Raw genomic sequence first — 57,671 nt, 5'->3', positions numbered from 1 at the left:
CAAGCCTTGCGCCGGGTCGAGCTCCTGCCGGATCGCGAGCGCGAGCGTATGCCGGCGCGCCCGGTTCGTGATGGTGCGCACGAGATACATGACGGCGTCGGCGAGACCCCACGCGAGATTGCAGCCGAGCGCCGTGTACAGCATCTTGCGGCCGGCGTCCTCGCCGCTCGTCGCGGCGGATACGGTGCCGACGAAGGTCAGCGCCATGAACAGGCCGAAGCACAACTCGGACACGCGATCGACGGTATCGAGCACGGGCTCGCGCGCGCGATCGCCTTCATTTTGCGAGCTGGTGTCCGCATGCATGAGCTCGCCGCCTAGGCAGCCTTCACCTCGTTTTCCAGCGGCTGGTTCTTCTCGAAAGCGGTGATGCTTTCGAGCGTCGTCTCGCAGATCGTCGTCAGCGCTTCGTGCGTCAGATACGCCTGATGCCCCGTCACTATGACGTTGGGGAACGAGACGAGCCGCTGAAAGACATCGTCGGTGATGATCTCGCTCGAAAGATCGCGGAAGAACAGATCCGCTTCCTGTTCATAGACGTCGATGGCGAGTCCGCCCAGCAGGCCGCTCTTCAATGCCTCGATGACGGCTTCCGTATCGATCAGCCCGCCGCGGCTCGTGTTGATGAGCAACGCGCCCGGCTTCGCGCGCTTGAGCGTCTGTGCATTGATGATGTGATGCGTCTGCGGCGTGAGCGGACAGAACAGCGCGATGATGTCCGCTTTCTCGCCAATTTCGCCGGACTTCGCGTATTGCAGGCCCAGCGCCTCGAATTGTTTCGAAGGGTAAGGATCGAAGCCGATCACCTGACAGCCGAATCCCTGCATGATCTTCGCGAAGACGCAGCCGATCTTGCCGGTGCCGACCACCGCGACCGTCTTGCCGCACAGGTCGAAGCCGACGAGGCCATCGAGCGAGAAGTTGCCGTCGCGCGTGCGGTTGTAGGCGCGATGCACCTTGCGGTTGATCGCGAGCAGCAGCGCTACCGCATGCTCCGCCACGGAGTTCGGCGAATAGTTCACCACGCGCACGACCTTGATGCCGAGCTTCGCGGCGGCTTCGAGATCCACGTTGTTGAAGCCCGTGCAACGCAACGCGATCAGACGCGTGCCGCGCTTGTGCAGTTCCTCCAGCACCTGCGCATTGCCCTTGTCATTGACAAACACGCAGACCGCGCCGTAGCCGTGAGCGAGTTCGGCCGTGTCCATGTCGAGCGGCAGGTCGAAGTATTTGAGCTTGTGATTCGCGGCCTTGTTCGCTTCGTCGAGATACCGGCGTTCGTAAGGCGTCGAGCTGAAAATCGCCACTTCCATGATGTGCCTCTCCTCTTCAACTTGTCCGTAGGTTCGCGGCGGGCAATGCTAACCCGCCGCGATCGATATGGCGATCTGCACGAAAAGCACTTTGACGATGGTCATCGACGGGAAAATCATCGCGTACATGATGTCGGGCTGATCGGTCGGCGCGATGCGATTGGCGAACGCGAGTATCGCCGGATTGCCGGTCGCGCCGCAGATCACGCCCACCGATGTATCGAAAGGCAGCCTGAAGATCCACAGGCAGCACACGGCCGTGACGCTCACCAGAACCAGCAGCGTGACGACGCCGTAGAGCAGCAGCGCCGGCCCCGCCGAGCCGACCGTCGCGACGAACTTCGGTCCGCACGAAATGCCCACCTGCGCGAGAAAAATGGTGAGGCCGAGATTGCGCAGCACGAGATTCGCCGAGAGCGGCATGACCCACACGAATGGCCCGTTGCGCCGCGCACGGCCGAGACACAGCGCCACCAGCAGCAAGGCGGCCAGGCCCAGGCTGAACGCGCCGAGACCCGGCACCGGCAGCGGAATCGCGCCGACCAGCAGGCCCAGCGCCGCGCCTATTCCGAGGCAGATGAAGCTGAGATCCGCCGTGCCCTTGATCGAATCGCCGAAGAAGGTGCGCATGGTCGCCTGATGCGCGCGATTGACCAGGAGGCCCACGCGGTCGCCCGCTTCGAGGACCAGATCGGGCGTCGAGAGCATGTCGGCGTCGCCACGGCGCACGTGCGCGATTGCGCAGTTCACGCCATCGGGAAAACGGATATCGCCGAGCGCCATGCCGACCACCGCCGGATTCGACGCAAACACGCGCATGTAATCGAGATCCTCGCGATGGCTCGCCATGCGTCCCGGCTGCAGTTCGCCGCACAGCGCGGTGGCTTCGTCGAGGACACGGCGATCGGTGGCGGTGGCGAGCAGCACGTCGTCGGCACGGAGTTTGAAATCGGCCGTTGGAAGCTGATTGTGATGCGCGCGGCGCACCGCCGCGATTGAGACACCGGCAGGCAGACGGCTCGCGAGCTCGGCCATCGTGAGCCCGAAAAGGCTCGCGTTGCGCAGCGCGATCTCCGCCGTCTCCAGCAGCTTCGCGGGCGGCTTCTGAATCTTGACCTTCAGCAGGACGTTCAGCAGATAGATGAACAATATCGGCCCGGCCACGCCGAACGGATACGAGATGCTGTAGGCCACCGCGGCGTCGTTGCTCTTCATCGACGCGATCGCCACCTGCAGGCTCGCCGTGCTGGTGCCGCTGCCCGCGAACATGCCCAGCGAATCGGCGAGCTTGATGCCGAAAGAAATGAAGGCGCAGGAGACGAGACCGGAGACGATCACGCCGATACAGGCGGCGACATTGGCCTTGAGACCTTCGCGGCTCGTCAGCCCCTTGAAGAATTGCGCGCCGTACTGAATGCCGATGCCATACAGAAACAGCAGCAGTCCGAGCGTGCCCAGCAAGGCGGGCGGCGTGGACTTCGGCGCGAAGGCGCCGACGGCGAGACCGACGAACAGCACCGCGCCGGAGCCCAGCGCCACGCCCTTGATGTTGATTTCACCGATCAGATAACCCAGCGCGATGGTCAGAAACAGCGCGAACAGCGACTGGTTTTCGAGGAAGGTCCTGACTGCATCCATGCCGCCTCCTGGCGATGGTCGATGGTCGGAGCACCCGGCAGTACACGATCATTAATAGGCGCTTTGCGTCGCTCAGTCCAGCACCGTCGTGCGTATATTCAGCGCGATTCGAGCACGACGACGCTGCGCGCCTCGATGCGGCACGCGCCGCGTTCGGGCGGGGCTGTTTCGGTATCCGTCACAATGTCCTGCGGTGCAACGGCCGCCGTGTCGACGATACGTCGCCAGCTTGCGTTGTCGAGCACCGGAAGCGCGGCATCGCGCGCCTCGTCGTTCATATTGAAGACGATATGCAGGAGCGCCTCGTCGGGCGTCAGTCCCGCGAGCGTGAACGCGACGAAGCGCGCATGCGGGTCGTGCCAGGCGGGCTCGCCGAGACGCTCGCCGTGCCACGCCACGTCGGGGCGCGTCTGGCCCTCGGCGGGGCGCCCGGTGAGAAAGCGGCGGCGGCGCAGGCTCGCGTGGCGGCGGCGCAACGCGATCAGCTCGCGCACGAAGCGCAGCATGTCCCGCGCGTCGTCGGACAATTTCCAGTCGAGCCAGGAAAGCGCGTTGTCCTGGCAAAACGCGTTGTTGTTGCCGCGCTGGGTGTGCAGTATTTCATCGCCGGCGAGCAGCATCGGCACGCCCTGGCTCAGCAGCAGAAGCGCCATCAGATTGCGCGCCTGCCGAAGCCGCAAGCCGATGACCACGGGATCGTCGGTCTCGCCTTCCGCGCCGCAATTCCACGACAGGTTGTCGTTGCTGCCGTCGCGGTTCTCTTCGCCGTTCGCCTCGTTGTGCTTCCTGTCGTGGCTGACGAGGTCGAGCAGCGTGAAGCCGTCGTGACACGTGACGAAGTTGATGCTGTTGGCGGGCAGCCGGCCATCGTCCTGATAGAGATCGGCGCTGCCCGCGACGCACGTGCAGACCTGCCCGATCATGCCCGGATCGCCACGCACGAAGCGCCTGATCACGTCGCGATAGCGGCCGTTCCATTCGGCCCACGCCATGCCCGGAAACGCACCGACGTGATACAGCCCGCCCGCGTCCCACGCCTCCGCGATCAGCGGCACGCGCGCGAGCACCGGCGACGCCTCCATCGTCCACGGAAGCGGCGGCATGGCGAGCAGCTCGCCTTGCGCGCCCCGCGCGAAAACGCTTGCGAGGTCGAAGCGAAAGCCATCGACGCCTAGTTCCTGAACCCAGTATTCGAGCGCATGCATGATGAACGCGGATACGAGCGGATGATTGCAGTTCACCGTATTGCCGCAGCCGGTGTAGTCGCGGTAATAGCGCGCATCGTTGCGGTCGACGAGATAGAAGTCGTCGTTGGCGAGCACCTTGAAATGGATCACGGGTCCGTTCTTTCCCGCTTCCGACGTGTGATTGAACACGACATCCAGCAGCACGCGAATGCCCGCCGAGTGCAGGGCGTCGACGAATGCGCGGAACTCCTGCGGCGCGCGCGCCGGCTCGATGCAATAGCGCGGATGCGGGCTGTGAAAGCTGTGCGTGCTGTAACCCCAGTAGTTGCGGAGCCCGCGCGCGGCGGCGGTGGCCGGAATGTCCTGCTCGTCGAAGGCCATCACGGGGAGCAGCTCGACGTGCGTGACGCCGAGCGCCTTCAGATACGGAATCTTTTCGATGAGACCGGCGAACGTGCCCGGATGCCGCACCCCGCTCGACGCATGCCGCGTGAAGCCGCCGACATGCAGCTCGTAGATGATCGCGTCGTCGAGCGTGCGGACATCGACGTAATCCGGCGCGTCGAGCGGCGCGGCGACGATCGCCCGCAGCGACGCGCGCCCGTCTCCGCTGGCGTCCGCCGCCTGCTGGCGCCGATACAACCGGTCGCTGACCGCGCGCGCGCGCGGATCGAGCAGCTCCTTGCGGCTCGCGGCTTCGTCGTCCATTTGCGGCACGCCATGCGCGCCATAGGCGCGCCACGTGTAACGGCAGCCCGGCGGCAACGCCTCGACCAGCACGTGCCAGAAGTAGAACGTGCGATGCGCGTCGCCGTCGAGCGCGACGACCTGGAACGGCTCGGCGCTTTCATCGGATGCATAGAGCAGCAACTCGACGCGCGTCGCATGCCGGCAGAACACGCAGAAGTTCACGCCGCCCGCAACCACCGTCGCGCCGAGCGGATAGCGCGAGCCGGGCTGCGTCCGGTACGTCTCGTGCGCGACCGGTTCAGGGCTGAGCAAGGTCGATCCTCACGCGATGCGTATTCCAGATGCGCTCGCAATACTCGTGAATCGCGCGATCCGACGAGAACTTGCCCGAACGCGCCGTGTTCATGACCGACATGCGCGTCCATTGCCGCGCGTCGCGCCACGCCTCGCTTACGCGCTCCTGACACGCGACGTAATCGGCGAAATCGGCGAGCACGAGGAACGGGTCGGAATGCGTGAGATTGTCGAGCAAAGGCCTGAACATCTCGCGGTCGCCGCGCGAGAAGTGACCTTGCGAGATCAGCGACAATGCGTCGCGCAACTCGTCGTTGTCCCGTACATAGCGCGCCGGATGATAGCCCTCGCGCTTCGTCTCTTCGACCTGCTGCGCGGTGAGGCCGAACAGGAAGAAATTCTCGGCGCCCGCTTCCTCGCGAATCTCGACGTTCGCGCCGTCCAGCGTGCCGATGGTCAGCGCGCCGTTCATCATGAACTTCATGTTCCCGGTGCCGGACGCTTCCTTGCCCGCCGTCGAAATCTGCTCGGAGAGATCGGCGGCCGGATAGACCCAGTGGCCGTTCTTCACGTTGAAGTCCGGATAGAACACGACCTTCAGGCGGCCCTTGATCGTCGCGTCGTTGTTCACCACTTCCGCGATGCCCGTGATCAGGCGGATCATGAGTTTCGCCATCGCGTAGCCGGGCGCGGCCTTGCCGCCGAAGATGAAGCAGCGCGGCGCGGTGTCGAGATCGGGATTGCGGCACAGACGGCGATACAGGCTGATGATGTACAGCGCGTTCAGATGCTGGCGCTTGTACTCGTGAATGCGCTTGACCTGGATATCGAAGAGCGCGTCGGGATCGACCACGATGCCCGTCGCGTGCTCGATTCGCGCCGCGAGCGCCGTCTTGTTGTCGCGCCGGATCTTGCGCCAGGCGTCGTGGAACGCCGGGTCGTCGGCGTGGGCGGCGAGCGCGTCGAGGCGCGCGAGGTCGGTGGCCCAGCCGTCGCCGATGGTTTCATGCAGCAGGCGCGCGAGCCCCGGATTGCTCAGCATCAGAAAGCGGCGCGGCGTGACGCCGTTCGTCACGTTGAGGAAGCGTTCCGGAAACATCTCCGCGAAATCGTGCAGCACGGTCTGCTTGAGCAGTTCCGAATGCAGCGCGGCGACGCCATTCACCGCATGCGTGCCGACGGTCGCGAGATGCGCCATGCGCACCTTGCGGTCGCCGGTTTCATCGATCAGCGACATGCGCGTCACGCGCGCTTCGTCGCCCGGATAAGCGCGGCGCACGTCATCGAGAAAGCGCCGGTTGATTTCATAGATGATTTCGAGGTGGCGCGGCAGCAGGCTCTGAAACAGCGGCAAGCCCCAGGTTTCTAGCGCCTCGGGCAGCAGCGTGTGATTGGTGTAAGCCAGCGTGCGGCGCGTGAGATCCCACGCGGTGTCCCACGGCAGCAGACGTTCGTCGACGAGCAGGCGCATCAGCTCCGCCACCGCGACCGACGGATGCGTGTCGTTGAGCTGCGCGGCGAAACGCTCCGGGAGGCGCTCGATCGGCGTGGCCTTGAGGTCGAACAGGCGCAGCAGGTCCTGCAGCGAGCACGACACGAAGAAGTACTGCTGCGCGAGACGCAGCCGTTTGCCCGCCTCGGGCTCGTCGTTCGGATAGAGGACTTTCGAAAGCGTTTCGGAGATCACCTTCTCCTCGACAGCTTCGTAATACGCACCCGCGTTGAAGTCCTGAAAGTCGAACGATTCGACCGCTTCGCTCTTCCACAGGCGCAGGATGTTGCAGGTATCGACGTCGTAGCCTTGCATCGGCATGTCGCAGGCGACGCCCTTGACCTGACGTGTCGGCGTCCAGTGCACGCGCAGGCGGCCCTGCTCGTCCGTTTCGCTGCGCGTGTAGCCGCCGAAGCCGACGTAATGACTCAGCTCCGGACGCACGATCTCCCACGGATTGCCTCGTTGCAGCCACTTGTCGGTGCGTTCGATCTGCCAGCCGTCGCAGACTTCCTGATCGAAGATGCCGAACTCGTAACGGATGCCATAGCCGATGGCGGGAATCTCCAGCCGCGCGAGCGAATCCAGATAGCACGCGGCGAGCCGCCCCAGTCCGCCGTTGCCGAGCCCGGGCTCCTCCTCTATGGCGAGCAGCACGTCGAGATCCTGGCCGAGCGCGTGCATTGCTTCGCGCGCCTCGGCTTCCATGCCCAGATTGAGGAGGTTATTGCCGAGCTGCGGTCCGATCAGAAACTCGGCGGAAAGATAGCAGGCGACCTTCACGTCCTGCGCGGTATAGGTCTGCATCGATGCGACCCAGCGCGCGAGCATGCGATCGCGCACGCTGTAGGCGAGCGCCATGTACCAGTCGTGGGCATCGGCGACGTCGGGATAGCGCGCCTGCCGGCAGATCAGATTCCGCACGACGTCATGCTGGAACGCGTAGCCGTGCACGTCGGCCAATGCGGCCTTCGCGTTGGCGGCGGCTTCGGCTGCAGGGACTTCGCTCATGGTCGTGCCCTCGCGTTGTGCTTGATCACTCTGAGCAAGCATATGTTAGGCATACGGGATTACAAGCCGGCTGCAGGCGTGTTAAGCCGATGATGAAAAGCTTCATGCGCCCGGTGGCGCAGAGCGAACTTGACCGCGGCCCAATTCCATCTACAACCAAAGCAATACCATCAATTTCACCGTTCCGACATGCCATCCGATCAATCTCTGCAACCGCGCTCCCGCGCCCAGGGCATCGCGCACGGCTGGCTGCGCCGCCTGCCGGGCATCGCGATGCTGCGCGATTACCACGCCGCGTGGCTGAAGAACGACGTCATCGCCGGCCTCGTGCTGACGACGATGCTCGTGCCGGTCGGCGTCGCGTATGCGGAGGCGTCGGGCGTGCCGGGCGTGTGCGGGCTCTACGCGACCATCGTGCCGCTGCTCGCCTACGCGATCTTCGGCCCGAGCAGGATTCTCGTGCTCGGGCCGGATTCGGCGCTGGCCGCGCCCGTGCTCGCGGTCGTCGTGCTGAGCGCGTCGGGCGATCCCGCGCGCGCCATCGCCATTGCGGGCATGATGGCGATCGTCTCCGGTCTCGTATGCGTGATCTTCGGCGTGCTGAAGCTCGGCTTCGTCACCGAACTGCTGTCGAAGCCGATCCGCTACGGCTATATGAACGGCATCGCGTTCACCGTGCTCATCAGCCAGTTGCCGAAGCTGTTCGCGATTTCCATCGAGGATCACGGGCCGCTGCGCGATTTGTTCAATCTGGCGAAAGCCGTCGCGGCCGGGCAATCCAACTGGTACAGCTTCGCGGTCGGCGCAGGCAGTCTCGTCCTCATTCTTCTGCTCAAGCGCTTCGACAAGGTGCCGGGCATCCTGATCGCCGTCGTGCTCGCGACCCTGTGCGTGTACCTGTTCGATCTCGACCGGCACGGCGTCAAGGTGCTCGGCGCGATTCCGCAGGGATTGCCCGGCTTCTCGCTGCCGTGGGCGAGCGGCGCGGATATCGTGAAGATCGTGCTCGGGGGCTGCGCGGTCGCGCTGATTTCGTTTGCGGACACGAGCGTGCTGTCGCGCACCTTCGCGGCGCGCGCCAACATGCGCGTCGATCCGAATCAGGAAATGATCGGGCTGGGCGTCGCCAATCTCGCAACCGGGCTGTTCCAGGGCTTTCCGATCAGCAGCAGCTCATCGCGCACGCCGGTGGCCGAAGCGGCGGGCGCGCGCACGCAGGTGACGGGCATCGTCGGCGCGCTGGCCGTCGCGGCCGTGCTGCTCGCGGGACCGAATCTGCTGCGCCATCTGCCGAACAGCGCGCTCGCGGCCGTGGTGATCGCCGCGGCCATCGGCTTGTTCGAGTTCAGGGATCTGAAGCGCATCTATCGCATTCAGCAATGGGAGTTCTGGCTGTCGGTGTGCTGTTTCGTGGGCGTCGCGGTATTCGGCGCGATCCCGGGCATCTGCATCGCCGTGGTGATCGCGGTGATCGAATTCCTGTGGGACGGCTGGCGTCCGCATTTCGCCGTGCTCGGGCGCGTGGAAGGCCTGCGCGGCTATCACGACATGAAGCGCTATCCGCACGCGCGGCAGGTTACCGGGCTGCTGCTGTTTCGCTGGGACGCGCCGCTGTTCTTCGCCAACGCGGAGCTGTTCCAGCAGCGCGTGACCGAAGCGATCGATCAGGCGAGCGCGCCGGTGCAGCGCGTCGTCGTCACCGCCGAGCCGGTGACGAGTGTCGATGTCACTTCCGCCGACATGCTGCGCGAGCTGCATCGCGCGCTCGCCGAGCGCGGCATCGAGCTGCATTTCGCGGAGATGAAAGACCCGGTGCGCGACAAGCTAAGACGCTTCGAGCTGACCGCGGACTTTCCCGACGCAAGCTTCCATCCGACCATAGGCAGCGCGGTCGATGCCTGGCTCGCCGCGCGGCCCGGTCAGGCTCCGGCCGCCTGATTGTCCTTGAAGCGCAGCCTGAGCGTCTTCTTGTCGATCTTGCCGACGCTCGTCTTGCTGATCTCGTCGATGAAGCGCACGTCGCGCGGCACGGCGTAGCGCGAGATACGGCCTGTTTCCGCGATGCCGAGCAGATAGCGCTGGATCGATTCTTCCGTCACGGGCGTGTCGCACTCGGGCTTCTTCACGACGAGCGCGAGCGGACGTTCGCCCCACTTTTCGTCGGACACGCCGATCACCGCGACTTCGGCGACGCCGGGCAACTGCGAGATGAGGCTCTCGACTTCGAGCGACGACACCCATTCGCCGCCCGACTTGATGACGTCCTTCGCGCGGTCGGTGATCCGCAGATAGCCCGCCGCATCGACACAGCCGATATCCTGCGTGTGCAGCGCGCCGCCCTCCCACAGTTGCGCCGACGCCTCGCGGTTCAGCAGATAGCCCTGCGTGAGCCACGGCGCGCGCGCGACGATCTCGCCGCTGGTGCGGCCATCGCGCGGCGCTTCGCGCATCTCGTCATTCACGATACGCAGATCGACGAGCGGAATCGCGCGTCCGGTCGTGCAGCGCAGCCGCACTTGTTCGTCCTGATCGAGCGTGTCGGCGTCGGGCGGCAGTTGCGCGAGACTCAGCAGCGGACCGCTCTCCGACATGCCGTATCCCGAGAACACGTCGATGCCGCGTCCGAGCGCCACGCGCGCGAGCCCTTCGGTCAGCGCGCCGCCGCCGATCACCACCTTCCAGCGGCTCAGATCGACGGTTTCGGCGTCCGGGCAGGAGAGCAGCATGTGCAGGATCGTGCTGACGCAATGCGAGAACGTCACGCCTTCCTGCTCGATCAGACGCACGAGGTTGCGCGGCACGTAGCGGCCCGGATAGACCTGCTTCACGCCGAGCATCGTCGCGATGTACGGCATGCCCCAGGCGTGCACGTGGAACATCGGCGTGATCGGCATGTAGACATCGCCGCGATGAAAGCGCTGTCCGCTCGCGGGACTCGCGAGCGCGGCCATCCCGGCGATCGTGTGCAGCACGAGCTGGCGATGCGAGAAATACACGCCCTTCGGCTTGCCGGTCGTGCCGGTCGTGTAGAAGGTCGTGGCGCGCGTGTTTTCATCGAAATCGGGGAACTCGCGCGACGGTTGCGCCGCCGCGAGCATCGCTTCGTATTCTTGCGCGAAAGGAATGCCGTGCTCGGGAACGGGCGAGCCTTGCTCGTCGATCCAGATGAAGGTGCGCACGGTTTCGAGGCGCGTCCTGATCGCATCGATCACCGGAATGAAGTCCGTATGCACGATCAGGATTTGCGCGCCCGCGTGATTGAGCGTGTACAGGATCTCGTCCTGCGAGAGCCGCACGTTCACCGATTGCAGCACCGCGCCCATCATCGGCACGGCGAAGTAGCAATCGAGGTAGCGATGGCTGTCCCAATCCATCATCGCGACGGTCGCCCCGTGCTTCGCGCCGAGCGCGTCGAGCCCGTTCGCGAGCCGCGCGATCCGTTCCGCGAGCGTGCGATACGAATGACGCACTTCGCCGCGATAGACGATCTCCTGCTCCGCCGCCTGCGCGAGCGGCGTGTGCAGCAGTTGCTTGATGAGCAGCGGGTACGCGTACGCGCCGGGCGCGGCGTGCGAATCGAAATGCGGGTCTAGCATCGTCTCTCCAGATTTCAGAAGTTGTGGCGCCGGCGGGGTTGGGTCCGCGCTCGTCCATCGTCTGGAGGCAAGAATACGCATCGGCCGCGCGCCGAACCCCTCTCACGTGGAGAGGGGTAGGGATTGCGAGGGAGAATCGCGCACGAATTAAGCGCCCGGTGAGCTACTGGACGCCTTCCAGGAGGCCAAGCGCGATGGCGCGCCGCACCGCGTGCTTGCGCGAGCTCGCATCGAGCTTGCCGAAGAGATTCTTCAGATGCCACTTGACCGTGCCCTCGCCGACCGCCGCCGCGAGCGCGATTTCCTTGTTGCTCAGGTTGCGCGCGAGCAGTTCGAGAATCTCGCGTTCCTTCGGCGTGAGGATCACGCTCGGCAGCGCGCGCGGCCCGCCCTCGGCCGAACGCGGCGGCACGCGCACGACGTGCGGCGGCACGACGGGCCGCTCGCCCGGTTCCGTCGCGCCTTCCTCGCTCACGCGGCGCGCCCAGTCGGCGAGCGCGGGATGCGCGTCGATCAGTACGCGGCGCAGATGATAGGTGTGCGCGAGGTTCAGGGCTTCGAGAAACGTCGCGCGCCCTTCGCCGTTCGCGCGTTCGAGCGCGAAGGCGCGCAAGGCCATCAGCTCGATGCGCTGGCGGCCGAGCTTCAGCGTCGCCGCGATGGCTTCCGCGCGCTCGAACGGCTCGATGGCGGCGCGCCAGTCCTGCCGCGCGAGCGCTGCGCTGCCGTGCGCGACCGCCTGCAGCAGTTGCACGGAGCGGCCCCAGATCGGCCCGCGCGCGCCGATATGCTCCGCGACGATCGCATCGATCTGTCCGACGAGCGCATCGCACGTTTCCCCGCGGTACCGGCCCGCGTGCGCGCTCACCTGCTCGGCGAGGCTCGTCACGCAAAGCCGCGGCAGGCCGCGCGCGACACCCATCGCGTAAAGCATTTCGAGCAGATCGAGCGCGCGATGCTCGTCGCCGCGCAAAGCCGCGATGCGCGCCGCCGCGCGGTACGCGAGCACCACCGTTTCGGGGAGCGCCGCGCGCTCCAGCACGTCGAGCCGGTTGGCGAGCAACGCGGCGGCCTCGTCGATGCGATCGTCCTCGTAAGCGAGCGCCGCGCAGGTCGCCGCGAACATGCAGGTGAGCGGATGGCGCCGGCCGAGATCCTCCTCGGCGCCCGCCAGCGCGGGCATCAGCACGCTTTCCGCGAGCTTCGCCTGACCTTCGCGCAGCCACGTGAGGCCGACCATGTGATCGCCCCACCGCACGAGATAGCCCTGCCCCTTGCCGGTCTGCCCGCGCGTCACCGCGTGCTGCAGCCGGCGCGCCTGCGCGGGCTCGCCCAGCAGCATCGCGCGCGCGGCGAGGCGGTTCGCATGCGCCTGCGCGAGCCACGAATCGCGCGGCGGCGGCGTCTGCGCCCACGGCTCGAACAGCGCCAGGAAGCGGTCGGGATCGTCGGCGTACCAGGCGGCCGCGCTCAGGATGAGCGCGCATTCGTAGCGCAGCGCTTCGCCGGATTCGGCATCGGCAGACGCCGACGCGAGCACGCGCTCGACCTGCCGCTCCGCCTCGCGATGCCGTTCGCCCAGCGCGAGCGCCCAGGCCACCGCGAGCCGCAGGCGCGGACGCCTCTCCAGCTCCGGCTCCGGCAGCCGTTCCAGCCAGTCGAGCACGGTGCCGAGCTGGCCCTGCTTCACGGCGTCGTGCAGCGACTGCTCCGCGAGCTCGTAAGCGTGTTCGCGATCGCCCGCCGCATGTGCGTGCCGCGCCGCCTGTTCAAGCATGCCGCGCGCGGCGAGCCAGCGCGCCGCGCGCCGGTGCAGTTCCGCCTGTTCGGACGCATCGAGCGCGCCGAAGCGGGTCTGCAGCACGTCGCGCACGAGTGGATGCAGGCGGCACCAGTCGCTTTCCTCCGCCGTGACGAACACGGGCGTGTCGCGTGCGAGACGCGCGAGGCGCTGCGGCGCGTCGGCGTCGCCGGTCAGGGCCGCGCACAGGTCGGGATGCAGCACGTCCATCACGCTGATGCGCGTGAGAAAACGCTCATCGTCGGAAGAAAGCTCCTTCAGAAGCGCGGCCACCAGCGGTTCGCGCAGTCCGCGCGGGCCCGCCGCGAGATTGTCGAGGGCGGCGCGCGGGTCCTGCGCACGGGCCATCGCCGTCAGCGCCAGTTGCAGGCCGAGCGGCCAGCCGTCGGTGATTTCGAACAGACGCGCGCTGGCGTCGGCGTCCACGCGCGCGCCGAAACGCTGCGTGACGAGCGCGATGGTTTCATCGACCCGAAAGCGCAGCGCTTCCGGCCCGACCAGTTCCGCCTGCCCGTAGGCGAGCAGCTCCGCCGCCGGCCGGTCGAGGCCCTGCCGCCCCGCCGCGACGATGCGCAGGTTCTGCGGCGCGTTGTGCATCACGTAGTCGAGCAGCGCGGCGCCGGCGGCGGGCAGACGGTCCGCTTCGTCGACGATCAGCACGACGTCCATGGACAGTTGCGCGAGTTCGGCGAGCCAAGCGGTCGCGAGATCGAATGCGCCCGCGGGCGCGACCAGCGTGGCGTCGATCTGCCGGCCGAACGCGGGACGCGCGCAGCCGGTGCGCACGGCATGCACCAGCGCGCGCAGAAAGCGCTCGGCGTCGTCGCGTTCGTCGGCGAGCAGCCAGGCGACGGCCGCGCCGCGCGCCAGGAATTCGCGCCGCCATTGCGCGAGCAGCGAAGTCTTGCCGTAGCCCGCGCCGGCCTGCACGAGCACGATCTGGCGGCCCGCGCCGGGTAACGCGTCGGCGCCTTCGGCGTTCAGGCGCGCGCGCGCCAGCAGGCCGGCCGGCGCGCGCGGGGCCATCGTCTTCAGGACGAGTTCGGTGGCGGGAGCGCCGGATGGGGTGGGGTTCGTGGTCATCGAGAATTTTGTCTTATCTCCCTAGGATGGTTCCTAGTGCGCGCACGCGTCAAGCCCCTCCCACCGCGAGAGGGGCGCGCCCGCCCGCCCCGCACTACGATGGCTTCAATCCGTAACAGCAAGCCGAAGGATCACCATGTACCGAAATCTGCTCGTGCCAGTCGAGCGCAGCGACGCGTGTGTCGAAGCGATCGGCCATGCGGCCGAGCTCGCGCATTCGCTCGGCGCAAGCATCACCTTCGTGTGCCGCGAGAGCGCCACGAACGACACTGCGGCGCAGCATCGGCGGCAGGAAGCGCTGCTGGCCCGCGCGCAAGCCGCCGCGCGCGCTCAGGGCGTGCCCGCGTCGGTGCTCGCGCAGTATGGCGACATGGCGTTCGCATCGCGCGACTATGACCTCGTGTGCATCGCCCACGGCGGCGCGGTGCCGCCCTTGCCCGGCGTCGCGGTCCTCGTGTGTCCCTCGGACGCGCGGCCTGCGGTGGCGAACGTGGTCGGCGCGCTGCTCGACGTGCATCGGGCGCGCTCGGATGCGTATGACCAAGCGCTCGCCGCGGCGCGCCCGAAGCGGCTGGAGGCGCGCATGATCGACGCACTGCGCGCCGCGCATCGAGAAGAGGAAGCGCTGACGCTCGCGCTGCGCGAGCGCACCTCCTCGCTCGATGCCGAACTCGACGAACTCGCGCGTCTGGCCGAACGCGAAGCGGCGCTGCTGGATCGCGCGGCGTCGCTGCCCCCGGGCGACGCGGCCATGGAAGACACCCTGCACTCGTGCGCGCGCTTCGCGTGGGAACGCATGGGACGAATCGAAGGCGTGGTGCTGCCGGCAGCGCGCCGCTATCTGCGCGACGCCGACTGGAACGCGCTCGCCTGCAAGACGCGCTGACCGCGCGACGAACCTCATCTGGAGACGAAACAATGGCACATGCAATCCGCTTTCACGAAACCGGTGGCCCCGAAGTGTTGCGCTGGGAAGAAGTGAGCGTCGGCGAACCCGGCCCGTCCGAAGTCCGTCTGCGCCACGAGGCCGTCGGCCTCAATTTCGCCGACACGTATTTCCGCTCCGGCCTTTATCCGGTGCCGCTGCCCGCGGGCATGGGCGTCGAGGCGGCGGGCGTGGTCGAGAAAGTCGGCGCGAACGTCACGCATCTGAAGGAAGGCGATCGCGTGACCTACACTGGGTTCATCAACACGCTCGGCGCGTACAGCACGGAGCGCATCATCGCCGCCGCGCCGCTCATCAAGCTGCCGGACGCGATCGACTGCACCCGCGCCGCCGCAATGACCATGCGCGGCCTCACCGCCGCCTATCTGATGACGCGCATCCGCCAGTTTCAGCGCGGCGACACGCTGCTCCTGCACGCGGCGGCCGGCGGCGTCGGGCTGATCGTGTCGCAATGGGCGAAGCTCCTGGGCGTCACCGTGATCGGCACGGTGTCGAGCGAGCAGAAGGCGCAGGTCGCGCGCGATCATGGCGTGGCGCATGTGATCGACTACAGCCGCGAGGACGTGGCCGCGCGGGTGCGCGAACTGACCGACGGCAAAGGCGTGAACGCCGTGTTCGACAGCGTCGGCAAGAACACCTTCAACGCATCGCTCGACTCGCTCGCGCGGCGCGGTCTGATGGTATGCGTGGGCACGGCCTCGGGTCCGATTCCGCCTTTCGATCCGCAACTGCTCGCGATGAAAGGCTCGCTTTATCTGACGCGTCCGGCGCTGGCCGATTACATTGCCGATCCCGCCGAGAAGAACGCGCTCGCCGCCGACCTGTTCGATCATGTCGCGAGCGGACGCATCCGTATCGAGATCAACCAGCGCTACGCGCTCGCCGACGCGCAGGACGCGCACCGCGACCTCGAAGCGCGCAAGACCACGGGCTCGTCCGTGCTCGTCGTCTGAGGAGACAGCAATGCGTATCGAACAACTCACCTGCGCGATCGGCGCCGAACTCACCAACGTCAGCATCGCCGACGCCATTCACGACGACGCGCTCTTCGCCGAGATTCGCGCTGCGCTGCTCGCGCATCGCGTGCTGTTCCTGCGCGATCAGGAGATCACGCGGGCCGAGCATGTCGCCTTCGCGCGGCGCTTCGGCGAACTGGAGGATCATCCGGTCGCGGGCAGCGATCCCGAGTATCCCGGTCTCGTGCGCATCTACAAGACGCCCGATCAGCCGAACGACCGCTACGAAAACGCGTGGCACGCGGATGCGACCTGGCGCCAGGCGCCGCAGTTCGGCGCGGTGTTGCGCTGCGTGGAATGCCCGCCCGTGGGCGGCGACACGATGTGGGCGAACATGGTGCTCGCCTATAAGAACCTGCCCGAGCATGTGAAGGAGCAGATCGCGGATCTGCGCGCGCGTCACAGCATCGAGGCGAGCTTCGGCGCGGCCATGCCGATCGACAAGCGTCTCGCGCTCAAGGCGCAGTTCCCCGATGCCGAGCATCCGGTGGTGCGCACGCATCCCGAGACGGGCGAGCAGATCCTGTTCGTCAACGCGTTCACGACGCACTTCACCAACTATCACACGCCCGCGCGCGTGCGCTTCGGGCAGGACGCGAATCCCGGCGCGGGGCAGTTGCTCGCGTATCTCGTGAGCCAGGCTTATCTGCCGGAGTATCAGGTGCGCTGGCGCTGGTCGAAGAACAGCATCGCGATCTGGGACAACCGCAGCACGCAGCACTACGCGGTCATGGACTACGCGCCGTGTCATCGGAAGATGGAGCGCGCGGGGATCATCGGCGACGTGCCGTTCTGAGTCGGGAACGCTGATTGCGTTGAATTGCATCGGTCAAAGCGGTGTGACTTGCGAAAGCGAGTCACGCCGTTTTTACTTGCAATCCTAACTATTCGTTTGATCGGGAGGTACACAAGCCTCGGAAGGCCGCACGAGCATCGGGAGCCTAGGCAAGCAGACGCCGATGAAACGCCCCGGACAGCCCGCGGAACTCGCCGCCGCCTACGTGATGCTGGCATCGGACGAGGCGAGTTATATCTCGGGCGCGACCGTCGCGGTGACCGGCGGCAAACCGATCATCTGAAACGCCAATGGCATAGCGAATGCTGTGACAAAGGCAGGAAGGCGTCGCGCGATGGCGCGCCGCCGGCGACTCGAGGGGGCGACAACGCCCACGAAATCATGCAAACCGACGTGCTCAGAATGGCCCGAAAATCGGGGATGACGGTTTTGCTCGACGGCAGAATCGGACAGCAGGCGTACACGAGCGTCAGCGGCTCGGCCGACGCGCTGCAGAAATTCGCTCATGACGTGGAGGCGTCGCTGCTTCGCACGCACCAGCGACGCCGCGCGCGCGCCGCGCGTTCACCCGAGGTGAATCCGCTCGTCACGGCGCGCATGCGCGAGCGCATTGCTGCGTTCGCATATCGCGGCGCGAAGGCACCACGTTGGATGCGCCCCGCGCGGCATGCGCTCAGCCGCCCTGCTTCAATATCTCGACGTGCTCGCGGATGAGCCCGCGATGCCGTTGCATCGTCGCCAGCGAATCATGCAGCGTGTTCAGCAGCATGACGGCGTCCCCGATGTCGAAACCGGATGCCTCGATCCGCCGGACCATCGCCTTCTGCCGTTCGACCCGGGCCTTCGCCTGCTCGATGTCCTGATCGGCTTTGTCGAGCAGCGCAACCTCGCCTGCGAGATCCATCAGTTCCCCCTCTGCCTCCTCATCATTCCGACGTGATCGCGGTGCGCTGCATGGCGTCGCGCAGCACTTCCGCGAGCCGCTCCGCTTCCTCGATGCGCGCCTGCTCGATCTCGATCTGCGCGCGATTGCCCGCGCGTTCGGCCCAGCGCTGACGTTCGCGCGCGAAGATCACGCGTTCGTGCACCGCGCGCACGGCGCTCCACAGCGCGGCTTCCGAGCGCGTCTCGATGCCTTCCTCCAGCGACAAACCGGTGAACGCATGCCCGGTGTGGCAGCGATAGCGCAGCGGGCGGTCGTCCTTGATGCGCCATAGTGAACCGCCGCAATCGGGACAGGTCAGCCCCGAGCGCTCGCCAACTTCGTCGAGCGCTTCCGGACTGGAGATGCCGCTCGCGGCGATGCGGGCTTCCTGTTCGAACATCTGCTTGTTCATGTGCCCCCCCTTGACGAGTCGGGCGGCCGGATCGCGCTTCAACGCAGCCTGGATGCACTGCGGAAGTTCGCTCTCGGTGCAAAGCAGGTCCGCGCCGCTTGAGTCGAGCGCGGCGCGCGGCATGCTGGGGGCTTCGCAATCGTCCGGGTCCTGGACAATCGCGAAGCCCCGCTGGGCCCGGATATTGGCGAGCCCCGCCGCGCCGTCGTCGAGATCGCCGCTCAGCACCACGCCGACCACCCGCGAGCCGTATTCCAGCGCGGCGCTGCGAAATAGCGGATCGGCGGCGGGACGTGCAAAATTTTCCTTGGCGCCGTCGTTGAGCCACGCGCGCCCGCGCGCCAGCACGAGATGGCGGTCGGGCGGCGCGACGCGGATCGTGCCGCGCTCGACCATCTCGCCATCCGTGGCATAGCGCGCGGAGAGCGGTCCCCAGCTGGTCAGCAGATCGGGCAGCACGCTGGTGTGGCGCCCGATATGCAAAACGATGAAAACCGCCGCAGGCAGGTCTCCCGGCAACTGGCTGACGAGCATTTTCAGCACGTGAAAGCCGCCTCTGGAGGCTCCTATCACCACGATATCCCGGTCGTCCATATGCCCTCCTGGTTGAATAAGGGAAGCAATCGACGGGCCGGGTCGGCCGGATTTACGACGCGCCCCCCTTCAGCGCGCCCTGCTCGCGCGCGTCGGCGGCGAGCAGCGTGTCCACTGTATGGAGCAGTTCGGGGAAATCAACCGGCTTGTTCAGGTGTGCGTCGAAACCAGCCTCGCGCGCCGTGCGTTTGTCCTCGTCACGGCCGAAGGCGGTCACTGCGATCGCCTTCATGTTCGCCAGCGCAGGCTTCGCGCGCACGCGCCTGATGAGTTCGTAGCCGTCGATGCCCGGCAACTGGATATCGGCGATGAGCGCGTCCACGGCGGTGTCGTCGAGCAGATCGAGCGCCTGCTCCGCGCTCGATGCGACCTGCACCGACGCCTGTTCCAGCTCCAGCAGCGCGGCGAAGGACGCCGTGGCTTCGACGTCGTTGTCCACCAGCAGGATGCGCGCGCCCGCGACCGGCCGCGCGCCCGCCGTGCGTTCCGCCGGCGCGCGCGGCTGCGTGGCCGCGGCCGGCAGCCACACCGAGAGTGTCGCGCCCCGCCCGAGGCCGTCGGAGCGCGCCTCGATGCGCCCGCCATGCATTTCGACGAGCTGCTTCGCGAGCGCGAGCCCGATGCCGAGTCCGCCCGAGGCCGGATTGCGATGGCCCTGTCGATACAGTCGAAGATATGAGGCAGCGCGGACGCCTCGATGCCCTGGCCCGTGTCCACGACATCGATTCGCACCATGCCGCCGCCGTGCGACAGCCGCAGTTCCACGGAGCCGCCGCGATCCGTGAACTTGAGCGCGTTGGAAACCAGATTCCAGAAGATCTGCTCGCAGCGCACGAGATCGGCGAGCGCGAAGCTCGGCGCATCGAGACCGCTCGTGCGCATCTCGATTCCGCGCTGCACGGCGTCGCCTTCGCTCACTTCGGCCAGGCGCGCGAGCACGCCCGTGATGTCCACCGGCGCGATGGACAAGGCGAGCTTGCCCGTACGCACGCGCGAGAGGTCCAGCAGATCGTCGATGATCTGCGCCTGGCCACGCACCGCGCGACGGATCGTGTCGGCGGTCTGGCGCACGACCTCGATGCCGCGCGTTTCGGGCAGGCGCGGCAGGATTTCCGCCTTCATGCCGATGAGATTCAGCGGATGCTTGAGCTCATGCGACAGCATCGCGATGAAGTCGTCCTTCAACTGGTTCGACAGCGACGCCTTTTCGCGTTCGGCGTGCTCATGGGCGAGCGCGTCGCGGTTGGCGTCCTCGCGCAGCTTGCGCTCGGTCAGATCGCGCGCGATCTTCGCGAAACCGGTGAACGACGGGTCCGAGATCGGCGTCACGACGCCGCTGCAATAGACGCGCCGGTCGTCGCGCGTGATGTGCCAGCGATCATCGTCGGCGCGGCCCTCGCGCAGCGCGGTTTCGCGCTCCAGAGCGGGCACGCGCGCATCGCGGTCGGCCGGGTCGTAGATCAGCGAAATGTTCTTGCCGAGCATGTCCTTTTCGGTATGCCCGAAGATTCGCTCCGCGCCAGCGTTCCACGACACGATCACGCCGTTCGGGTCCTGCACGATGATCGCGTAGTCGTTGGTGGACTGGGCGACCAGCCGCAGGCGCTGCTCGCCGATGCGCGCCAGTTCCTCGGCCTGATGCCGCGCCGTGATGTCGATCAGCGTGAGCACCGCGCCGTCGATGCGGTCGTCCGCCGTGCGATAGGGCAGCAGGCGCATCAGGTACCACTTGCCGTCCGCGCTTTCCACCTCGCGCTCGATCAGCTTCAGCGTGTCGAAGGCCTGTTTCACATCGTCGGCGAGGCTCGAATAGCGCAGCGAATGCGTGATGTCGAACAGCGAGCGGCCGATATCGACGTCGATCAGCTTGAATACGCGCGTGGCGCTCGTGGTGAAGCGCTTCACGCGAATCTGCTTGTCGACGAACACGGTCGCGATTTCCGTCGACGCGATGATGTTCTGCAGGTCGTCGTTCGCCTTGGCCGTGTCCTCTACGCGCGCCTGCAACTCGGTGTTGACCGTGGTCAGTTCCTCGTTGACCGACTGAAGTTCTTCCTTGCTGCTTTCGAGTTCCTCGGTGGCAGAGCGCAGTTCTTCGTTGATCGCCTGCAATTCCTCGTTCGACGCCTTCAGCTCCTCGACCGTCGTCTCGTGCTGTTCGATGGTCGTCGCGAGTTGTTCCCGCGTGTGGTGCAATTCCCGTTCGAGTTGCATGAGCAGCGGATCCTGACCGCGATCCTCGGGCAATCCTTCATCCGCCATGTGTTCCTGCACCTCGTCGAACAGCACCAGGAAGAAATCGGCATTCACACCGGAATCGTGGAACGGGCGCACCGTCATGTTGACCCACGTGGTGTGGCCCTCCTGATTCAGCTTGACGCGCCGGGCCTCGACGCTGCCGCCGGTCTGATGCGCGCGGAACAGCGTCGTGCGCAGGTCGAGCCGCAGTTCCGGCAGCACGAGCGCCATGATGTTCGAGGACAGTTCGCCGCCGCCGTGACGCAGGAAGCGTCCGGCTGTCGAGGACAGATGCACGATGTTCGACTCGCGATCCACGACCACGCTCGGCGGCGCGTATTCCTCCAGCACGCGCTGGTGGAGCGCCGCGAATGAAAAACTGCGGCGCTCCGGCGTTTCGGGGCCGGTGGTCATGGCGGCCGGCGCAGCGACGGCTGTCAGATCCTCGCGCGCGCCGAAGTTCGCCGCCCCGAGCGAGGGGAACGCGACTGGCGGCTTGATGCGATTGACGATCGTGCGCGCGCGATAAATACGGCTCTTCTTGTCGACGATGGTGAACAGGTCGTCCGCCGTATCCGCGGATTCGGCCGTGCCGAGGAACAGATAGCCGCCCGTGCGCAACGCGAAGTGGAACAGTTCGAGCACCTGCCGCTGCACCGCGCGATCCAGATAGATCAGCACGTTGCGGCAGGAAATCAGGTCGAGATGCGAGAACGGCGGATCGCGCAACAGGCTGTGCGCGGCGAACAGAATGCGCTCGCGCACCGACTTCACGATCTGGTAGCGCCCGCCGTCCTGCTTGAAGTAGCGCCGCAGCACGTCCGCGGGCACGTCGCTCGCGATCGAGCTGAGATAAGAGCCGGCGCGCGCCTGTGAGATGGCGGGCTCATCGATATCGGTCGCGAAAATCTGATAGGAAGTCTCGTAGCCGTACACCTCGCGCGCCTGCGCGAGCATGATGGCGAGCGAGTAGGCCTCCTCGCCGGTCGAGCAGCCGGGCACCCACACGCGCATTTGCGAATCGCCCTTCGACGGTTCGAGCATGGCGGGCACGACGTCGCGGCGCAGCGCTTCGAAGGCGTCGCGGTCGCGGAAGAACTGGGTCACGCCGATCAGCATGTCGGCGAGCAGCGCCGTGGTTTCCTCCGGATTCGCGCGCAGGTAGTCCCGGTACGAGCCGATGTCGCGCACGCTGTTCACCTGCATGCGGCGCTCGATGCGCCTCAGGATGGTCGCGCGCTTGTAATGACGGAAATCGTGGCCCGTCCGTACGCGCAACTGCATGAGCACGTCGGACAGCGCGCGCTCCGCGCCGCCCGGCGTGGGCAGGACTTCCTTTTCCGCCGCTTCGCCGCCGTCCGCGATCGGCAGTTGAATGCGCTTCGCGTTATTCCACAGATCAAGCAGCTTCTCCGGCATTTCCGACGCCGGGAGGACGAAATCGACCTGGCGCGTGGAAATGGCGTGCTGCGGCATCTGGCCGAAGTCCGCGTCTTCCGGCTTCTGCGCCACGGTGATGCCGCCCATCTCCTTGATGCGGGAGAGCCCGGCGGCGCCGTCGGAGCCGGAGCCCGACAGCACGATGCCGACGGCGTGCGTGCCGTGCGCGGTCGAGAGTGCGGCGAAGAAGTGGTCGATGGGCGCCGGCGAGCCGATCGAGTCGATCCGGTCGGCCACTTCCAGACTGCCTTTCGAGATCGTCAGGTACTTGCCCGGGGCGTTGATGTAGACGTGGTTCTTCTCGATCACCGTGGTTTCGGAAACCTGCCTCACCGGCATCTCGGTCACGCGCTGCACGACTTCGTCGGCGTGGCTGATCTGGTCGGGCGGCATGTGCAGGATCACGACGAACGCCATGTCCATGTCGAGCGGCGCATTTTCGAAGAAATTGAGCAGCGCCGGAATGCCCCCGGCGGATGCGCCCATTCCCACCACTGCGAAGGGCAGCGGAGCGGTTTCCTCGGACGCCGCTGGCGAACGGCTGCTGGTCATTTTCCCGAGCCCTCACTGTACTTATCGTCGACTTGATCGATCTGCATGATTCTCGTATTCATACGCGCGTTGTCGGGCCAGTAAGCCGGAGCCTCTGGCAAGAAAAATTCTTCTCGTGCGGAAGGTCTTCAGATGAGCCGGCCGGTGGAGCGCGCTCTCGCGCCGCACGGCCTCGGTGTTGCAAGCGAAGGAAGCCTTTCGATCGAAACGTGATTTTAGTTTATGCAACGCGGGCAACGGCGGCGCAGAGCGATTGACGCAAAACTTTTCCAGAGCGGCGCGGCTCGGGAAAAACTGCTGAAGACGCCGATTCACGCGCAATGGCGGAACGAACCGGCGGCACGCCGGCCCGCAGGGGGGGGGAAGACGGCCGGGTGTCAAGGCGAATCGTTGGCGGCAAGCGGCTCGGGGCGCTCCGGAGTATGCGGTGTGTGAGCGTTGCGCAGGCGCATGATCGTCTGGCGCGAAGTATTGAGCGAGCGAGCGATTTCGGTGATGGTCATTCCGGCGTTCAACGCGGCCATCGCCTGCCGCTGTTGTGCGCTCGTGAGCGAACTCGGCCGGCCCTGCACGATGCCGCGCTCCTTCGCGGCGCTCGCCGCTTCGCGGGCGCGGCTGCGGCGTGTGACTCGCTCCAGGTCTGCCGCGAGCCGCAGCGCCTGCATGAACGGCTCGCCCTCGCCGTCGCAGAGGTTTGTTTTGCCGACCGCAAGACAGACGGTGGAAATGCCGCGACGCTTGAGCTGGTCGATCGTCGCGACGACGTCGGCGACGCTGTTGCCGAGAGACCAGAGCTTGGTCGTGACCAGGGTGTCGCCTGCCTGCAGCCGGCGCAGCGCGCGCTGGAACGCGGGGCGCGAAGTCATGGTCGTCGTGCAGCTGCAACGCTCGACGAAGACCCCGCTCATATCCACGAAGTAGCCGGCTGCATCGATGTCGAACAGTTCGCTCTCGTGCGTCGGCACGCCCCGGCTTTCCTCGAATACATAAACGACGAGTGACATTGGTCCGCACCTTTCTCCGTTTCAGGACGCTCGCATGTTCGAGTATGACAGCGACCGGAACCCATGCAAGGTACGTAATCCACGCCATTCGGCCAGACATTCATGAACATCGGGAGACGAGCAGACTCGCCCACGACGCAGCCGGAAAGCAAGGGGAGGTTCTTTGTTTAGGCGGCCGCGGTGGCGTGCCAAAGGCGCCGGTCTACGTCGTTTTTTCCGGCCATCAGGGCGAACGCGCGAGCTTCGTCTGCGCCGGTGAAATGTCCGAGGACACCGCTTGCGCGCTGGAGTCCGTCGCCATCGCAGATGATGGTCATGGCCGCATAGAGGCCGCCGTCGAACGCGGCCAGGGGCGTGATGACAAAGCCGCGATAACTCACCTGGAACTGATTCATGGCGCCTCTCTCTCTTCGATCTAATGACTCTCGTCGCTCTTTTTATGGCGGTCGTTCAGCCGCCGATGAGCTGTGCGGTGATTTTCCATTAGATGAATAAAGCGGCGATTAGGGAAAACCAGCAATATTTGCTGTCCGAAAGCGTCGCTTTTTCTCCCCGGTCTTTAGAGTTCCGGACGCGTCAGATCCGCCTGCACCACTTCATCGCCGTGCTTGAGCGCGGCGGCCACGGCGTCCGCCTTGGTCGCGAAGGGTCCGATGCTGCCCGCGCCATCGAACGGAAACAGCAATTTGCCGTCGGTCTTGCGCACCACTTTCAGAGTGCCGAAGAAACCGCTTGCGCTGCTGCCCCGGTACGACGCATAGATCTGGAAATCATCAGCCGTCGCGCCGGGCGTCGGTTTGACCAGCCGTGTCGAAAACAGGACCAGCTTGGGGCGTTTGCCATTCGATTGACTCACGAAGATCACCGCGTCTTAAGTCCCGATGGATTCATTGTGGAACGGCCGGGCCCGGATCGCGCTGTACGTAAGCCACGGGTTCCAGAGTTTTTCATCGCGCGACGCATTTGCGCGGCATGGCCATTGCTCAAATCACTCTCAAGCTCAGTCCGGAGAAGTCATGTCGCTGCAACCTGCCCGTCAGCTTCGTTTCTACCCGGCGTTTGAAGCAGCATCCGAAGATGCGCGGGGAGGCGCAATCGACCTTGGAGAATGAACGCAACGCCCGGACGTCCAACCGCTTCACCGGCAATGAACAACAAAAAAGATGAGAGAACCGTCGATGCAGGCAACGATCATTTCACACGAAAAACCCGCCGACCCTTCTTCCGTGGAGGTGCATCGGTTCAAGTTCAGAATCGACGACGAGCAATCGGGGACCATGACCGAATCCATTTCGCTGCGCACGGCGCGCGTGCTGGTCGATCATTTCCAGGACGGCAACGCGTTCATCCGCATGCTGAAGGCGATCGTCGCCGCGCATTTCGACGAGTACGACGATCTGCTCGGACGCGTGTACATCGATCATCGCGGCAAGCCTGCGTAGCGCAAGAGAACGTTACGCGCGCAGGCTGCGCAGAATCTCCGCCGCCGCCCGCGCCGCGACCTGACAGCCCAGCACGATATGCGCGTCCGCCGTGTCTTCGATGAAGTCATGGCTCACGCCGCCAATGCTCGGCACGAACAGCATGCACGCCGGCACATGATGCGCCAGCACCTGCGCATCGTGCGACGCGCCGCTCGGCATGGGCTCCCATGCTCCCGGCGCAAGCGCTTGCGCGGCGTGCGCGAGATGCGTCTGCAACGCGGCGTCCATCGTGACGGGTTCCTCGGGCGGCTCGCTGCCGGCAATGGCGACGCTCACCTTTTCGCGCGCATTGAAGTCGCGGACCAGCCCGGCCAGCGCGCTTTCCATCGCGCGCAGGCGTTCCGCGCTGGCGTCGCGGAATTGCAGATGCAGTTCGGCCGCGCCCGGCACCACGCTGAACGAGCCGGGGTCGAGCTCGATACGCCCGACGGTCCAGACCGTGTCGGCATCGGCTAGTTGGCGGAATGCTTCGTCCATGCGCGCAATGAAAGCAACCAGCGCCGCGCCCGCGTCACGGCGAATCGACATGGGCGTCGTGCCCGCGTGATTGCGCTGGCCGGTGAAGCGCAGCCTGAGTTCGCGAATGCCGACGATGGTCGTCACCACGCCGATGGACTTGCCGTGCGCCTCCAGCCGCCCGCCCTGCTCGATGTGCGGCTCCAGATACGCCTTGTGTCTCGCCCGGTCGATAAGCACGCGCGGCGTCGCGGCGAGACCGGCATGTCCGAGCGCATCGGCGAGCAGGAGGCCGTCGCGATTGCGGGCGTTGCGGATCGCTTCATCGACCGGTTCGCCGGTGAAACTGCGGCTGCCGAGAAAGCCCGAGAAGGTGCCCTCTTCGTCGATCCACGACGCGACGTCCACCGCGAACTCGCGCGTTTCCTCGCATTCGCCGAGCGCGCGGGCGATTTCCAGCCCGTAGATGACGCCCAGCGCGCCGTCGAGCCAGCCGCCGGTGGGCTGCGTGTCGGTGTGCGAGCCGATCAGCAACGCGGGACCGGCATTGCGCGAGCGGCCGAACACCGTGCCGACGCCGTCGATGCTCGCGTCGAGCCCCGCTTCGGTCATGCGTCCGGCGAGCCAGCGGCGCGCGTCCATATCGACGGCAGACAGCGACAGACGCACGACGCCGGGCCCGGTCGCACCGAAGCTGCGCAGGTGGCGAAGGTCGTTCAGAAGGCGCTCGGGGTCGATCTTCGGCACGGCGTGTCCTTTATATGCGAATGAGAGTGTGAAAAAGCCGATTATCGCGCGCGCTCTCAGCCCTGCGGCGTCGCGCGCGCCTCGCGCCGCACTTCCTGCGGCGGCAGGCCGAAGCCGCGCATGAAGGCCTCGCGCATGTGGCGCCGGTCGCGAAAGCCGGTTTCCTGCGCGATGGTTTCCAGCGAATGACGGCTCTGCTCGATCATCAGCCGCGCCGCTTCGAGCCGCAATCCTTCGATGGCCTTCGCCGGCGATTGACCGGTTTCCTGCGCGAACACGCGGCTGAACTGGCGCGGACTCAGATGCGCCTCGCCCGCCAGTTCCTCGACCGTGAGCGGCCGGTTCAGGTGCTGGCGCGCGTAGTTCAGCGCGTTCTGGATGCGGTCGGACTTCGGCGCGAGATCGAGCATTTCCGAATGCTGCGACTGCCCGCCCGCGCGCCGCTGATGCATGACGAGCTTGTGCGCGACCGAGCGCGCGATGTCCGCGCCGAGGTCCTTCTCGACCATCGCGAGCGCGAGATCGAAGCCCGCCGTCATGCCCGCCGAGGTCCAGATCGGACCATCGACGATGAAGATGCGGTCTTCCTCCACGCGCACGTCGGGGAACAGGCGCTGCATGTCGCGCGCATAGAACCAGTGCGTGGTCGCGCGCCGGTTGGCGAGCAGGCCCGCTTGCGCCAGCACGAAGCCGCCGGTGCAGATGCCCGCGATGCGCCGCGAACGCGTGCTCGCGCGCCGCAGGAACGCGAGCAGCGCGGCGGACGGCGGATCGGTGAGCGGCGTGTTGACGCCCGTGGCGATCCACGTGTCCATCGCGGTGCGCGCGGTGAGCGCGCGCGTGTCGACCTTCATGCCGAGCGACGAGCGCACCTCGCCGCCCTCGACCGAATAGCTTTCGATGCTGTAGAACGCCTCGCCCGCCGTCTCGTTCGCGTACTCGAACACCGACTGCGACGCGAGCGTCATGACCTGAAAGCCGTCGCTCAGCAAGTATCCGATCCGATGCATGTCCGAAATCCCGCCATGTCCTGAAAAAGCACCATATACGTCATTTGCGCCACGGTCAAACCGGACCAGAATTCACTCACGCAAACCTACCTGTTTCCGAACGGAGTGAAATCATGACGCAGGAAAACCTTGGCACCGCGCTCGTCACGGGCGCATCTTCGGGCATCGGCGCGGTCTATGCGGAGCGCCTCGCGCGGCGCGGCTACGACCTCGTTCTCGTCGCGCGCAATCGCGACCGGCTCGCGGCGCTCGCGCAGCGCATCACCGACGAGACGCGCCGCAGCGTCGAAATCATCGACGCCGATCTGAGCGAGAGCCGCGCCCTTGCCGCTGTCGAAGCAAAGCTGAAGGAAGACGCGAGCATCACGCTCGTCGTGAACAATGCGGGCGTCGGCACGCATACGCCCCTGCTCGACAGCGACGTCGATTCGATGACCCGCATGATCGCGCTCAACGTGACGGCGCTCACGCGCCTGACCTACGCGGCCGTGCCCGGCTTCGTCGCGCGCGGCCGGGGCGCGGTCATCAATATCGCGTCGATCGTGAGCATCGCGCCGGAGATCCTCAACGGCGTGTACGGCGGCACCAAGGCGTTCGTGCTCGCGTTCAGCCAGTCGCTGCATCGCGAGCTGGCGGACAAGGGCGTGCGCATTCAGGCCGTGCTGCCGGGCGCCACCGCCACCGATTTCTGGGAAACGGGCGGCCTGCCGATCGAGAACCTCGACCGCGAAATCGTCATGTCGGCGAGCGATCTGGTCGATGCCGCGCTCGTCGGTTTCGACCGGGGCGAGCTCGTGACGATTCCGCCGCTGCACGACGGCGCGAAATGGGACGCCTACGAAGCACTGCGTCAGGCGATGGCGCCCGAGCTTTCCACCAGTACGCCGGCCGCGCGTTACGCCGCTGTCTGATCCGCCCACGCACGAATCGAGGAAAACACATCATGAAGCGGCTGGGTCAATGCGGCGAGGCCGTCTCCGAAGAGCAGCAGGCCCTTGCGGCGGCCGATCCAGTCGCTCAGCGATCCCGAAAAAGACCTTTACGATCATCGCGGTCGCCTCGGCGGCGCTTTCGAGCGCGCCGAGCGCGGTGACGGTCATTCCCATTGCCGTCACGAGATAGATCGGCAGCAGCGCGCACCAGCTCGGATGACAGGTTCATGAAGAGGCTGACGAGGTCCAGCGCCCAGACGGTGCGGGAGATGGGCGGGCGCGGTGTCATCGACTCGGGCGCGGGCGGCGAGTGGAGTCGGGTTCATCGTGCCAAAAAAATTGCCCCGCTTGGAGCGGGGCAATTTCACTTTCTGCAACCTCGAGTCGAATCAGGTCACCGGCGCCGGATTGAACAGCACAAGCGCGTTATGCAGCTTCAACGCTTCCGCCTTCGTCTGCTTCCTGCCGCTCGCGACATCCAGCATCAGCCGGAACAGCTCCCAGCCCACATCCGCGATAGTCGCCTCGCCCGTCGCGATGGTGCCCGCGTTCACGTCCATCAGATCGTGCCAGCGGCGCGCGAGATCCGAGCGCGTCGCGACCTTCAGCACCGGCACTTCGGCCAGGCTGTACGGCGTGCCGCGCCCGGTCGTGAACACGTGCAGGTTGATGCCCGCCGCGAGCTGCAGCGTGCCGCAGATGAAATCGCTCGCGGGCGTCGACGCGTAGATCAGACCCTTCTGCTTCACCTTCTCACCCGGCGACAACACGCCCGAGATCGCGGAGCTGCCCGACTTGACGATCGAACCCATCGCCTTCTCGACGATGTTCGACAAGCCGCCCTTCTTGTTGCCCGGCGTCGTATTCGCGCTGCGGTCCGCGCCGCCGCGCTTCAGATAATCGTCGTACCACTGCATCTCGCGGATGATCGCCTGCGCCACTTCGCCGTTCGCCGCGCGCGCCGTCAGTTGCGCCACGCCGTCGCGCACTTCGGTGACTTCCGAGAACATGACGGTCGCGCCCGCGCGCACCAGCAAGTCGGTCGCGAAACCAACCGCCGGATTCGCCGTGAGACCGGAGAACGCATCGCTGCCGCCGCACTGCACGCCAACAACGAGATCCGCAGCGGAACACGTCTCGCGCCGGCGATTGTTCAGGCGCTTCAGATGCGTGTCGGCCATACGCATGATCGACTCGATCATCGAGCCGAAGCCGACATGTGCCTCGTCCTGCAATACGACCGTGCCACCGTTGTCGTCGTGCGTGTTGTCGCCGATATCGGCCACGTCTTCCGTTTCCGCCGATGCCGCCGCAATGGGAATCGTGCCCGGCGGCATCAGACGTTCGGGCTGGAGCTTCTCGCAGCCCAGCGAAACCATCATCACTTCGCCGCCGAAGTTCGGATTCAGCGCGATATTGCGCACCGTGCGAATCGGCACCATCGCGTCGGGTGCGTCGATGGCCACGCCGCAGCCGTACGTGTGACCGAGGCTCACGACGTCATCGACATTCGGGTATTGCGGCAGCAGTTCGGTCTTGATGCGCGTGACCGCGTGCTGCACCACGTCCGCCACGCATTGCACGGTCGTCGTGATCGCGAGAATGTTGCGCGTGCCCACCGAGCCGTCGGCGTTGCGATAACCCTCGAACGTAAAGCCTTCCAGCGGCGATTCGTCCGGCGCCTTGATCGTGGCGATGGGCAGGTCGTGCAGTTCGGGCGAAGCCGGCATGCGCGTGACGTGCTCATTGATCCAGCTTCCCTTCGGCAGCGCCTTGGTCGCATAGCCGATCACGACGTTATAGCGGATCACCGCGTCGCCTTCCGCGAGATCCTTCAGAGCGACCTTGTGACCTTGCGGCACGCGCTCGCGCAGCACGAGGCCATCGGCGAACGTCGCGCCTTCGCCGAGACCGCCGTCATTCACGACGATCGCGACGTTGTCGTCCGGGTGCACACGTATATAGAGAGGGGATTGATTCATTCTGACGAATCCTTGAACAGACACACCGCGCGGACCGCGGCTGGAGTTATGTCATCCTACAACATAGAACGTCACAAAGCATAAGTATTTACCCGAATTCGTTGATTATACTGGCATAAATCGATTGTACGATGACTCTCCATGTTGTACGATGACTTATAAGCTCGGCACCCGCCGGTGGCTGATTATCGAGATAGATCACCATGACGACTCCGCAAGAACTGAAGCAAATCGTTTCCGAAGGCCTGCTCTCCTTCCCCGTGACGGACTTCGACCAGCAAGGCAACTTCCGCGCTGACACGTATGCGGAGCGCCTCGAATGGCTGGCTCCGTACGGTGCTTCGGCGCTGTTCGTCGCGGGCGGCACGGGCGAATTCTTCTCGCTGACGCAACCCGAATATTCGCAGATCGTGAAGACGGCCACCGAAGTGTGCCGTGGCAAGGTGCCCATTCTGGCGGGCGCGGGCGGCCCGACCCGCACGGCCATCGCGTTCGCGCAGGAAGCAGAGAAGCAAGGCGCGCACGGCGTCCTGCTGATGCCGCACTACCTGACCGAAGCGTCGCAGGACGGCATCCGCGTGCACGCCGAAGAGGTGTGCAAGGCCGTGCCGAACATGGGCGTGATCATCTACAACCGCGCGAATTCGAAGCTCAACGCAGACATGCTGGAGCAGCTCGCGGACTCGTGCCCTAACCTGATCGGCTTCAAGGACGGCGTGGGCGAAATCGAAAACATGGTGACGATCCGCCGTCGCCTGGGCGACCGCTTCTCGTACCTCGGCGGCCTGCCGACCGCTGAAGTCTACGCAGCGGCGTACAAGGCGCTGGGCGTGCCCGTGTACTCGTCGGCGGTGTTCAACTTCATTCCGAAGACCGCAATGGAGTTCTACCGCGCGATCGCCGCTGACGACCATGCAACGGTCGGCAAGCTGATCGACGAATTCTTCCTGCCGTACCTGAAGATCCGTAACCGCAAGGCGGGCTATGCGGTGTCGATCGTCAAGGCGGGCGCGAAGCTGGTCGGCCACGACGCGGGTCCGGTGCGCGCACCGCTGACCGATCTGACGGAAGAAGAGCTCGAACAGCTCGACGTGCTGATCAAGAAGCTCGGCGCGCAGTAAATCCGCATCAACAGGAGACAAGCGAAGCGCGGGAGCGCGCGATGCCGCGAAGGCATCGTGTGTCGCTTCGCTGACGAGGGCCGCTTAAGAACGAATTAAGCGGCCCTCCGTGCATCAGCACGTTTGAAAGGGGGAAATCCATGTCAACGACGAGTCGCGCCGCGAGTCCCGCGGATGTCATGAAGCGCACCAAGGTGCGCTATCTCATTCTGTTGCTGATCTTCGTGATCACGACGTTCAACTACGCGGATCGCGCGACGCTGTCCGTCACCGGCTCCGCGATGCGCGCCGAATTCGGCTTCGACGCGATCCGCATGGGTTACATCTTCTCGGCGTTCAGCTGGGCGTATGTCCTTTCGCAAGTGCCCGCGGGCTGGCTGCTCGATCGCTTCGGCGCGCGGCGCGTGTATGCGGCGAGCATCTTCCTGTGGTCGCTCTTCACGCTGCTGCAAAGCTCCATCGGCCTGCTCGGCAGCGCGGCGACGGCGGTCACGGCGCTGTTCGTGCTGCGCTTCGCGATGGGCGCGGCGGAAGCGCCCGCGTTCCCGGCCAACGCCAAGGTGGTCGCGAGCTGGTTCCCGACGAAGGAGCGCGGCACGGCGTCGGCCATCTTCAATTCGGCGCAGTACTTCGCGGCGGTCGTGTTCACGCCGTTGATGGCGTGGCTCACGCATGAATTCGGCTGGCATCACGTGTATATCGTGATGGGTGTCGCGGGTCTGCTGCTCGCCGTGACGTGGCTGTCCGTCATGAAGAATCCCGTCGATCATCCGCGCGTGAACAAGCAGGAACTCGAATACATAGAGGAAGGCGGCGGTCTCGTGCATGGGCATCAGCGCGCGGGCGGCGCGGCCCGCGCCTCAGGAAACCGCTCAGGCAATCGCGTGGGCTGGCCCGTGGTCAAGCAATTGATCAGCAATCGCATGCTGCTGGGCGTGTATCTCGCGCAGTACTGCATCAACGTGCTGACGTACTTCTTCCTGACGTGGTTCCCGATCTATCTCGTGCAGGCGCGTCACATGACGATCCTGAAGGCCGGCTTCGTCGCGTCCTTGCCGGCGATCTGCGGCTTCGCGGGCGGCGTGCTCGGCGGCGTGATCTCCGACGCGCTCATCCGTCGCGGCAACTCGCTGACCGTCGCGCGCAAGGTGCCGATTGTCGGCGGCATGCTGCTGTCGTCGTGCATCATCGGCTGCAATTACGTGAACACGGACTGGGTCGTGGTCGGTCTGATGTCGCTGGCGTTCTTCGGCAAGGGCATCGGCGCACTGGGCTGGGCCGTGGTCGCTGATACGTCGCCGAAGGAAGCCATCGGCCTGTCGGGCTCGATCTTCAACATGTTCGGCAACGTGGCGGGCATCGTGACGCCGATCGTGATCGGCTATCTCGTCGCCGAGTCGGGATCGTTCAACGGCGCGCTGGCGTTCGTCGGCATCAATGCGCTGATTACCGTGTTCAGCTATCTCGTGATCGTGAAGGACATCAAGCGTGTGGAATTGAAGTTCTGATTCACCACCACTTGCTGATGAAAAGCCCGTTCTGTGCAGACAGAACGGGCTTTTTCATTTCTGTTGCTTCGATCAGGCGTGAATCACGTCGATGCGCAGCGCCTCGCCGCCATCGACGATCGCGAGCAGGCGATCGACATTCGGATGCGCGCCCGGACGATTGCGCGCATCGGTGGTGTGCTCCGCGAACACGGCGAGCGCGTGTTCGGCGGCTTTCGCGTCGAGCGTGCCGAAGCTCTGCCGCAGATAGTTGTACACGGCGAGCGAGCCTTGCTTGCCCGGCTTGTTCTCGATGCTCGCGACCACGCTGCCCTGCCCGTCCACCAGACTGATGCGCTCGATGCCATCGATGGCGGGCAATTGGGCCAGGTTGTCCTTGAATACGTTGCTCGGCTGAATCACGGAAGACACTCCACGTTATGAGTTGATGATGCGAGGCGCAGTATCTTAGCGCAGCGCTTCGATCGTGCTCGCGAGTTCTATCGTCCCTTCTTCGATGACACGCGCCGTGATGCCGCCGAATCCGCGCACCGCGTTATAGCCGCCCACGCCGAACGTCTCTTCCATGCGCGAGCACGGATGACATTCACCGCTCGCCTCCAGCACCGCTTGACCGATGCGAAACCGCCGGTCCTTCAGCGCATTGAGATTGATGCCCGAGGTGACGATGTTGCGCCGCAAGTCGCCGGGCGACACACCGTGGAGACCGAGATGAGCGGCGATCGCGCACAGGCTCTCCGTCTGGATCAGCGTGACCTGGCGATTGCCGTCGCGGCGGCTGTAGTGATCACCATCGAGACCCGCGCCCGTGATCGCGCGCGCGGAATCGACCACCTGAAGCGGTTTGCGGCGCGCCACGCGCAGGCCGATCCATACGACATGACCCGGCCGTACCGGCGCATTCATGAGGCGGGCAAGCGGGGAATCGGGATTGAGCGGCATGAAAGGATGAGGTGAGAACGGTCTCGCCCGATTCTACGCGGCAAGGCATGGCCCAGTACAAAGTTCATTTCTTGGACCTTCAGGCCAGGCCATCGCGCGGATATCGTCCGTGTCATGCAACGTGGAGATTACGCATGAACACATCCATCACCTTCCGGCATCTCGATTCGCCCGACGACTGGGCGCGCGCGTTCGACGTAATGAAGGAATTGCGCCCGCACCTGACGAACGTCGACGCTTTCGGCGCGCAACTGCGCAAGCAACGCGAGGAATGTTATCGCCTGCTCGCCGCGTGCGACGAAGCCGGCACGATACTCGGCCTCGCCGGTTATCGCACGCAAACCAATCTGCTGTATGGCCGCTTCGTCTACGTCGACGATCTCGTCGTCACGGCGAAGCTGCAACGCAGCGGTATCGGCGCGAGCCTGCTCGAACGCGTTCGCGAGATCGCGCGGCATTCGCGTTGCGCGCATTTCGTGCTCGATACCGGCCTGCACATGCCGCTCGCGCAGCGCTTCTATTTTCGTAACGGTCTGCTCGCGCGCGGCATGCATTTCGTCGAACCGCTCGTGCAGCGCGACAAGGAGCGCACGCGATGAAAGTGCTCTTCATCAACGCGAGCCCGCATGGCGCGGCGAGTCACGGTTATCGGCTCGCGCTCGACATGATCGATACCTTGCGCCGAAACTCGCGCGTGGAAACGATCGAACGCGATCTCGTCGCGAAGCCGCTGCCGCCCATCACGAGCGACTATGCGCGCGCCATTACATCGCGCGCGCCGGATGCGAGCCAGTTCGACGTGTCCGAGCAACTCATCCGCGAAATCGAAACGACGGATGCGCTCGTCATCAACACGCCGATGCACAACTTCACCGTGCCCGCGACGTTGAAACTGTGGATCGATTACGTGCTGCGGATTCATCGCACGTTCGCGGCGACGCCCGAAGGCAAGATCGGGTTGATGCGCGACCGGCCGGCGTTCGTGATCGTCGGCTCGGGCGGTTTTCATAGCGGCGAGCATGCGCGTCAGTGCGACTTTCTCACGCCGTATCTGCGTTACGCGCTCGGGTCCATCGGCTTGCAGAGCCTGCATTTTCTTCTGCTGCAGGGACTCGTGCGCGGCGATGAGGCCGTGGCGGAAGCCTTGCGAAGCGCACGCGAGCACATCGCGCGTCACGCGCTGTTCGCATCCGACGACGACATCGTCACGCCTCAGGCGTCGTAAGCGTCATAAGCGTCATAAGCGCGCCGCAACATGCGCGCGAGTCGCGTGGCTTCGGCGGCATCGCCGACATTTGCGAAGCCCGCGACGATGCCACGCAACATCGGCTTCGTGCGCGCGTTCAGATACCACGCCGACAGCGCGATCACCGCGAGACCCGACTCGCGCGCGCGAGCGGCGATCGCCATGTCATCGACGGGACCGTCGGGACGCGCATTGAAGATCGCGACGAGATGCATGCCGCCGGTCGGCAAGTCGATGCTCACACGTTCGCCGAACGCCTTCACGATCGCATTCGCGAGCAACGCACGCCGCTCCGCATAGAGCGCGCGCATGCGCTTCAGATGCCGCGCGAAATGCCCTTGCGCGATGAAATCCGCCACCGCCGCCTGATAGAGATAAGGCGATCCCGCATTCATGCTCTTCGTGAGCTGCTCGAAGCGCGGCACGGCGCGCTCGGGCGCGACCACATACGAAAGCCGCAAGCCCGGAAACAGCACCTTGCTGAAGGTGCCGCAATAAATCACGCGATCGTCGCGATCGAGGCTCTTCAGCGCGGGCAACGGGCGGCCCACGTAACGAAACTCGCTGTCGTAGTCGTCCTCGACGATCCAGCTTCCCGCGCGGCTCGCCCAGTCGAGCAGCTTCATGCGCCGCGCGAGCGAAAGCGTCATGCCGAGCGGGCTCTGATGCGAAGGCGTCACGAACGCGAAGCGCGCATCGGCTTCGAGCGCGATGCCCGCATCGACATCGAGGCCTTCGTCGTCCACGGGAACGGGCACGAGCCGCAAGCCGGCTTCCATCAGAAAGTTACGCGCGAGCAGATAGCCCGGCTCCTCGAACCACGCGCGATCGCCCGGCGTGGCGAGACCGCGCAGCACGAGTTCGAGCGTCGCGCGATAGCCGTTGGTCACGAACACCTGCTCCGGCACGCATTCCACGCCGCGCGACAGGCCCACGTAGGTCGCGATGCGCTCACGCAGCGGCCCGTACCCCGACGGCTCCGGATACGTGAGCGTGGCGAGATCGCCACTGCGCGCGCGGTACGCGACGAGCCGGCTCCACAGCTTGCGCGGAAACGCATCGAGCGCGGGCAGTCCGGGGCGCAGCGGCTTTGCGTCGTTGCCGACATCCGCCGCAGCCTCTGCTCGCTTCGTGCGCGGCGGCGCTGTGCGTTCGCGAGTCTTGCGCGCGGACGCAAGCGTGGCCGACGCCGGCAGCGACGAAGAAACGAACGTGCCCGCCGCGCCGCGCATCTGCAGATAGCCTTCGTCGACGAGCATGTCATACGCCATCTCGACCGTGCCGCGCGCGGTGTTCAATTGCATGGCGAGGCCGCGCAGCGCGGGCACGCGATCGCCCGGCTTCAGATGTCCGGCCGCAATCGCCGCCTTGAAGCGCTCGCATATCTGCTGATAAATCGGCGACGACTCGCGACGGTCGATCGCGATCGTCAGCGTGTTTTCGGGCTTCGGCATCACGCGCCTCTTGGACTAGTTGATTCGACGATTCTTGTCCCTTTCTGCTGAGACATGATTGTCACACAATGACTTCACTTTCACTTTGACATGAGCGAGGACTGCACCATGAAGATCGTTGTTATCGGTGGTTCGGGTTTGATCGGCGCAAAAACGGTCGCGATTCTGCGCGCGAAGGGGCACGAAGCGGTGGCCGCGTCGCCGCGCAACGGCGTGAATGCCGTGACGGGCGAAGGACTGGAGCAGGCGCTTCACGGCGCGCAGGTCGTCATCGACGTATCGAACGCGCCTTCGTGGGCGCCCGACGACGTGCTGGCGTTCTTCCGCAACTCGACCACGAACCTCACAAAAGCCGAAACGGCGGCGGGCGTGAAACATCATGTCGCGCTGTCGGTGGTCGGCACGGACCGCATGCCCGACAACGGATACTTTCGCGCCAAGGTCGCGCAGGAGAAGCTGATCGCGGAGTCGGGCGTGCCGTACTCGATCATTCGCGCGACGCAGTTCATGGAGTTTCTCGGCGGCATTGCCGATGCCGGCGTGCAGGACGGCCGCGTGCATCTTTCGACGGGACAGTTCCAGCCGATCGCCGCCGACGATGTCGCCGCGATCGTCGCCGATGTCGCGCTCGGTGCGCCGCTGAACGGCATCGCCGATATCGCCGGGCCGGAGCGCGCGCCCTTGCATCGCATCGTCGGCGCGTTTTTGAAGGCGCAGGGCGACACGCGCGAGATCGTCGTCGATCCGGAGGCGACTTACTTCGGCGGCACCGTCAAGGAAGATTCGCTCGTGCCGACTGGCGAAGCGCGTCGCGGCGGCATCAGTCTCGAGCAATGGCTCGGACGCGCGCACGCGTGATGTGACAAGGGGCGCTCGTGCGCCCCTTTGCCTTACTGATAGAAGTTCAACGTCACCACCGCAGAGCGTCCCGGCGCCCAGGTCGCGTAGATCGGATACGCCGTCGAGTAATACTTGCGATCGAAAATATTGTTCACGTTCAGTTGCAAGTCCACCTTCTTCGCGACGCGATACGTCGCCACCGCATCGAAGCGCGCATAACCCGGCGTCCACTTGCGCACCGTCGGCGTAACGGACGCGTACGTCTTGCTCGCGATGGTCGCGCCCGCGCCCACCTTCAGCGTCGGCATCACGTCATAGAACGACCACAGCGCGACGTTGTGCTTGGGCACCATGACCATCGGCAGGCCGGACGATGCGGCATTGGCCGCGCCGGCATCGACGGTGATCGCATCGAGATACGAGTAGCCGCCGAACACGCTCCACTTGCCCGTGATGTTGCCCGCCGCGCCCACTTCGACGCCGCGCACGCGCTGATGCCCCGCGTTGATCGTGCCGCCCAGGCCGTCGGAGACGCGCGCGTTGGTCTTGTCGGTCTGGAATAGCGCGGCGTTCAGCGACAGGCGTTCCATCACGTCCCACTTCGCGCCCACTTCGATATTGCGGCTACGTTCTGGCGAAAGATCCTGATTCGTCCCGGTGATCTGATCCGTGCCGCCGCCGAGTCCCGAATTCGCGCCCGGCGGATTCGCCGACGTGCCATACGACGTGTAGAGGCTCACCGACGGCAGCGGCTTGTACACGAGCCCCAACTGATAGCTGAAGAAATTCGAGTTGTTCGTGAGGTCTTTCGCGCCCGCCTGCGTCGAGGTGACGTCGAAGCGGTCGAAGCGCGCGCCCGCGTTGAAGAGCCACTGGTCGGTGATCTTCACGCTGTCGAAGATATACGCCGATGCGACGTTGGTCTGCGTATGCGTCGCCGCGCCGGGAAAGCCCTTGTCGCCGTTCAGCACGATATTGCCGAGCCACGGATTGTCCGGATTCCACGCGTTGATCGGCGTGCAGTTGAACGGCACGTTGCACGGCGTGTTCGAGCGGATGTTGTTGCCCGCGCTGTCGGTCACGAGATAGCCTTCGTACAGGCTGTGCTCATGACTGAATTCGACGCCGCCCGTCAGCGTGTGCTGCATGCCGAACACGGTCGCCTTGCCCGTCAGTTCGGTCTGGTTCGTGATGCTGTTCGTCGCGTACTTGCCGCTCTTCGCCTGCAGGCCGAGGATGTTCGACGTCGCGTTCAGCAACTGCGGATTGGTCGCCACATAGTCGAGCGTCGCGCGGCCGAACATGGTCGTGTTCCTGAGCTTCAGGTTGTCGTTGAAGCGATGCTCCACGCGCACTTCGCCGGTATCCGTCTGGCCGTAGCGATAGTCGCGGTTATTGAAGCCGTAGAACTGGCCGCGATCGCTGCTGATCGGCGTGCCGCCCGTCGAGCGGAACGGCACGCTGAAGTCCGGCATGTCGTAGGTGTTCAGATGGTAGTAGCTGAGCGTGACCGTGGTCGGACTGTTCAGCCCGAACGCGACCGAAGGCGCCACGCCCCAGCGCTTGCTGTACACGTTGTTGCGGCCGGCCTGATTCGCGTCGAAGCCCATCGCGTTGAAGCGCCAGGCGTTGCCGTCGCCGAACTTCTGATTGGCGTCGATGGTGAGGCGCTTGTAGGCCTCGGTGCCGAGGCTCGCGCTCGCGTTGATGAAGTCATCGTACTTCGGCATCTTCGTCTGGATGTCGATGCTGCCGCCCACCGCGCCGCGCCCCGCATACACGGAGTCCGGTCCCTTGATGACCGTGATGCTCTCGATATCGAAAGTCTCGCGATTCTGCACGCCCGAGTCGCGAATGCCGTCGACGAAAATCGAATTGCGCGACTCGAAGCCGCGAATCACCGGACGATCCGCCGAAGGATTCGCCGCCGCGTCGCCGCCCAGGAAGGTGATGCCGGGCACGGTCTTGAGCGCGTCGGCGAAGGTCGTCGCGTTGGTCTCGCGGATCAGCTCCTCGGGAATCACGGTGATCGAGCGCGGCGTGTCGAGCAAGGGCGCGACGAACTTGTAGGACGGCACGGTCGTCGTCTGCAAGTCGGAACGCACCGCGTCTGCGTTGACCTTGACGGCGGGCAGCGCGGCATTGCCGCTCTCGGGTGGCGCGCTTTGCGCGAACGCCTGCGAAGGATTCAGAAAACTTGCGCAATAGAGGGCGCCGACGGACGCGAGCAAACGCGTCCGCGTCTTGAGCAGAGCGGGCATGTCAGGAGATCGAGTGGTGAACGGACCCCGATGGCTAGGGGCGTGCAGAACCGTGCCGGATCGCGGCAGGCTTGGCTAATGAGAGCAGTAAATGAGATCGCTTCTCATTAACCGACGCGAAGTGTAATAGTCTTTAATAAAGATGTAAATAGTTTCTTACACAGCCGTGGATGAAGAAACGATGACAGGCGCTCGCTAGAAGATATGCATCATGCCGATGTATGCGCCCGTCTGCGATTCGCCCGTGAGCGGACTGGTACCGGGGTCCGCATCGCGCGGGGTCGCGAAAACCGAGAATGTGCCGTTCGCGCTGTTGCGCACGTAAGCCACCGTGCCGTATAGAAAGGTTCGCTTGGTGAAGTTGTAAGTCGTTCCGAGTGCGTAGAGCATGGCGTGACTCGCCGGATCGTGCGATGCGTCACCCGTGCCCTCGCCCACGTGGATATAAAAGCCCGCGGCGGTGACGGCCCAGGCCGGCGTGGCCTGATAGGTCGCTCCGAGCCAGTAGTGATCGGCCGTGTCGGACACGCCCACGGGCGAATCCGGCGCGGCGTAATGCGTGTAGGCCGCCTGCACCTTCCACTTGTCCACCTTCAGATTCGCGCCGACGAAATACTCGCGGGACGCCTGGAAGATGTTGTCCAGCTTGCCGTTCTGGCTGCGTAATTCGTCGTAGATGCCGCGCACGTCGAACAGGGTCGAGTGATACGTCAGCATGACGCCTTCCGAGCGGCCGAACTCGCCGGGCGCGCCCGAATTGAACGCGCCCGCCTGATTGCCGAACGCGTATTGCCCCTGCACGTCGAAGCCATGAAACACCGGGCTGTGATATTCGACGTTGTTGCTCGTCTGCTGCCAGTTGCGCCCCCGCACGAGAGACGCCGACGACACCGCCTGCTGCACGAAAGGATCGAATTCCCAGACCCCGTCGCTGTCGATGAAAAGGTTGCGGCCCGCCTGCAGCTGGCCATACGTTCTGGAGTTCAAGCCTGCGTAGGCGCGACGCGACCACAGACGTCCGCCGCCGGTGGTGCCGTTCATGATCTGGATCGCGGTTTCGAGGTCGAAGACGGCCATGAGCCCGCCTCCCAGGTCTTCGTTGCCCTTGAGCCCCCACATGCTCGTGCCCCAGTCGCCGCCCTCGGCGCTCCACCGCGTAGCGCTCCCGCCAGCGCCGTTCGCGATGTGATTGAGATATTCGATGCCGCCGTCGAGTCGCCCGTACATCGTGACGCTGGTTTGTGCCGCTGCGCCCGATGTAAAGAGCACGAGAAGCATTGCCGCTTTCCGCACACTGACTTTCATGGCCGTCTTGCCTCCTGGTTGGCGCCGCCCGGCTGGAACAAAACGATTCCGGCGAACATAGCACCATCCCGATAAGTCGGCACGAATCGCGTACGTCTGGCCTAAGGGCCGACTCCAAGTATCGCCCGATTCATACGGATGACTAATATTCACGTCCGAGATCAATCACCGAGGCTAACGGTCAGACATGAGACGCATCCCATTCGGCGCGGCATGGTTCGCCGCCATTTCCCTTTCGCTGGCGCTCGCTGCCTGCGGCGGCTCCGATTCATCGTCCACGCCAGCGCAATCGTCGGCTGCGGCGAACGATAACGTCAACAACCAGGGCGATCCGCCGCGGCCCGCGAGCGAAGTCAATCCCGCAAGCGGAGTCAGCCCCGCAAGCGCAGTCACTCCTGCGAGCGAACCGGTTCCCGCCAGCGCGCCCGATGTCCCGCCTCCCGCGGGCTTCTCCGTAGGCACGACAACATTCGACCCTGACCTTCCGCCCGAACCCGCACTGCCCGCCGCCTCGCAAGTCTGCGCGACGCTGCCGGCTTCCTTCGCCGCACAAGCCAACGGCCTGCTGCCCGATAGCGCCGACGCCACCGCCACGGCTCCCGACAGCGCGCGGATTCAAGCGGCGCTCGACGCCTGCAAGAACGCTTCGAGCATCGGTCTCGCAACCAACAAGGCCGTGCGCCTCGTGCCTGGTCCGAACGGCGCGAACGCGTTCATCGCCGGCGCGCTGAATCTGTCGAGCGGCGTCACGCTCTGGATCGATCGCGGCGTCACGCTGTTCGCCTCGCGCGATCCGCGCCAGTACGACAAGGTCAAGGGCACGCCGAGCTGCGGCATCATCACCGCGAGCGACAACGGCTGTCTCGCGCTCATCAACGCGAGCAAGATCGCGAACGGCGCGGTGGTCGGCGACGGCGTCATCGACGGACGCGGCGGCAGCCCGCTCGTGAGCAGCGTGCCGAACGACCCGAAGCTGATGATGCGCCCGGACGGCAGCGGCGCGATGAGCTGGTGGGACATCGGCTGGATGGCGAACAAGGTGCTGAATCAGGCGCAAAACAACCCGCGACTCATCCAGATCAGCAACGGCCGCAATTTCACGCTGTATCGCGTGACGCTGCAGAACGCGCCGAAGTTTCACGTCGTGCCGAGCGGCATCGACGGCTTCACGGCCTGGAGCGTGAAGATCCATACGCCGACCGCAGTCTACGAGTCGATGAAGAACTATCTCGGCATGCCCTACAGCCCCGACACGGCGAAAAACACCGACGGCATCGACCCGGCGAGCTCCGGCCCGATCACGAGCAATCCGGGGAATCCGGGCAAGCTGACGGGCGACGCCAGCAACATGCTGATCGCGTACACGCATATCCGCACCGGCGACGACAACATCGCGATCAAGGGCGGCACCGGCACGGTCAACGGGCGCACTTACAACATCACGGTCGCGCATAGCCGCTTCTACTCGGGGCATGGCATGTCGATCGGCAGCGAGACGGCGGGCACTGCCAATGGCGCGGCGAATCCGGACGTCACACCGGTCGATGGCGTCCTGCCGGGCGTGAGCAACGTCTACGTCTACGATCTCGTGATCGACGGCGCCGACAACGGCCTGCGCATCAAGTCGGACTGGAGCCGCAGCGGTCTCGTCGCGAACATCCGCTATGCGAACGTCTGCATCCGCATGCCGGATTCGTCGCCGGACGGCAAGCCGCAGGCGCTGATCTTCTCGCCGTACTACAGCCCGACGAAGAACAACGGCCTCTACCCGAACTTCCGCAACATTTCGCTCGATGGCGTGCGCGTCGTCAATGCGTCGAGCTATACGTTCCAGGGCTTCAATTCCGCGAGCCCGGTTCTGCGCGGTTCGGGCTGGTCGGCGGGCGCGCCCGGCTGGCCGGACCCGGCGGTCGTCAATCCGTTGACGATCGCGCTGAACAATGTCGTCGCCGATGTCGCGCCTTCGAACTTCACGGTCGCGGATGCGCTCGTTTCCATCGGCGAGGCCGGCACGTCGCTGCCTTTCGCTAGCGCAACGGGTGTGAGCGTGACGCGCGCGGCGAACCAGGCGAACGCGGCGCCCGTCGATTGCAGCAAGGCGTTCGGACCCTTTCCGGCACGGGATTAATCTTCGGATGAATGCCGTTCTTAAGCGATCTCCGTAAAGAATCGTTTGCGCTTGCCGATAACATCAAACAAGCGCGGGACAAGCGTTCGCCCCGCGTCGAGAAACGAATCCGAATTCCGACAGAGAGAAAAATGGTCTTCAGTTACAGGGACATGATGGTCACGCCGGCGGCGGTCCGGCACGGCAATGTGTTCGCCGCGACGGCGCGCATCCAGGATCTGAACGGCATGGAGCGTTCCGTGAGGCTGCCGGGCGAATTCGCCAATGTGGAAGAGGCGATCCGCTTCGCCATCGCGGCGGGCTTCGAATATATCGACTGCGAACGGCGCTGCTGATCGTTTCGTCACTCTGCAAGGCGCGCGCCGGCGCGCTTTCAATCGGGTAAAATGCCGACGCCGCGTCACTCGTACGCGGCGTTTCCATTTCAGGCTCACGCAAAGACACCTATGTAGCGCTCCGCGAAACTCCTTCGTCACGACCATTCGACCGACAGGGGTTCGCGGACCTATGGCGCGCGTCGCCCGCATCTTCTTCACGCGATGCATCGCGACTCGCCGCTTCTCATTTCACGCACATCGTTTCGTGGCCGCCTTGCCCATGCATGGCGCGCTTGAGCGTTATCCGCGCTGCCGGTCTCTCCTGCAACCGTTTCACCAAACGACCAAACCATGAAGACACACACACTGCGCGAGGAGTGGTTCTCCAACGTGCGCGCCGATGTGCTCGGCGGCATCGTCGTCGCGCTCGCGCTCATTCCCGAGGCGCTGGCCTTCTCCATCATCGCGGGCGTCGACCCGAAAGTCGGCTTGTATGCGGCGTTCAGCATCGCCGTGGTTTCCGCGATCGCGGGCGGTCGCCCCGGCATGATCTCGGCGGCGACGGGCGCGGTCGCGCTGCTGCTGTCGTCGCTCGTGAAGGCGCACGGCGTCGAGTACGTGCTCGCGGCCGGCATTCTCGCGGGCGCTCTGCAGATTCTCATGGGCGTAGCGAGGCTCGGCGCGCTGATGCGCTTCGTGTCGCGCTCGGTCATCACGGGTTTCGTCAATGCGCTCGCCATTCTCATTTTTCTCGCGCAACTGCCGCAACTGAACGCGCAGCCCTGGTACGTGTACGCAATGGTCGCGGGCGGCCTCGCGATCATCTATCTGCTGCCGCGCGTGACCAAAGCGGTGCCCTCGCCGCTCGTCTGCATCATCGTGATGACGGCCATTGCGATGGCGCTGCATCTGGAGTTGCGCACCGTCGGCGACATGGGCGCGTTCCCGGATCGCCTGCCGGCCTTCGCGCTGCCCGCCGTGCCGTTCTCGCTCGACACGTTGCGCGTGATCTTCCCGTACTCGATTGCCATTGCGATCGTCGGCCTGCTGGAGTCGCTGATGACGGCCGCCATCGTCGATGACTTCACCGACACGCCCTCCGACAAGAATCGCGAATGCCGCGGTCAGGGCTGCGCCAATATCGTCGCGGGTTTTCTCGGCGGCATGCCGGGTTGCGCGATGATCGGCCAGACCGTCATCAACATGAAGTCGGGCGGGCGCGGGCGTCTGTCCACATTCGTCGCGGGCGCGTTCCTGCTCGTGCTCGTCGTGTTCCTCGGCCCGTGGGTCAAGCAGATTCCGATGGCCGCGCTCGTCGCCGTGATGATCTTCGTGTCGATCAGCACGTTCAGCTGGAAGTCGATCGCCAATCTGCGCACGCATCCGAAGAGCTCGTCGGCGGTGATGCTCGCCACTGTCGTCGTCGTCGTGGCGACGGGCAATCTCGCGATGGGCGTCGGCGTCGGCGTGCTGCTGTCCGCGCTGTTCTTCACCTCGAAGGTGCGCCGCGTGCTGGCGGTCGAATCCACGCTGGACGAAACCGCGAGCGAGCGCCGCTATACGGTGCGCGGACAGGTGTTCTTCGCTTCGTCGGAAGCACTCGTCGCCGAGTTCGATTTCAAGGAAAAGGTGCGCTCGGTGCGGCTCGATCTGTCGCACGCGCACTTCTGGGACATCACGGCGATCGAGGCGCTGGATCGCATCGTCCACAAGTTCCGCCGCAACGGCATCGCTGTCGATGTGAGCGGCCTGAATCGCGCCAGCGCGACGATGATCGAAAAGTACGCCACGCACGACAAGTCGTCCGCGACGCATTTCGAGCCTTCGCACTAGGCGAAAAAAAACGGCGCGAAGCACGCGGCTTCGCTCCGTTCTTCATTGCATCACGACATCAGCCGAGCTTGATCGAGGTCGGATCGGCGGTCAGATAACCCACCGCCGCGCCGAAGCGATCCTTGTAGTTCGCGCGGATCAGCGGATCGAGCGTCGGCTGCACCTTCGCATGCAGCGCGGTCTCCCAGTCACCCGCGTGCTGGAAGTTGCTCATGATGTAGGTCCAGCCGTTGATCTCGTCGACCGCGTGCAGGCCCGTCGATTCCGCGCCGGCCGGCGCCGAGAGAATGCGCGTGAGCGTCTTCGTGTCGACGTTGTAGGCCCACAGGAAGTTGTTGACGTGGCCGCCGCTGTCCTCGCCGATGAACAGCGTGCGCAGCTTCTCCGAGAACTTCAGGTTGTCCGGATTCGCGATGCGTTCCGGGTTCGACAGATTGCCGAGCGAGTCGGACGCGATGTCTTCGCCGACCAGCGCATCCGGCGCGGCCATGTCGACCGGCACCCATTCGCTGTTGATCGCGGCGCCCGTGACATCGCGCTGGCCACCCTTCAGGTTGAACGCATAGACCGCGCCCGAGGTAATGGCTTTATCGACCGCGATGTCGGTCGAATGCTCGTTGCCCTTCACCATCGACTTGACGATCTGCGACATCGCCGAATAGACGATCTTGTCCTTCGCGTTGACCGTCGTGCCTTCGAGCTTCGTGAACGACATGCTCGCGCCGCGCAATGCGGCGTAGCGGTGCGTCTCCAGGAACGCGGCTGCCTTCTCCATGCCCGGCTTGATGCGAATCCAGTTGAACTTGCCGTTGAAATGGATGCGCGTGTAGCTGGCGTCGAGCGTCGGGCCGACCTTCTCGTCGACGACGACATCCATGATGTCGGTGATCGTCAGCGTGTTCGCGAGATTCTCGATTTCATCGCTGGTCGCGTGGCCGAGATTGAGCCACGTGAGCGTGCTCGCGCCCGCGCCCGCCGACGAGGTCTGCTTGCACTTCGCCACATACAGCGTGCCCGCCGAAAGATCCGCTTCCTTGTCGGCGACGAACATGAATACGCCGCCGTTGGTCGCATCGTCGCCCATCATCACGGTGCGCTTGTCCGGCATCACCTGGATCAGCTCGTGCGAGATGCGGCCGAGGCAATAGTGCTTCTTGATCGTGCCGGTGCCGTCCGGATGCACGGTCACTTCGGGAATATGGCCGTAGTGATACGCGCGCGCCCTGGTTTCGTCGCCGTAGAGGTTCTTGCTGTAGGCCTTGAACTGCGCGTCGGTCGAAATGAGCGCCGCGTCCGGCTCGTACTCTTCGCTCGACAAATGCGTGTTCCACGGCGACAGGCTCGCGCCACAGGTGATCCACAGGCCGTGCGCGGCGGACGTATCGACGTTCGCGTAGCTGACGAGCGAGAGCTTGCCGGTGGCCGGGTCCTGATCGAGCGTGAGCACGGCGATCGGCGACGGCAGGCGGCCGTACATGCTCGCGGCAGCCTGGTCACGCGTGGTGTATTCGAACTGCACGACCGCGAACACGGCGTTGCCCTTCACGCCCTTGACCGTCGGATTGTCGAGCTTGAGCAGCGACGTGCCGTCCGGGCAGTCCGAGAAGAACTGACGCTCCTTGCCCGCCGTCGACCGGTCGATGATCGGCTGATTGTCGATATCGAAGTAGCCGCCCGCGACGATCGTGCCGCCCGCCGTGTTCGGCACCGTGTCGCCGGTCATGAAGAACGGCTGATAGGCGAGCTTGTAGGTGCGGCTGCTGCCGTCGGCGAACTTCGCGATCATCGTCGAGGCGACCGAGGTCTTGGCCATCGCGTTGGGATCGGCGAGCGTGGGCGCCGCCATGCCGCCGAACGCGGCCGAACTGAACGCGGCCGTGGACGCGGGAGAGGCCGCGTTGCTGTCGCTGCCGCCGCATGCGGTCAGCAGCGAAGCGGTGGCCATGCCGCCGAGCGGCAGCATCGGTGCGGCCGCAAGAATCTTGAGGGCTTTGCGGCGGGAGAGGTCGAGTGGCAGCGCCATGTGTGGTTTCGAGTCCTTGATTGTGGGTTGTGTACCGGCGAGCGAAGGCCTCGCCCCGGACCGTTGCGGTCCGGCTTGCCGGTTGACGCGCTACTTTAGGAAACGAATGTGAAATGCGTTTGACAGGCCGATGTAATTGTTTCGTTTATGACCTGAAAGCACGGATGCGGCGCTTGGCGTCCGGTTTTCGTTGTAACGAAAGGTCGCGCTTTCGTCATGTTCGGGTCATGTTTGCGCACCGTTCGATTCACATACTGAATGCACGGCCATCGACCGATGGCGGCAATCACCAAGAGGAATCACATGAAAAAGTCGACGATCGCGACCCTGCTTTTGACTACCTCCGCTTACCTCTCACTCGCGCCGGTCATCGCGGGCGCGCAAGACAAGACGCGCGAACAGGTGAAACAGGAACTGACGCAGGCCCGTCACGATGGCGTCGTCCCGTCGTCAAAGCAGCAGTATCCGAACACCGACCAGGCGACCGCGCGCAACAAGGAAATTCATAATGTCACGACGCATGGCGGCGAAGCCAGGCCGGCGGTCGACAAGCACGACAGTCGTTGATGCCGTGACCTTCGCGCACATCCCCGCTCGTCATGCGGGATGTGCGCTCCGGGATCATCGAGGCTGCCTCGCTTCCAGCACGTAGCCCATCCCGCGCGCGGTATGGATCAGCTTGGGGTCGTACGCGTCATCGATCTTCGAGCGCAGGCGACGGATCGCCGAGTCCACGACGTTCGTGTCGCTGTCGAAGTTCATGTCCCATACCTCGGAGACGATGATCGCGCGCGGCAGAATCTCGCCCGTGTGACGCATCAACAGCCACAGAAGCGCAAACTCCTTCGCGGTGAGCAGAATCGTCCTGCCGTTGCGCACGGCCTTGCGGCGAACGAGATCCAGCTCGAGATCGAGCACCCGCAACGTGTCGACCTCGCGTTCCCTGCCGCGTCGCAGAATCGATCTGATGCGCGCCGTCAATTCCACGAAATCGACCGGCTTGACGAGGTAATCGTCGGCTCCGAGCTCGAAACTCCTCACGCGACGCCGCACGTCGTCACGCGCGCTCAGAATGATGATGGGCACGGACTTGAGGCGTCGCAGATTCGTGAGCAGCGTCCATCCGTCCCGGCCCGGCAACGCCACATCGAGCAAGACCAGATCGTAATCATCGACTTCCGCCTGATGCTGACCCGCGAGCTCGTCCGCGACCCAGTCGACGACGTAGCCCGCTTCCGTCAAACCCTTGCACAAGTACGCGCCGGTCTTGCGCTCGTTTGCCACGATGAGTATGCGCATCAGCCCTTTCTCCGTTCGAGTCCGACGCGCCGCGACAGCGCGTCCGGTAGAACGCGCGCCAGCCACGCCCGTAATGAAACCCTATGGCACTGGTGATACAGCACAGGCAAGACAAGCAACGTAAGCGCCGTCGACGACAGAATGCCGCCGATCACGACCGTCGCGAGCGGACGCTGCACTTCGGCGCCGGTGCCCGTCGCGAACGCCATCGGCATGAAACCGAGTGACGCAATGAGCGCTGTCATCAGCACCGGCCGCAGACGGGTGAGCGCGCCCTCGTGTATGGCGGTTTCAAGACTCGCGCCCTCTTCGCGCAAATTGCGGATGAAGGCGATCATCACGAGACCGTTCAGGACCGCCACGCCGCACAGCGCAATGAAGCCGACCGCGGCGGTAATCGAGAGCGGCATGCCGCGTAGCGACAACGAAACGACCCCGCCGCACAACGCGAAAGGAATGCCGGTGAACACCAGCAAGCCATCCTTCACGTCGCCGAACATGACGAAGAGCAGGATGAGCACGAGAAAGAGCGCAAGGGGCACGACGAGCTTCAGACGCTCGGCCGCGCTTTGCAGTTGCTCGAACTGGCCGCCCCACGCGAGCCAGTATCCGGCCGGCATGCGCACGCCCTGTTCGATCCGCGCCTGGGCCTCCTCGACGAACGAGCCGACATCTCTGCCGCGCACGTTGGCCGTGACGACCACGCGCCGTTTGCCGTTCTCGCGGCTGATCTGGTTCGGACCCGTGCCGATTTCTACCTTCGCGAGCTCCGCGAGCGGCACATAAGGCGCGCGCGCCAGCGGACCGCTCGCGCCGGCGGGATTTCCGGCCGCGGTGCGAACCGCCGCGGCCAATGCGACCGGCAAGCGCTTGATCGCATCGATATCCGAGCGCAGTTCGTCGGGCAGGCGCACGACGATATCGAAACGCCGGTCGCCCTGAAACAGCGTTCCCGCCTTCTGGCCGCCCATCGCGGCGAGCACCGCGCTCTGCACGTCCGCGACGCTCACGCCGTAGCGCGCAAGCTGCTCGCGCTCGAGCTCGATGCCCAGCACCGGCAAGCCCGCCGTCTGCTCGATCTTCACCTCCACCGCGCCCGGCACTTTCCGCAGCGCGCTCGCGACGCTTTGCGCGGCGTCCCGGAGCACGCTCATGTCGTCGCCGAACACCTTCACGGCGACATCGCTGCGCACACCCGAGATCAACTCGTTGAAGCGCAGTTGAATGGGCTGGGAAAGCTCATAGGCGCTGCCCGGCAGGTCGGCCAGCACCTTTTCGATTTCACCGATGAGCCGTTCGCGCGACTTCCCCGGATCGGGCCACGCGGACGCCGGCTTCAGCATCACATAGCCGTCGGAGAGATTGGGCGGCATGGGGTCCGCGGCGATCTCCGCGGTGCCGGTGCGCGCGAATACGCGCTCGATCTCCGGAATGCGCGCCTTCAACGCGCGTTCGATGGTCTTCTGCATGTCGAGCGATTGCGTGAGACTCGTGCCCGGAATGCGCAGCGCCGCGACCGCCAGATCGCCTTCGTTGAGGCTCGGCACGAACTCGCTGCCGAGACGTGTCACGAGTGCGAGCGTCAGCGCGACGACCGCGACCGCGCCGGTGAGCACCCGCCAGGGCCGCGCCATGCAGCGCGTGAGCAGCGGCTCGTAGAGCGCGCGCGCGGCGCGCACGACGCGCCCATCCTTCTCTTCGACGCGCGTGTTCACGAACAGCGCGACGGCCGCGGGTATGAACGTGACGGTGAGCAGCATCGCGGCCGCGAGCGCCATGACGACCGTCATCGCCATCGGGTGGAACATTTTTCCTTCGACGCCCGTCAACGCGAAGATCGGCAGATACACCACCATGATGATGAGCTGCCCGAAGATCAGCGCCCGACGCGCCTCGCGCGAGGCGGTGAAAACCTCGTCGAGGCGCTCCTCTCGCGTGAGCGGCCGCCGCGCGGCGGACTGCGCATGCGCCAGACGGCGCACGCAGTTCTCCACGATCACCACGGCGCCATCGACGATAATGCCGAAATCGAGCGCGCCCAGGCTCATCAGGTTGGCGCTCACGCGCACGCTCACCATGCCCGCGAAGGTCATCAGCATCGACACCGGAATGACGAGCGCGACGATCAGCGCCGCACGCATGTTGCCGAGCAGGAGAAACAGCACGGCGATCACGAATACCGCGCCTTCGAGGAGGTTCTTCTTCACGGTCGCCACGGCTTTTTCGACCAGCACGGTGCGGTCGTACACGGTGACGGCGCGCACGCCGTTCGGCAGCGTGCGGCTGACTTCGGCGAGCCGCGATGCCGCTGCCTGCGCCACCGCGCGGCTGTTCTCGCCGATCAGCATGAACACGGTGCCGAGCACGGTCTCGTTGCCGTCGGACGTGGCCGCGCCCGTGCGCAATTCCCTGCCGATATCCACGCGCGCGACGTCGCGCACCCGAACCGGCACGCCGCCCGAACTGACGAGCACGATGTTCGCGAGATCATCGACCGAGCGTGCCTGACCCGGCACGCGCACGAGATATTGCTCGCCGTGGCGCTCGATATAGCCCGCGCCGACGTTCTCGTTATTGAGGCCGATCGCCCGGACGACGTCGGCAAGCGTGAGCCCGTACGACATCAACTTGCCCGGGTCCGGAGCAATCCGGAATTCCTTCACATAGCCGCCAATGGAATTCACCTCCGTCACGCCCGGCACGTTGCGCATCTGCGGGCGCACGACCCAGTCCTGCAACTCTCGCAGGTCGGCGAGCGTGTAGCGACTGCCATCGGGCTTGCGCGCGGAGGCATCCGCTTCGACCGTCCAGAGAAAGATCTCGCCGAGGCCGGTCGAGGTCGGTCCCATCGCGGGCGCGACGCCTTCCGGCAACTTGTCCTTGGCCTCCTGAATCCGCTCGTTCACAAGCTGACGCGCGAAGTAAATATCGGTGCCGTCCTTGAAGATGACCGTGACCTGCGACAGCCCGTAACGCGAGATCGAGCGCGTCTCGCCGAGATTCGGCAGCCCGGCCATCGCCGTCTCGATCGGAAAGGTGATGCGCTGCTCGGTCTCGAGCGGCGAATAGCCCGGCGCGGATGCGTTGATCTGCACCTGTACGTTCGTGATGTCGGGAACGGCGTCGATCGCCAGCTGGCGATAGCTGACGACACCCCAGACGGCCGCCGCCACCGTGGCGAGCATGACCAGCCACCGATGGCCGATCGCAAAACGGATGATTCGTTCAAACATGGCGCGTCACTCTTCCGAGGCGCTGAGCTTGCCCAGTTCGGCCTTCAGCAAGTAGCTGTTCGACGCGACGAAGCGCTGCCCTGCGGACAGGCCGCTCACGACTTCCACCGTGCGTGCGTCGCGGCGGCCGGTTGTCACGGGCTGCGCGATAAATCCCTTCTTCGACTCGACGAAAACGGAAGGCGCGCCGTCGATGTCCTGCACGGCGTCGTTCGCGACCGCGAGCGGGACGGCTATCCGGCCCGCCTCGACAGCCACGTCCACGAACATGCCTGGACGCCACACGCCGTCGGGATTGGGCACCACCACGCGCGCGGAACCCGAACGCGTCGCCTCGCCCACCAATGCCCCGACATAGGTGATGCGTCCCGTCGAACGCGAGTCGAACGCGGCGGCCTTGATCGTCGCCTGGCGGCCGACACGCACGGCGCCGAGTTGCTGGGCGCTGACGGCCATTTCGGCCCATACGGTCGACAGATCGGAGATCGTGAAGATGTTGGAGTCGGCCGCGATGGCTTCACCGGCCGTCGCATGCTTTTCCACGATGGTCCCCGCAAACGGCGCGCGCAACTCGTAGCGGTTGAGCGCATGGGCGGACGCGGACGCCCCGAGTGCCGCGAGCTTCTCGCGGGCGCTGCGCGCGGCGATGTCCGCTTCGCGCAATTGCACCTGCGCCTGGAGATAGTCCTGCTCGGCCGAGACGCGCTCCCGCCAGAGCGACTTCTCGCGCTCGTACGCGACGCGCGCCGCCGCCAGCCTGCGCTCCGCCGTCAGTAGCTCGCTGCGTCGATCCGCGAGATCGGTGCTCGCGATCACTGCGAGGACCTGGCCTTGCGCCACGTTCTCCCCGACGGTCACCGGCACCCGTTCGACCACGCCGCCCACGCGGGGCACGACATGCGCCGTGCGGTCGTCGTTGAAGCGTATCTCGCCGGGAAGTTGCAAGATGGACACGATTTCGCCAGCGCCCGCGCTCGCGAGCGCGATGTCTCCCGTTTGCATCTGTTGCGCGCTCAGCACCACGGCTCCGTCGTTGCGCGCAAAGGCGAACACGCCCGACTTGCCTTGCCATGAAACATCGAGCGCCGCGTCGAAGACATGCGGCTTCGCGATCGCCTGGTCCGAAACGAGTTCGCTTCCGGATGTGACGAAGCGCAAGGTCTGTGGGGAGCCGAGCGGGCGCGTGAGCGTCGCCCTGACATCGACGCCCTGCGTCACCGGCTTGCCGTCCACGGACGGGGCGATGATCAGCCGGGCATCGTCCGCCCGCTCGGACAGCCGGACTTTGACGATCAGGCCAGCCAGCGAGTACTGCTCGACCGCGGCGACAGCGGCGTCGGCCGCGGGCGTTGCCGCCGCATCGCCTCTGGACTGCTTCGACAGGAATGCGAATGCGGCGAGCGTAATGCCGAGGCCTGCGCCGACGGCGGCAATCACCCGAGCGGAGACGGGAATTCTGCGCGACATGTAACGTACCTCAAGGTTGAGCAATGAGCGGCGACGGACCCGCGAACGATGAAGACGGCAGCGGCGTGCCTGCGAGCCTGCCGAGCTCCGCATAAGCGAGATGCGCCTCGCTCAGCGCCTGCACATAACGCGATTGCTCCTGGTAAAGCGTGCGCTGCGCGTCGAGCACTTCGAGAAACGCGAATTTGCCGAGCTCGAAACCGCGCGACATCGCGTTGAAAGTGTTGCGCGCGGCGGGCAGTACTTCCGACTTGAGCCGTTGGGCTTCGTCCGCGGCGTTGCGATAGGTCGAATAAGCCGATGCGAGCTCCAGCCGCAGATTCGCCGTTTCGTTGTCGAATTCCGCCTCGGCCTGCTCCGCCTGATGAACGGCCTCCAGCAGTCCGCCCTTGTTGGTGTCGAAAATCGGCAGCGGAATCGATACGCCCACCACCGCCTGATTCATCGACACGCCGCCCGTGACGGAGCGTTTCATGCCCGCACTCACCGTGATGTCCGGCATGCGCTTCGAGCGCTCGACCGAGATCGCCGCGTTCGAACGCAACATCTGCGCTTTCGCGGCGCGAACGAGCGGAGCGGCGTCCGCGCGCGCGAGCAGCTCCGCGAGCGTTTCCGCGGTCGGCAGCGTTTCGATATCGCCCGCCACGCCGCGGTCGCGCACCTCCAACACGCCGGTGATGGTCGAGAGCCGTTCGGCCTGTGTGGCAGTCTGTGCACGCGCTCTCGCGAGTTCGATCTGCGCGCCGGCTTCGGCGACTCGCGCTTTGTCCGCCTCGATCGGCGAAACCTTGCCGGCGCGCACGCGCTTGTCCGCGAGCTCGACCGAGCGTTGCGCGAGGTCCGCCGACTCCGCCGCCACCTGAAGCTGACGCCGGGCCGCGAGCAGTCCGTAGAACGCGGTGATGACCTGAGCCCTGAGCGTGGCGTCGCGAACGTCGAGCGATGCGAGCGCCGCCTGCCTGCCATAGGACGCGACATCGAGACGTGCGCCACGCTTGCCGCCCAGCTCGATTCGCTGACTGAGGAGTGCCGTGCTCGTGCGCTCCGATGAGGAGAAGCCTTCCTGCAGGAGCGAAAGGTCGGGATTGGGGCTGGCGCCTGCCTGCACCAGCGTGCCCCGCGATGCATCGGCGCCGGCGCGCGCCGCACGCAGCGACGGATTCGCGGCCGCAGCGCGACTCAGAAGGTAGTCGAGCGTCAGGGCCGAGTCCTTGCGCTCGGCTTGTGCATTGACATCGGCGGGCGCGAGGACAGGCTCGGCCGCCGTCTGCGACGTGGCCACGAGAAAAAGCAGAGCTGCAAGCGTGCGTACGAGCATGAAAATGATCAGGTGCCGATGTCAGATATGCAATGCAGCGCGAAGGCGAGCGCCGGACGGAACTTCGCCATCTCGTGGCGCTGTCCTTCTGCGCTGTTATTTCCCGAATGCGGGCGACGTATCCGTCTGCGCCGAGGCATCGGCCGCATCGGTTTCCGGATGTGCTCCGGCATAGCGCTTCTTATTGCGCTCGATGCTCGCCGCGCTCGGCGGATAGTCCTTGTCGTTATGCGGCAACAGTCCGTCTTGCCAGGCTTTTTCCAGATCGGCGCGCGCCTGCGCCGTCGTCTTGCCGGAACTGGGCCCGTCTCCGTGAGCCTCGGCCCATATTGGCGACGTGCATAACGCGAGCATCAGGGCATACCTACTCGATTTCATTTCCACTACTCCCTTTCATTCACTCAACGGATTGCCGCAGCGCCCGCAGAATGCGGCGCCTGGATCGACTCGCGAGGCGCATCGCGCGCATGTCACCGTTACGAGATTGGCTTCGCATTGTCTGCATGCCCGGGTTCCGGGTGGATTCGACTTGCGGCATTGCGGGCAGACCACATCGGGCGGCAGCGGCGGAATCGAACCAGGATGCCGTCCCCACCATTCCTCGTGGGAGTCGTGATCGTCCGCCCGGTAGCGCTCGTGACGCACTTTCCCGCGACGGCCGTGATGACCGCCTCCATGTCCGCCTCCATGTCCGTCTCCGTGTCCGTTGGTGAACAGCTTGCGCAGGAATCCCATGGTTTTTCTCCTCGGTGGTGGTCGATTCAGAAGTACTGCTTACGCAACAGGCGCAGCCCGTTGCCCACGACGATCAGGCTCGCGCCCACGTCAGCGAACACGGCCATCCACATCGAGCCGAGTCCGGCCACGGTCAGCGCGAGAAACAAGCCCTTGACGACGAGCGCGAGCGTGATGTTCTGCATCAGGACCGCGTGCGTGGCCTTCGAGAGCCGGATGAACGCGGGAATCTTGCACAGGTCGTCGTCCATCAGCGCGACGTCGGCGGTTTCGATGGCGGTGTCGGTTCCCATCGCGCCCATCGCGAAGCCGATGTCCGCGCGCGCCAGGGCGGGCGCGTCGTTGATGCCGTCGCCGGCCATGCCGACCTCGCCGCCGCTCGCCGCAAGTTCCTCGACCGCGCGCAGCTTGTCCTCGGGCAACTGGCCGCCCTCGGCGCGATCGATGCCGACTTCGCGCGCGATCGCCTTCGCGGTATGTACGTTGTCGCCCGTGAGCATCGCGGTGCGTACGCCAAGCGCGTGCAGTTGCGCGATGGCGTCGCGGCTCGAATCCTTCACCGTGTCCGCCACCGCGAACAGGCCGAGCAGGCCCTTCGCGCCGGCCAGCATCACGACGGTGTTGCCCGACTGCTCGAGTGCATCGACGCGGCGCGCCATGTCGTCGGTGGCGTGGCCGAGCTCATCCATCATGCGGCGGTTGCCGAGCCAGTACGCGCGTTCATCGACGAATCCGCGCACGCCGCGCCCCGGCACCGCGTCGAACCGGTCGACGGTGAAACGCAGCACGCCGTCACGTTCAGCCTCCCGCGCGATCGCGAGCGACACGGGATGATCCGAGCGGCTCGCGAGACTCGCGGCGAGCGCGCGCACCCGGTTCGCGTCGAACGTCGCGTCGAGCAGATCGAAAGAGGTCTGCACTGGCTTGCCGTGCGTGATGGTTCCGGTCTTGTCGAGCGCGAGCCAGCGCAGCCGACGGCCGCGCTCCAGAAACGCGCCGCCCTTGACGAGAATGCCGTGCCGCGCCGCCGCCGCGAGCCCGCTGACGATGGTGACCGGCGTCGAGATCACGAGCGCGCACGGACACGCGATCACGAGCATCACCAGTGCGCGATAGATCCAGTCGAGCCACGCGCCGCCCATGGCCAGCGGCGGCACGACACCGACCGCGAGCGCCACGGCGAACACGACCGGCGTATAGATGCGCGCGAAGCGATCGACGAAGCGCTGCGTCGGCGCCTTCGCGCCCTGCGCGCCTTCGATCGCGCGGATGATGCGCGCGATCGTCGTGTCACTCGCCGCCGCCGTCACGCGGAACTCGAACGATCCGGTCGCGTTGATGGTGCCCGCGAACACGGCGTCGCCCTGCGCTTTCTCGACCGGCAGACTCTCGCCGGTGATCGGCGCCTGATCGACGGCGGAACTTCCGGACACGATCTCGCCGTCGAGCGCGATGCGCTCTCCCGGTTTCACGCGCACGATCGCGCCCGGCGCGACCTCGCGCGCATTGATCTCGATCCACGCGCCATCGGCCTGTTGCACGGTCGCCGTCTCGGGCGCGAGCTTCATGAGATCCGCAATCGCATTGCGCGCGCGTTGCAGCGACTTTGCCTCGATGAACTCCGCGATCGTGAAGAGCACCATGACCATCGCGGCTTCGGGCCATTGACCGATGACGAGCGCGCCCGTCACAGCGACGCTCATCAATGCATTGATGTTGAGGCTGCCGTTGCGGATCGCGATCAGTCCCTTGCGATACGTGGTCAGCCCCGATGTGAGCACCGCGGCGAGCGCGAGCGCGGCCACGAGCCACGACGGCTGCCCGAGCCAGCTCGCGCCTTCCGAAGCCAGCGCGGCGACGCACGCGAGCGCGAGGGGCCACGCGGACTTTTTCTTTTCGGTCACCGGTTCGCCCGCGGTAACGGGCGTGAAGCCGAGCGCGCGCACTGCATCGAGTATCGCGTCGAGCGCGGCGGCTTCGTGCTCGACGACCAGCGTGCGCT

Annotated in this window: 45 protein-coding genes and 3 pseudogenes (2 of these 48 only partly in view); 18 read left to right on the top strand and 30 right to left on the bottom strand. The window is 65.3% G+C overall.

The window, feature by feature from the left end; translation table 11 throughout:
• The 5 genes from AWB79_RS09495 to AWB79_RS09475 all read right to left on the bottom strand — a co-directional run.
• Positions 1-306, bottom strand: the 5' portion of a protein-coding gene (locus tag AWB79_RS09495) for a VIT1/CCC1 transporter family protein (protein WP_061167154.1). The gene continues 375 nt to the left of window position 1, outside the view; 306 of the gene's 681 nt are visible here — the first part of the coding sequence; its start codon is at positions 304-306; its stop codon lies beyond the left edge, outside the window.
• An 11-nt stretch (positions 307-317) separates the two neighbouring features.
• Complete coding sequence (locus AWB79_RS09490) at positions 318-1,313, bottom strand: 2-hydroxyacid dehydrogenase (protein WP_061167153.1); 996 nt, start codon at positions 1,311-1,313, stop codon at positions 318-320.
• 48 nt (positions 1,314-1,361) lie between these two features.
• Positions 1,362-2,951 carry an aspartate:alanine exchanger family transporter gene (locus tag AWB79_RS09485; RefSeq protein ID WP_061167152.1) on the bottom strand — a complete coding sequence of 530 codons (1,590 nt, stop codon included), beginning with the start codon at positions 2,949-2,951 and terminating at the stop codon, positions 1,362-1,364.
• A 98-nt stretch (positions 2,952-3,049) separates the two neighbouring features.
• A complete protein-coding gene (gene glgX, locus AWB79_RS09480) occupies positions 3,050-5,140 on the bottom strand; it encodes a glycogen debranching protein GlgX (RefSeq protein ID WP_061167151.1) in 2,091 nt (696 codons plus the stop codon).
• Positions 5,127-7,625: a glycogen/starch/alpha-glucan phosphorylase gene (locus AWB79_RS09475; protein WP_061167150.1), complete on the bottom strand. Its 2,499-nt coding sequence runs from the start codon at positions 7,623-7,625 to the stop codon at positions 5,127-5,129. Before AWB79_RS09475 ends, glgX begins: the two co-directional genes overlap by 14 nt.
• A gap of 189 nt (positions 7,626-7,814) precedes the next feature.
• Between AWB79_RS09475 and AWB79_RS09470 the strand changes: the two genes are divergently transcribed.
• Positions 7,815-9,563, top strand: coding sequence for a SulP family inorganic anion transporter (locus tag AWB79_RS09470; protein ID WP_061167149.1), 1,749 nt, complete (start codon positions 7,815-7,817; stop codon positions 9,561-9,563).
• Here AWB79_RS09470 and AWB79_RS09465 read toward each other — a convergent pair.
• Together AWB79_RS09465 and AWB79_RS09460 are read right to left on the bottom strand one after the other, a co-directional pair.
• Positions 9,545-11,221 carry a fatty acid--CoA ligase gene (locus AWB79_RS09465; RefSeq protein ID WP_061167148.1) on the bottom strand — a complete coding sequence of 559 codons (1,677 nt, stop codon included), beginning with the start codon at positions 11,219-11,221 and terminating at the stop codon, positions 9,545-9,547. The two genes, AWB79_RS09470 and AWB79_RS09465, sit on opposite strands and share 19 nt — an antisense overlap.
• A 163-nt stretch (positions 11,222-11,384) precedes the next feature.
• Entirely contained in the window at positions 11,385-14,105 is a 2,721-nt protein-coding gene (locus AWB79_RS09460; protein WP_061167147.1) for a winged helix-turn-helix domain-containing protein, read from the bottom strand.
• A gap of 136 nt (positions 14,106-14,241) precedes the next feature.
• On the opposite strand from AWB79_RS09460, the gene AWB79_RS09455 reads away from it, so the two are divergent.
• From AWB79_RS09455 to AWB79_RS38875, 5 genes and pseudogenes are all read left to right on the top strand, one after another.
• Positions 14,242-14,991 (top strand): universal stress protein, encoded by a 750-nt coding sequence (locus AWB79_RS09455; RefSeq protein WP_061167146.1) that lies wholly within the window; start codon positions 14,242-14,244, stop codon positions 14,989-14,991.
• A 32-nt stretch (positions 14,992-15,023) separates the two neighbouring features.
• The gene (locus AWB79_RS09450) at positions 15,024-16,004 is read left to right on the top strand and encodes a quinone oxidoreductase family protein (RefSeq protein WP_061167145.1); all 981 of its coding nucleotides are present in this window, start codon (positions 15,024-15,026) and stop codon (positions 16,002-16,004) included.
• Between the two features lie 10 nt (positions 16,005-16,014).
• Positions 16,015-16,863 (top strand): TauD/TfdA dioxygenase family protein, encoded by an 849-nt coding sequence (locus AWB79_RS09445; protein WP_061167144.1) that lies wholly within the window; start codon positions 16,015-16,017, stop codon positions 16,861-16,863.
• A 136-nt stretch (positions 16,864-16,999) separates the two neighbouring features.
• Positions 17,000-17,146: pseudogene (locus AWB79_RS38125) on the top strand (SDR family oxidoreductase); the annotation flags it as partial.
• Positions 17,147-17,244: 98 nt separating this feature from the next.
• The gene (locus tag AWB79_RS38875; RefSeq protein ID WP_082862308.1) at positions 17,245-17,577 is read left to right on the top strand and encodes a hypothetical protein; all 333 of its coding nucleotides are present in this window, start codon (positions 17,245-17,247) and stop codon (positions 17,575-17,577) included.
• On the opposite strand, the gene AWB79_RS09440 is transcribed toward AWB79_RS38875, so the two are convergent.
• From AWB79_RS09440 to AWB79_RS09415, 6 genes and pseudogenes are all read right to left on the bottom strand, one after another.
• Complete coding sequence (locus tag AWB79_RS09440) at positions 17,537-17,767, bottom strand: hypothetical protein (RefSeq protein WP_061167143.1); 231 nt, start codon at positions 17,765-17,767, stop codon at positions 17,537-17,539. The genes AWB79_RS38875 and AWB79_RS09440 overlap by 41 nt on opposite strands.
• A gap of 22 nt (positions 17,768-17,789) precedes the next feature.
• Positions 17,790-18,794, bottom strand: coding sequence for a chemotaxis protein CheB (locus tag AWB79_RS09435; RefSeq protein WP_061167142.1), 1,005 nt, complete (start codon positions 18,792-18,794; stop codon positions 17,790-17,792).
• Positions 18,795-18,846: 52 nt separating this feature from the next.
• A pseudogene (locus tag AWB79_RS09430) lies at positions 18,847-23,024 on the bottom strand (CheR family methyltransferase).
• Between the two features lie 377 nt (positions 23,025-23,401).
• On the bottom strand, positions 23,402-24,028 hold the full coding sequence (locus tag AWB79_RS09425) for a recombinase family protein (RefSeq protein WP_061167141.1): 627 nt from the start codon (positions 24,026-24,028) through the stop codon (positions 23,402-23,404).
• A 167-nt stretch (positions 24,029-24,195) separates the two neighbouring features.
• Positions 24,196-24,423, bottom strand: coding sequence for a hypothetical protein (locus tag AWB79_RS09420; RefSeq protein ID WP_061167140.1), 228 nt, complete (start codon positions 24,421-24,423; stop codon positions 24,196-24,198).
• Positions 24,424-24,587: 164 nt separating this feature from the next.
• Positions 24,588-24,884 carry a DUF6723 family protein gene (locus AWB79_RS09415; protein WP_374728534.1) on the bottom strand — a complete coding sequence of 99 codons (297 nt, stop codon included), beginning with the start codon at positions 24,882-24,884 and terminating at the stop codon, positions 24,588-24,590.
• 116 nt (positions 24,885-25,000) lie between these two features.
• Between AWB79_RS09415 and AWB79_RS09410 the strand changes: the two genes are divergently transcribed.
• A complete protein-coding gene (locus AWB79_RS09410; RefSeq protein ID WP_061167139.1) occupies positions 25,001-25,195 on the top strand; it encodes a hypothetical protein in 195 nt (64 codons plus the stop codon).
• A 110-nt stretch (positions 25,196-25,305) separates the two neighbouring features.
• A complete protein-coding gene (locus AWB79_RS39400; protein ID WP_157695721.1) occupies positions 25,306-25,470 on the top strand; it encodes a hypothetical protein in 165 nt (54 codons plus the stop codon).
• 12 nt (positions 25,471-25,482) lie between these two features.
• On the opposite strand, the gene AWB79_RS09400 is transcribed toward AWB79_RS39400, so the two are convergent.
• Complete coding sequence (locus AWB79_RS09400; protein ID WP_061167137.1) at positions 25,483-26,715, bottom strand: Zn-dependent hydrolase; 1,233 nt, start codon at positions 26,713-26,715, stop codon at positions 25,483-25,485.
• A gap of 56 nt (positions 26,716-26,771) precedes the next feature.
• Positions 26,772-27,725: a GlxA family transcriptional regulator gene (locus tag AWB79_RS09395; protein WP_061167136.1), complete on the bottom strand. Its 954-nt coding sequence runs from the start codon at positions 27,723-27,725 to the stop codon at positions 26,772-26,774.
• Between the two features lie 113 nt (positions 27,726-27,838).
• Between AWB79_RS09395 and AWB79_RS09390 the strand changes: the two genes are divergently transcribed.
• A complete protein-coding gene (locus tag AWB79_RS09390; protein WP_061167135.1) occupies positions 27,839-28,636 on the top strand; it encodes an SDR family NAD(P)-dependent oxidoreductase in 798 nt (265 codons plus the stop codon).
• Between the two features lie 35 nt (positions 28,637-28,671).
• On the opposite strand, the pseudogene AWB79_RS38120 reads toward AWB79_RS09390, so the two are convergent.
• Both AWB79_RS38120 and garD read right to left on the bottom strand, forming a co-directional pair.
• A pseudogene (locus tag AWB79_RS38120) lies at positions 28,672-28,946 on the bottom strand (MFS transporter); the annotation flags it as partial.
• Positions 28,947-29,046: 100 nt separating this feature from the next.
• Positions 29,047-30,639 (bottom strand): galactarate dehydratase, encoded by a 1,593-nt coding sequence (gene garD / locus AWB79_RS09385; RefSeq protein ID WP_061167134.1) that lies wholly within the window; start codon positions 30,637-30,639, stop codon positions 29,047-29,049.
• 203 nt (positions 30,640-30,842) lie between these two features.
• On the opposite strand from garD, the gene kdgD reads away from it, so the two are divergent.
• Together kdgD and AWB79_RS09375 are read left to right on the top strand one after the other, a co-directional pair.
• On the top strand, positions 30,843-31,760 hold the full coding sequence (gene kdgD / locus AWB79_RS09380) for a 5-dehydro-4-deoxyglucarate dehydratase (protein ID WP_061167133.1): 918 nt from the start codon (positions 30,843-30,845) through the stop codon (positions 31,758-31,760).
• 140 nt (positions 31,761-31,900) lie between these two features.
• Complete coding sequence (locus AWB79_RS09375; RefSeq protein WP_061167132.1) at positions 31,901-33,268, top strand: MFS transporter; 1,368 nt, start codon at positions 31,901-31,903, stop codon at positions 33,266-33,268.
• Between the two features lie 72 nt (positions 33,269-33,340).
• Here the strand turns inward: AWB79_RS09375 and AWB79_RS09370 are convergent, their stop codons facing one another.
• Positions 33,341-33,670 carry a DUF2322 family protein gene (locus AWB79_RS09370; protein ID WP_061167351.1) on the bottom strand — a complete coding sequence of 110 codons (330 nt, stop codon included), beginning with the start codon at positions 33,668-33,670 and terminating at the stop codon, positions 33,341-33,343.
• Between the two features lie 45 nt (positions 33,671-33,715).
• A complete protein-coding gene (locus AWB79_RS09365) occupies positions 33,716-34,210 on the bottom strand; it encodes an MOSC domain-containing protein (RefSeq protein WP_061167131.1) in 495 nt (164 codons plus the stop codon).
• Between the two features lie 134 nt (positions 34,211-34,344).
• Here AWB79_RS09365 and AWB79_RS09360 point away from each other — a divergent pair, with 134 nt between their 5' ends.
• Together AWB79_RS09360 and AWB79_RS09355 are read left to right on the top strand one after the other, a co-directional pair.
• Complete coding sequence (locus AWB79_RS09360) at positions 34,345-34,809, top strand: GNAT family N-acetyltransferase (protein WP_061167130.1); 465 nt, start codon at positions 34,345-34,347, stop codon at positions 34,807-34,809.
• Entirely contained in the window at positions 34,806-35,435 is a 630-nt protein-coding gene (locus AWB79_RS09355; RefSeq protein ID WP_061167129.1) for an FMN-dependent NADH-azoreductase, read from the top strand. The genes AWB79_RS09360 and AWB79_RS09355 overlap by 4 nt, the downstream gene beginning before the upstream one ends.
• On the opposite strand, the gene pdxR is transcribed toward AWB79_RS09355, so the two are convergent.
• Positions 35,423-36,910 carry a MocR-like pyridoxine biosynthesis transcription factor PdxR gene (gene pdxR, locus AWB79_RS09350; RefSeq protein ID WP_061167128.1) on the bottom strand — a complete coding sequence of 496 codons (1,488 nt, stop codon included), beginning with the start codon at positions 36,908-36,910 and terminating at the stop codon, positions 35,423-35,425. The two genes, AWB79_RS09355 and pdxR, sit on opposite strands and share 13 nt — an antisense overlap.
• A gap of 108 nt (positions 36,911-37,018) precedes the next feature.
• On the opposite strand from pdxR, the gene AWB79_RS09345 reads away from it, so the two are divergent.
• Entirely contained in the window at positions 37,019-37,768 is a 750-nt protein-coding gene (locus AWB79_RS09345; RefSeq protein WP_061167350.1) for an SDR family oxidoreductase, read from the top strand.
• 32 nt (positions 37,769-37,800) lie between these two features.
• On the opposite strand, the gene AWB79_RS09340 is transcribed toward AWB79_RS09345, so the two are convergent.
• Both AWB79_RS09340 and AWB79_RS09335 read right to left on the bottom strand, forming a co-directional pair.
• Complete coding sequence (locus AWB79_RS09340; RefSeq protein ID WP_061167127.1) at positions 37,801-40,011, bottom strand: TonB-dependent receptor; 2,211 nt, start codon at positions 40,009-40,011, stop codon at positions 37,801-37,803.
• Between the two features lie 195 nt (positions 40,012-40,206).
• Positions 40,207-41,316, bottom strand: a complete 1,110-nt coding sequence (locus AWB79_RS09335; RefSeq protein WP_061167126.1) for a porin — start codon at positions 41,314-41,316, stop codon at positions 40,207-40,209.
• 187 nt (positions 41,317-41,503) lie between these two features.
• Between AWB79_RS09335 and AWB79_RS09330 the strand changes: the two genes are divergently transcribed.
• From AWB79_RS09330 to AWB79_RS09320, 3 genes are all read left to right on the top strand, one after another.
• Complete coding sequence (locus AWB79_RS09330) at positions 41,504-43,444, top strand: glycosyl hydrolase family 28 protein (RefSeq protein WP_061167125.1); 1,941 nt, start codon at positions 41,504-41,506, stop codon at positions 43,442-43,444.
• A gap of 11 nt (positions 43,445-43,455) precedes the next feature.
• Positions 43,456-43,779: a hypothetical protein gene (locus tag AWB79_RS40365; protein ID WP_232470856.1), complete on the top strand. Its 324-nt coding sequence runs from the start codon at positions 43,456-43,458 to the stop codon at positions 43,777-43,779.
• Between the two features lie 333 nt (positions 43,780-44,112).
• On the top strand, positions 44,113-45,594 hold the full coding sequence (locus tag AWB79_RS09320) for a SulP family inorganic anion transporter (RefSeq protein ID WP_061167123.1): 1,482 nt from the start codon (positions 44,113-44,115) through the stop codon (positions 45,592-45,594).
• 58 nt (positions 45,595-45,652) lie between these two features.
• On the opposite strand, the gene AWB79_RS09315 is transcribed toward AWB79_RS09320, so the two are convergent.
• Positions 45,653-47,617, bottom strand: coding sequence for a PhoX family protein (locus AWB79_RS09315; protein ID WP_061167122.1), 1,965 nt, complete (start codon positions 47,615-47,617; stop codon positions 45,653-45,655).
• A gap of 303 nt (positions 47,618-47,920) precedes the next feature.
• Here AWB79_RS09315 and AWB79_RS09310 point away from each other — a divergent pair, with 303 nt between their 5' ends.
• The gene (locus AWB79_RS09310) at positions 47,921-48,184 is read left to right on the top strand and encodes a DUF4148 domain-containing protein (protein ID WP_061167349.1); all 264 of its coding nucleotides are present in this window, start codon (positions 47,921-47,923) and stop codon (positions 48,182-48,184) included.
• Positions 48,185-48,238: 54 nt separating this feature from the next.
• Here AWB79_RS09310 and AWB79_RS09305 read toward each other — a convergent pair whose 3' ends face one another.
• The 7 genes from AWB79_RS09305 to AWB79_RS09275 all read right to left on the bottom strand — a co-directional run.
• Positions 48,239-48,916 carry a heavy metal response regulator transcription factor gene (locus AWB79_RS09305; RefSeq protein ID WP_061167121.1) on the bottom strand — a complete coding sequence of 226 codons (678 nt, stop codon included), beginning with the start codon at positions 48,914-48,916 and terminating at the stop codon, positions 48,239-48,241.
• Positions 48,916-52,149 carry an efflux RND transporter permease subunit gene (locus tag AWB79_RS09300; protein ID WP_061167120.1) on the bottom strand — a complete coding sequence of 1,078 codons (3,234 nt, stop codon included), beginning with the start codon at positions 52,147-52,149 and terminating at the stop codon, positions 48,916-48,918. The genes AWB79_RS09305 and AWB79_RS09300 overlap by 1 nt, the downstream gene beginning before the upstream one ends.
• A 6-nt stretch (positions 52,150-52,155) precedes the next feature.
• Positions 52,156-53,616, bottom strand: coding sequence for an efflux RND transporter periplasmic adaptor subunit (locus tag AWB79_RS09295; RefSeq protein ID WP_061167119.1), 1,461 nt, complete (start codon positions 53,614-53,616; stop codon positions 52,156-52,158).
• A 10-nt stretch (positions 53,617-53,626) separates the two neighbouring features.
• Entirely contained in the window at positions 53,627-54,934 is a 1,308-nt protein-coding gene (locus AWB79_RS09290) for a TolC family protein (protein WP_061167118.1), read from the bottom strand.
• Between the two features lie 96 nt (positions 54,935-55,030).
• Positions 55,031-55,312: a DUF4148 domain-containing protein gene (locus tag AWB79_RS09285; RefSeq protein ID WP_063963464.1), complete on the bottom strand. Its 282-nt coding sequence runs from the start codon at positions 55,310-55,312 to the stop codon at positions 55,031-55,033.
• Between the two features lie 15 nt (positions 55,313-55,327).
• The gene (locus AWB79_RS41015) at positions 55,328-55,669 is read right to left on the bottom strand and encodes a double zinc ribbon domain-containing protein (protein ID WP_074169345.1); all 342 of its coding nucleotides are present in this window, start codon (positions 55,667-55,669) and stop codon (positions 55,328-55,330) included.
• 26 nt (positions 55,670-55,695) lie between these two features.
• A protein-coding gene (locus tag AWB79_RS09275) for a heavy metal translocating P-type ATPase (RefSeq protein WP_374728533.1) crosses the window boundary here: on the bottom strand, positions 55,696-57,671 show its 3' portion. The gene runs 220 nt beyond the window's last position; only the last 1,976 of its 2,196 coding nucleotides appear in the window; the start codon falls outside the window, past its right edge; it ends in the stop codon at positions 55,696-55,698.

The sequence above is a fragment of the Caballeronia hypogeia genome, from assembly GCF_001544875.2.
Lineage (GTDB): Bacteria > Pseudomonadota > Gammaproteobacteria > Burkholderiales > Burkholderiaceae > Caballeronia > Caballeronia hypogeia.
Note: the sequence above shows the minus strand (reverse complement) of the source record. Positions and strands in the feature narration are given on the sequence as shown.

What these genes read in the sequence shown, in the direction of transcription:
- AWB79_RS09440 (WP_061167143.1), bottom strand. Translation starts at nt 17,767, where the DNA reads ATGGATCTCGCAGGCGAGGTTGCGCTGCTCGACAAAGCCGATCAGGAC.
- AWB79_RS09470 (WP_061167149.1), top strand. Translation starts at nt 7,815, where the DNA reads ATGCCATCCGATCAATCTCTGCAACCGCGCTCCCGCGCCCAGGGCATC.
- AWB79_RS09360 (WP_061167130.1), top strand. Translation starts at nt 34,345, where the DNA reads ATGAACACATCCATCACCTTCCGGCATCTCGATTCGCCCGACGACTGG.
- AWB79_RS09445 (WP_061167144.1), top strand. Translation starts at nt 16,015, where the DNA reads ATGCGTATCGAACAACTCACCTGCGCGATCGGCGCCGAACTCACCAAC.
- AWB79_RS09475 (WP_061167150.1), bottom strand. Translation starts at nt 7,625, where the DNA reads ATGAGCGAAGTCCCTGCAGCCGAAGCCGCCGCCAACGCGAAGGCCGCA.
- AWB79_RS39400 (WP_157695721.1), top strand. Translation starts at nt 25,306, where the DNA reads ATGACCGAATCCATTTCGCTGCGCACGGCGCGCGTGCTGGTCGATCAT.
- AWB79_RS09315 (WP_061167122.1), bottom strand. Translation starts at nt 47,617, where the DNA reads ATGGCGCTGCCACTCGACCTCTCCCGCCGCAAAGCCCTCAAGATTCTT.
- AWB79_RS09485 (WP_061167152.1), bottom strand. Translation starts at nt 2,951, where the DNA reads ATGGATGCAGTCAGGACCTTCCTCGAAAACCAGTCGCTGTTCGCGCTG.
- AWB79_RS09435 (WP_061167142.1), bottom strand. Translation starts at nt 18,794, where the DNA reads ATGGACGACCGGGATATCGTGGTGATAGGAGCCTCCAGAGGCGGCTTT.
- AWB79_RS09390 (WP_061167135.1), top strand. Translation starts at nt 27,839, where the DNA reads ATGACGCAGGAAAACCTTGGCACCGCGCTCGTCACGGGCGCATCTTCG.
- AWB79_RS09355 (WP_061167129.1), top strand. Translation starts at nt 34,806, where the DNA reads ATGAAAGTGCTCTTCATCAACGCGAGCCCGCATGGCGCGGCGAGTCAC.
- AWB79_RS09460 (WP_061167147.1), bottom strand. Translation starts at nt 14,105, where the DNA reads ATGACCACGAACCCCACCCCATCCGGCGCTCCCGCCACCGAACTCGTC.
- AWB79_RS09465 (WP_061167148.1), bottom strand. Translation starts at nt 11,221, where the DNA reads ATGCTAGACCCGCATTTCGATTCGCACGCCGCGCCCGGCGCGTACGCG.
- AWB79_RS09395 (WP_061167136.1), bottom strand. Translation starts at nt 27,725, where the DNA reads ATGCATCGGATCGGATACTTGCTGAGCGACGGCTTTCAGGTCATGACG.
- AWB79_RS41015 (WP_074169345.1), bottom strand. Translation starts at nt 55,669, where the DNA reads ATGGGATTCCTGCGCAAGCTGTTCACCAACGGACACGGAGACGGACAT.
- pdxR (WP_061167128.1), bottom strand. Translation starts at nt 36,910, where the DNA reads ATGCCGAAGCCCGAAAACACGCTGACGATCGCGATCGACCGTCGCGAG.
- AWB79_RS40365 (WP_232470856.1), top strand. Translation starts at nt 43,456, where the DNA reads ATGCCGTTCTTAAGCGATCTCCGTAAAGAATCGTTTGCGCTTGCCGAT.
- kdgD (WP_061167133.1), top strand. Translation starts at nt 30,843, where the DNA reads ATGACGACTCCGCAAGAACTGAAGCAAATCGTTTCCGAAGGCCTGCTC.
- AWB79_RS38875 (WP_082862308.1), top strand. Translation starts at nt 17,245, where the DNA reads ATGCAAACCGACGTGCTCAGAATGGCCCGAAAATCGGGGATGACGGTT.
- AWB79_RS09305 (WP_061167121.1), bottom strand. Translation starts at nt 48,916, where the DNA reads ATGCGCATACTCATCGTGGCAAACGAGCGCAAGACCGGCGCGTACTTG.
- AWB79_RS09345 (WP_061167350.1), top strand. Translation starts at nt 37,019, where the DNA reads ATGAAGATCGTTGTTATCGGTGGTTCGGGTTTGATCGGCGCAAAAACG.
- AWB79_RS09375 (WP_061167132.1), top strand. Translation starts at nt 31,901, where the DNA reads ATGTCAACGACGAGTCGCGCCGCGAGTCCCGCGGATGTCATGAAGCGC.
- garD (WP_061167134.1), bottom strand. Translation starts at nt 30,639, where the DNA reads ATGAATCAATCCCCTCTCTATATACGTGTGCACCCGGACGACAACGTC.
- AWB79_RS09330 (WP_061167125.1), top strand. Translation starts at nt 41,504, where the DNA reads ATGAGACGCATCCCATTCGGCGCGGCATGGTTCGCCGCCATTTCCCTT.
- AWB79_RS09365 (WP_061167131.1), bottom strand. Translation starts at nt 34,210, where the DNA reads ATGCCGCTCAATCCCGATTCCCCGCTTGCCCGCCTCATGAATGCGCCG.
- AWB79_RS09320 (WP_061167123.1), top strand. Translation starts at nt 44,113, where the DNA reads ATGAAGACACACACACTGCGCGAGGAGTGGTTCTCCAACGTGCGCGCC.
- AWB79_RS09490 (WP_061167153.1), bottom strand. Translation starts at nt 1,313, where the DNA reads ATGGAAGTGGCGATTTTCAGCTCGACGCCTTACGAACGCCGGTATCTC.
- AWB79_RS09300 (WP_061167120.1), bottom strand. Translation starts at nt 52,149, where the DNA reads ATGTTTGAACGAATCATCCGTTTTGCGATCGGCCATCGGTGGCTGGTC.
- AWB79_RS09340 (WP_061167127.1), bottom strand. Translation starts at nt 40,011, where the DNA reads ATGCCCGCTCTGCTCAAGACGCGGACGCGTTTGCTCGCGTCCGTCGGC.
- AWB79_RS09295 (WP_061167119.1), bottom strand. Translation starts at nt 53,616, where the DNA reads ATGTCGCGCAGAATTCCCGTCTCCGCTCGGGTGATTGCCGCCGTCGGC.
- AWB79_RS09455 (WP_061167146.1), top strand. Translation starts at nt 14,242, where the DNA reads ATGTACCGAAATCTGCTCGTGCCAGTCGAGCGCAGCGACGCGTGTGTC.
- AWB79_RS09450 (WP_061167145.1), top strand. Translation starts at nt 15,024, where the DNA reads ATGGCACATGCAATCCGCTTTCACGAAACCGGTGGCCCCGAAGTGTTG.
- AWB79_RS09335 (WP_061167126.1), bottom strand. Translation starts at nt 41,316, where the DNA reads ATGAAAGTCAGTGTGCGGAAAGCGGCAATGCTTCTCGTGCTCTTTACA.
- AWB79_RS09420 (WP_061167140.1), bottom strand. Translation starts at nt 24,423, where the DNA reads ATGAATCAGTTCCAGGTGAGTTATCGCGGCTTTGTCATCACGCCCCTG.
- AWB79_RS09310 (WP_061167349.1), top strand. Translation starts at nt 47,921, where the DNA reads ATGAAAAAGTCGACGATCGCGACCCTGCTTTTGACTACCTCCGCTTAC.
- AWB79_RS09290 (WP_061167118.1), bottom strand. Translation starts at nt 54,934, where the DNA reads ATGCTCGTACGCACGCTTGCAGCTCTGCTTTTTCTCGTGGCCACGTCG.
- AWB79_RS09285 (WP_063963464.1), bottom strand. Translation starts at nt 55,312, where the DNA reads ATGAAATCGAGTAGGTATGCCCTGATGCTCGCGTTATGCACGTCGCCA.
- AWB79_RS09410 (WP_061167139.1), top strand. Translation starts at nt 25,001, where the DNA reads ATGGCCATTGCTCAAATCACTCTCAAGCTCAGTCCGGAGAAGTCATGT.
- AWB79_RS09425 (WP_061167141.1), bottom strand. Translation starts at nt 24,028, where the DNA reads ATGTCACTCGTCGTTTATGTATTCGAGGAAAGCCGGGGCGTGCCGACG.